The following is a 57,671-nucleotide window of genomic DNA, read 5'->3' on the forward strand; positions in this document are numbered from 1 at the left end:
CGTCTTTCATCGGCTGGCCGTTGAGCCAGGTGGAGTTGCCGTTTTTTACATTGCCCGTGATACCGGAAATGCTTCCGGGGATGCCAATGCCCAAAGGCAAACCGCTCACACCGGCCTTTGATTCGGCTGCCAGCACCAGCGAGCGAATGGTTTCCAGGGTGGCGCGATAATCCCGGGCTGGCGTTGGCACTCGCTTCCGGAAGTGTTCGTTGCTTTGCCGATCCATCAGGATGACTTCGGTTTTGGTGCCACCCAAGTCGATACCCATCAGCCACTCGCTGTGCATGACACCCACCTTCCAAACCTGATGTCCCGAAAAGGAGATTCTATTTCTTTACCCACTGCCCCTCAATCAGCACAAATTGGCCACTGGGAGTCTTTTCTATCGCTTTCTTCCCAGCGACGGTTTCCACTTGGGTAACCGGGATCGCGTGTTTTTCGGCAATGCGGGTGTATTCATTGCGGCGGGCTTCGTTAATGGTTTCAACCACGTCTCGAGCATCGCCTGCTGCGTGCACAACGTCCAGATAACCGGTTGGAGTTTCACCCACCAAGCCTTGGCGCTTTGCAGAGTCCAACTTATCTTTAGCGTCATCCAAGCCCATGGCGAACGCTGGAATAGTGAGAACCATAGTCAATAACACGGCGCTCAGTTGTGTTAATTTTCTCATCGTTAACCTCCTTGCTCAGCTGTCGAAATTACCCAATTCTCTTCAGAAAAGGCCTTTGTCGCTGAACAGTTCATCCACGTCTTTATCCACTTTCACATAAATTTCGTGCTGAATCTTAACGTTCAGGTTGACGGTAATCGGTTCTTTGGGTGCGGCCATTTGCACCGTTGGCGTACAGGCGATTAACCCTATGGGTAACATCGCTGCCCATAGCATGGTGGTCGCCAACGGCCGGCGCAGCCGCGATACATTGATCATGGTGCTGCCTCCTGTTTGGTTTGCTTCAGTCGCTCTCGAACGCGTTCCGTTACAGCTTCATTCACCCGGCCACTCAGCTGCAGGCTGGTCAACAGGGCGGGGATATCCTCTTCTAGATTGAGGTTGAGCACGATGGGCTGTTCTCTGCGCTCACTTGCTTTTTGGCCTTCCAGCCTGAGGTCAAGTATCAACTTCCCATCAGTATCGTAGTCTATCGTGCTGTTGAGCACCTTATAGTGAAAGTTTTGCAAAGCTTCCACCACGGGCTCCATTTCTGGTCTGCTGCCCAGCATTGCTTTCAGGCGCTCAGCGGGTAGGCGTATCTTGCCTCCCGGAGGCTCCGCAGCCATTCGTCCCTCATCCACTTCGGCTCCTGCGCCGCCAACCAACACCGGAATGCGGCCCGTCAGGCTCCCAGTACCCGACAGGCCTTCAGCTGGATACAGCTCCAGTAATTTGGCCAGTGAAATGTCATACACATCAATAGGCAGCAGCCAAGGGTCGGAGGACAAGTCGATGCTGCGGGGAGCTATACGCAAGCGACCACCCAAAAAGTCGGCGTTAGCCTGCTGAATATTCAGAACGCCTGCGGTTAAGCCGCCCAACGGCGCTTGGTAGTCGGCCATTCCACGGAGAGGACCGATACCGATACCAGAGTTGATGTTGGCGATAGCTAGGTCGCTGGTGCGGGCCGTTAGTTCGTTGTCCTCTACGCTGATCCACAGTTGCCCACTCAGGTCAGTAACCGCCGTGGTGCCAACCAGCCCATTAACACTCTCCAACTCAAAGCGGCTATTTAAAGTCAGCGGGTTATCGGGCTCCATACGCACAGTCGTAATGGCGTTGACCTCACCGCTGGACACGTCCAAAAGTTCGGGCCAGTCCACAAGGGTGGCTGTCAGTACGTTTTGAATGCGCTCTCCACTCAGGCTTAAACCGATCCGCCCGGCCTGGAATTCCCCAGTTACGTTTCTTATCACAACGTTTGCGACCAGACCGGAGTCTGCGCGCACTTCGCCTTCAAGGTTCAGGTCCGCCAAGGTGCCATTTACCTTGCCCTTAAACTGCCAGCCCTGCGCTTTAAGTTGTGGGTGTTTGAGCTTCGCCACACGAATACGGACATTCCCGGAAACGGTGCTTCGCTCCGCCAAAGAACCGGTGCCAGAGAAATTTACGGCGAGATTCACGTCTGCCAGGTTTGCGTGAATACCCGTCATTAGCCAATCCCCCGACCGGGTATCCGGCAACGTTAGGTCCATTGCTCCCTGCTCTAGAATAAAGGACCAGTCGAAGGCGAAAGCGCGAAGAGGCAGCACTAATGCTGCTATCAAAAGGGCAAGAGAAGACCCGCGAGTCCATGGCGGGCAGAATGATGCTCTGCACACGCTGGCCCTGCGTGAAGGCATTTAAGCTTCCGGCAATTGTTGAGGCAATTTAAGAAGTTCTGCCAAAGGCACCGGTCTGGAAAAATAGAAGCCTTGCAGTATGTCACAGCGGCGGTTTACAAGATCGTTGCGTTGCCGTTCGGTTTCAATACCTTCTGCCACCACTTCCAAGCCAAGATGGTGAGCCATGGTGATAATGCCTTCCACAATCGCCGCATTCTCTCGGCCACTATCGATGTCCAGAACGAAGCTCCGATCTATCTTGATTTTGCTGATAGGCAACTGTCGCAAATAGCTCAGGCTTGAAAAGCCGGTTCCGAAATCGTCTATAGCCACTCTAACGCCAAGGTTTCGGATATTTTGAAGCAGCTCTATCGCTTTCTCAGAGCCCGCCATCATCAACCCTTCGGTAACTTCCAGCTCCAGCTTCTCGGGGTTCAGGCCGCTTTCATCAAGCGCTTGCTTTACTTCATCAAAGAATCCGTTGCGCCGAAAATGCACCGGCGAAATGTTAACCGCAACGGTAAGCGGTTCTTTTCGGCCTGCATTGATGCTCTCCAGATCTTGGCACGCGCGCCAGAGTACCCAGCGGTCAAGATCAATGATTTGCCCTGTACTCTCAGCCAAAGGTATAAAATCCCCGGGTGGTATCATGCCCCGTTCCGGGTGCCGCCAGCGCACAAGCGCTTCTAAAGATGTTATTTCTCCGGAAACCGCATCCACTAACGGCTGGTAATAAAGCACCAACTGGTCATGCTCTACCGCCTCAAGCAGCTCCCGTCTGAGTTCGATGTGTTCGCGTACCGTAGAATCAACATCGCCAATATACCACTCCCAAGTATTGCGCCCCTGGGCCTTGGCTTCGCGCACCGCCAAATGAGCATGCTGAATGAGTTCACTGGCATTTTTGGAGAATGCCTGCCCAAGGGCCACGCCAATGCTGGCGCTGACATGCAGAACATGTTCATCAATTACAAACGGCTTGGCCAATAGGCTTAACAAGCTTTCCACCAAAGGAAGCGCTTGTTCTACGCGACTTCGCTCGGTCAACAAGACACCAAATTCATCACCGGCGAATCGCGCAAGAAAATCTCCGGGCTCTAACTCATCTGCCAACCTGTTGGCTACTGCCTGCAGCAGGTGATCCCCTACTGCATGGCCCAAACCATCGTTGATGGAGGCAAAGCCATCTAGATTGATCAAGAAAACCGCCACATGCCCTTTGGCCAACGAAAGATCCTCGCTAAGCCGAGATTCGAAACCTACGCGATTGGGCAATCCCGTGAGCAGATCGTGAGTGCGCTGAAAATGCAGCTTTAGCTCACTTTCCCGTTGGCTGGTGATGTCTTTGGCAATGCCGTACACACCGACAACTTCGTTGTCTACGATGATCGGAAGGTTTGTCACTTCGATCAAATACTCGTCGCCACGGATGTTATAAGCACCCACTTCATAATATTGAGGGATGCCCTTGCGCGCCTGATCAAACGCCTGATGAGCCGTATCGTGGTCCTCGGCTTTGAGGAATTCATTGAAGTGCAAGCCAAGAATATGCTCTTCTGAAAACCCGGCGATGCTTTCAGAACCTCGGTTAGCCGCCACGAAACGGCCACTCAAATCTAGCTCGAAAACGGCATCCGGATGGTAATTGAACAAAGACTGATAGCGCTGGGACTGGATACGGAGCGCCCGCTGATCTTGCGTTCGGGCCAGAGCAAACGCCAATAACCCTGCCGCTCTCATGATCAACACCAATTGATCGTCTGTCGGTGTACAGGGTACTGGGTGGTAGGTGGAAAACGTGCCTAACAGGATATCGTTCGTCATCTTCACAGGGATAGACCAACAAGCTCTCAGGTTTTCCTGCAAGGCGCTTTCCCGATAGTTAACCCAATTAGGGTCATCCGAGATGTCCCGGGTAATAACCACTTGTTGAGCGTAAGCCGCTCTTCCGCACGAGGCTACGGAAGGTCCGATTTTCACGCGCTGCATGCCTCTCCGATAGGCCTCGGAAAGGCCCTCCCCGGCTACCAGGCTGATCGTGTCGTCGGTCGGGTCATATAGCATAAACGTCACGGTAGCGTCGGGCATTTCCCGCGCCACCATTTTTGTGACCTCCGCCAAAATAGCCATGAAAGGTTCATGACTGGCGATCATGTCTTGAATTTTTTGTTGATCCGCCAACTCGGCAAGGATGTGATTCATTCTTATGCCTTAAAGAGAATCATGATTACTTGAAGCTACCATTGATTTTAGAAGATTAGCAGCCAATTAACAGCCAACCATAGAAACCTTATGCAGACTTGCGCTTTCGCAATTTAGATTTGCTTAATTCCCGTTATGCTAGCCAGAGCAACTCTTTGCTGGAAAAGGAGTCAACATGACCGACCACATGCCGGATGGCTTGTCCGCAGCGGGGCGAGATTTAAGGGCTTACACGGACCACTTACGCCCAAAACATCCTGTCGTACGAAATACTAACGGAGAGTGGGTGCTATTAAGACACGCCGACGTTTTAGCCGCCGCCCTAGACCAAGAGCATTTCTCCAGCCAAGTCTCCCACTTCTTGCAAATTCCGAATGGCCTAGACGGGCAAGAGCACACGCTTTACCGAACGATTGTTGAACACTACCTTAGCCAAGGCGCGGTGGAACCCTTTGTACCCGTATTCAAAAAGATAGCCAGCCAGCTGGCGGCAAGCTTACCGCGGGGTGAAGTGGTGGATGCCGTCAACGACATAGGCGCAGTCTTTGCGGTTCGAGCTCAGTGCGCTTGGCTGGGGTGGCCCACAGAGCTTGAACCAAGACTGCTTGACTGGATGAAGGACAATCATGCCGCCACTCGCTCCGGCAATCGCAGTTGGATGGCAGAAGTTGCCGGGCAGTTTGATGACATTATTCGCTCGGTTATACAGCCACGACGATCTGCCGGTGGTATCGCGCCTGACGATCTAACTACAAACTTGTGCCGACAAAAAGTGAATGGTCGCCTCCTGACCGAAGCAGAGTTGGTGTCCATTTTGCGCAACTGGACAGGTGGTGATTTAGGCTCAATCGCGTTGTGTGTCGGAGTACTCATTGCCCATCTTGCGAAACATCCCGCCCTTGTGGCGCGAATACGCGAAGGCTCTGACACCGAAGTTGAAGCCATCATCAACGAAATTTTGCGATTGGATAATCCTTTCGTTTCCAACCGGCGAATCACAACCTGTCCCGTGGAAATTGCAGGCCAGACGATACCTAAAGGTGAAAAAGTTAAGCTGAACTGGACTTCCGCCAACCGCGATGAGGCCGTCTTCGACAATAACTGCTTTAACCCTGAGGCCCACGCCGCCTCAAACTTGCTTTATGGCGCGGGCAAACACACTTGCCCGGGACAGCTACTAGCAACCTGGGAGTTGCGCATTGCTTTGAAATCGATCCTCAAGACAGTGCAGTCCATCCGATTTGCACCCGGTGAAACGCCTGAGCGAGAGGTTGCACCTGTCGGTGGATACCGCCGAGTGCCCATCCTGATAACCTGATTGGCGCTGGGCAAGCGCGCAATTTAGAAGCGGTTCGCCAACGCTTAGTGCCAGTTTCCTGATAGAATTTCACCTGTGAGCAAGGGAGAAGCGCGCAATACCAGAATCCGAAAATGATGACACAGAGTAATTCATGAGCAGAATGGCGACTTCAGAGAACACCAACCACTTGACCGAAGAGCGTGAGAAGAGCGGAACGGAGCCATCCCGACGCTTTTCCATCGCACCAATGATGGATTGGACCACGCCCCACTTCCGCTATTTGGCGCGTATTCTCAGTCGCCGCGCACTTCTGTATACCGAAATGGTGACCACGGGCGCATTGATTCACGGAGATACTCAGCGATTTCTTCGCCACGATCCGGCTGAATACCCGTTGGCGTTGCAGCTGGGTGGCAGCAACCCGGATGAGTTGGCAGAGTGCGCAAAGCTTGCTGAGGAGTATGGTTTCAGTGAAGTAAACCTGAACGTGGGCTGCCCCAGCGACAGAGTTCAAAACAACATGATCGGCGCATGCCTGATGGGGCACCCGGATAAAGTCGCCGAAGGTGTGGCGGCGATGAAAGCCGCAACCAGTCTGCCGGTGACCGTCAAACACCGGATTGGCATCAACGGTCGTGAATCTTGGGAAGAGCTGTGCGAGTTTATTGAAAAAGTGTCTGCCGTTGGCTGCAACACATTCATTGCCCACGCCCGCATTGCCATTCTCGAAGGGCTCAGCCCGAAAGAAAACCGCGACATCCCCCCGCTGAAGTACGATTGGGTGTACCGTTTAAAGCAGACCTATCCGGACTTGGAAATCATCATTAACGGTGGCATCAAAACCATCGACGAATGCCATGATCACCTTCGCCATACCGACGGTGTCATGCTGGGCCGGGAGGCCTACCACAATCCTTGGTTGCTGACCGAAGTGGACCCCGAATTTTTCGGTGAACAAGCGCCGGTAGCCAGTCGCCACGAAGCCCTCCGTGCGATGTTCCCGTTCATCCAAAAAGAGTTGGACCGTGGCGTTTACCTCACCCACATTATCCGCCACATAATGGGTCTGTTTTTAGGCATGCCCGGCGGCCGGCAATTCCGGCGTCACTTAAGTGAAAATGCCAACAAGCCAGGCTCGGGACTCGAAGTGGTTGAACAAGCACTTGCGAAAGTGCGAGAGCCAGAAGCGGTTTTGGAAAACTAACGGCCACAGCCTTTAGTTGTCTTGTTCCTGTTGTAAGCTGCCGTTATTGTAGAGGTTACGAAAGTGTTCCGGAGCCGAACACCTCAATAACAACTATCAACGCGGACGACAGCACGAATGACGAACAAGCTAGACCAACTGAAAACCATGACGACGGTGGTTGCCGACACCGGTGACCTAGACGCCATCGCCCAATGGCGGCCGCAAGACGCAACCACCAATCCGTCCCTCCTCCTTAAAGCAGCCGCCTCGGATGCGTACCGGCCTATGCTGGACAACGCCATTATGATGGCCAACCGCCAAGGCGGTTCTTCTACCGAACAGCTAACCTTGGCAACCGACATGCTGGCTGTCCTCGCTGGCAAGGAAATTCTGGAACGGATTCCGGGCGTGGTATCTACCGAGGTTGATGCTCGTCTGTCCTTTGATACCGCCGCTACGCTCAAGCGTGCACGCCGGATCATCGAGCTTTACGATCAGCAAGGAGTCGATACCAGCCGGGTTCTGATCAAGATTGCCTCAACCTGGGAAGGTATTCTTGCCGCCGAGCAGCTAGAAAAAGAAGGTATTCGTTGCAACCTCACCCTGCTGTTCTCATTCGTTCAGGCGGTTGCCTGTGCTCAAGCCGGCGCCCACCTTATTTCACCCTTTGTCGGCCGAATTCTGGACTGGCATTTAGCCAACTCAGGCCGCGATAGCTACCCGGCGAACGAAGATCCCGGCGTACAATCCGTTACCAGAATCTACAACTACTACAAAACCCACGGCTTCAACACAGTGGTCATGGGGGCAAGTTTCCGAAATGCCGGGGAGATTGAAATGTTGGCCGGTTGCGACCGCCTAACCATCAGCCCTGCACTGCTGCAAGAACTTCAGGATGACAAGGGACCGTTAACTCAAAAGCTCAAAGCCGAAACCGCCACGAGCAGCGACATCATTGGCCCGGTTGACGAGAAATTGTTCCGCTGGGAATCCAACGAAGACGCTATGGCGACCGAGAAGCTGGCCGATGGTATTCGCCGATTCTCAGCCGACCAGATTGAATTGGAAAACCAGGTGCGCCAACAGGCCAGCGCTGCATAAGTTGCAGCTTGTGCCTGCGGCCCCAGTGATCGCCCGTTAATTCGAGGATTTCATCATGTTAGCCATTCTTCACCCGAATACTGAGCTGAATAGCGAAGCTTACCGCCAAACCATGCACTATATGGAAAACCTGCCCGGCGTGAGTCTGCGGGTTCACGAGGTTCAAGGTGCCAGTCAGCGGTTGACCGAAATCTATCTGCTGGGCGACACCAAGCCGCTGGATAAAGACGAGATTGAAGCCTTACCGGCGGTCGAACGAGCCATTCGGATATCAGAAGACTATCGCATCCTGGGGCGCCATAAAGACGATAATCGTCAAAGTGGTTTCAACTACAACGGTGTCGACTTTAACCAGAACAACCTGAATGTCTTCGCCGGTTTGTGTGCGGTGGATGTGCCTGAGCATGTCGAAATCATGATGAAGGCATTAGAAGAAAACGGTCAGGTGTGCACCCGTATGGGCGCCTACAAGCCCCGAACCAACCCCTACTCGTTTCAGGGGCACGGCCAAGGCTGTTTACCCTGGGTATTCGAGAAGGCCGGTAAGCATGGCATTAAAGTGGTCGCGATGGAGATCACCCATGAAAGCCACATTGAAGAAATTGATACCTGCCTGGAAAAACTGGGCCGGCCTACGGGCGTCATGCTACAGGTGGGCACCCGCAACACCCAGAATTTTGAACTTCTGAAAGCCATTGGCCGCCAGAGCACCTACCCGGTGCTGCTGAAACGAGGTTTCGGAATCACGCTGAATGAATCACTCAACGCCGCCGAATACTTAGCCAGTGAAGGCAACGCCAACGTGATTTTCTGTCTACGGGGAATGAAAACCGAAGCGGGCCAGCCGCACCGGAACATGGTCGACTTTGCCCACGTACCGGCGGTAAAACGCCTGACCCGCATGCCCGTTTGCGTTGATCCATCTCATTCCGTTGGTACTCGGCAGCACTCGCCCGATGGTATTCTCGATGTGATGCACGCCACCGCACAGGGCGTTATCGCCGGGGCTAACATGGTCCTGGTAGACTTCCACCCGAAACCCGAGAAAGCCTTGGTAGACGGCCCCCAAGCTCTACTAATGAACGAATTACCGGCCTACCTGGAAGATATCCAGTTATGCCATGACACCTGGAAGAAGCGCCAGGCTATCTACAAACGATTAAAGGATAATGCTACAGAATGATCATTTATGGTCACCGCGGGGCTAAAGGTGAGGCCCCTGAAAACACCCTTCCCGGGTTTCTTCATGCTTACCGGCAAGGCGTACGGCACTTCGAGCTAGATTTGGCATTATCGAAAGACGGTATACCGGTTCTGGTACACGATTTAACCGTAGACCGCACCACAGACCAGAAAGGCGGCATCAGCCGATACACCGCCCAAGAGCTGAGCCAAATGGATGCCCGACGAAACACCAGCTCATGGTCTCACCCTACTGGTATACCAGCTCTTGAAACCTTGCTGGATCAACTGCCTGACATGGAGCACCTCCAGCTTGAGGTGAAGAAAGACAACCGGGACCGACTCAACATTCTGTGCAACCGCCTGACCGAAATCATTCAGCGGCGGAATCTATACCAAACCGCTGCTATCACCTCGACCGATCCTTGGTTTCTACGGGAGATCCGCCGCCGCGACAAGAACATTCGCCTGGGGCTGGTGGCTGAGCGAAAATTTCCCAAGCCGTTAAAAACCGCCAGCTCTCTGGGTTGCGAATTCTTTTGTGTGAATTGGCGCATTCTCAGCAAGGGAATGGTAGACATGGCTCACAAACGCAATATGCACGTCTCCGCCTGGACGGTAAACCGCATCCACGACATGCTCAAACTGGAAGAGATGGGGGCGGACAGCATTATCACAGACTTTCCGACAAGCACTCGAATGTACTTCGATAACCGCGCTAAATCTTTGGTGACTTTGCCTGTACAAGAAACCGAGCAGCCAGAATTGTAACTGGCCGCTCGGAGTCGGCCTGAATCAGAAGATTCGGTTCAGGCCGTTCAGTGCAGCTACCCGATAGGCTTCCGCCATAGTGGGGTAGTTAAAGGTGGTGTTAATGAAGTAGTTCAGGGAGTTCGCCGCCCCCTCCTGATTCATGATGGCTTGACCGATGTGTACGATTTCCGCTGCTTGGTCACCAAAGCAGTGAATACCCAGAATTTCCCGGGTTTCTCTGTGGAACAACAACTTCAACATACCCACCGCTTCTCCGGTAATCTGCGCACGCGCCAGGTCTTTAAAAAACGCCTGACCCACATCATACGGTACTTTAGCTTCGGTCAGTTCGCGTTCGGTTTTACCAACAGAGCTGATTTCCGGGATGGTGTAAATGCCAGTGGGCACATCATCCACAAAGCGGAAGTGTTCATCTTGAACCACATCCGAAGACGCGGAACGCCCCTGATCATAGGCCGCACTAGCCAAGCTAGGCCAACCAATTACATCGCCCACTGCGTAGATGTGTTCTACTTCCGTGCGGTAGTGGTCATCGACTGCCAACTGGCCTCGGCCATTCGGCTCAAGACCGACTTTGTCGAGCCCCAGATTATCGGTGTTGCCACTGCGGCCGTTACACCACAAGAAGGCATCGGCTCGGATCTTCTTGCCCGACTGAAGTGTGAGCACCACGCCGTGATCGTCACCTTTAACGGTTTCATACTGCTCATTATGGCGAACCAGCACCCCATTGCTTCTCAGGTGATAGCTGAGCGCATCTGAAATCTCGTCATCCAGGAATGACAGCAGGCGACTGCCCGGGTTAATCAGATCAACCTTGACCCCCAAACCCGCAAAGATCGAGGCGTATTCAGAACCAATAACGCCAGCGCCGTAGATGATCAACGTTCGTGGAGTATGAGACAGGTTCAAAATGGAGTCGGAGTTGTAGATCCGATGGTGGCGAAAATCCACATCGGGCGGCAAATACGGGCGTGATCCTGTTGCGACAATAGCCTGCTTGAAATGGATCGTCTCAACCGATTTATGACCGCGAATTTCCAAGCGGTTCTTGTCCAGAAACGCCGCGCGGCCGTTCAGCAAATCAACCCGGTTACGGGAGTAAAACTGCGTGCGCAATTTAACCTGCTTACCGATGACCTTCTGGGCGCTTTGCAGGACCCGCGGGAACGAGAACCAACGAGGCTCACCAATGTCCCGGAACATCTGGTTCGTGTTGAAGGTGATAATCTGCTTAACAGAATGACGCAGTGCCTTGGAAGGAATGGTTCCCCAGTGAGTACAGTTACCCCCCACGGTTGCCTTATCCTCAATGATCGCAACCCGCTTATTGTGCTTGGCCGCATTCATTGCCGCCCCCTCACCAGAGGGGCCGGCGCCAATAACAACAACGTCGTAATGATGTTCTGCCATGCGCGCAGTATCTCCTTATCTACGTCTCGTGAGCGTAGCTTTCATTATTGAGTGTGTGATCACTTGTCGCTATTTTTCGACTTTACTGGCGTCGTAGGCCAAATCTTCTGCGCTCACCGGTTCTGCTGAGTCAGAACGGCTATCTTCGCATTTCTGGGTGTTGCCGCCACAAATATCACAGGAAGAACTGATACCCAGTGCGCCAATACCGCCACAGGTACCACTGATGGGCTTTCGCCCGAAAATAACGCCGACAGACATACCCACCATCAGCAGAACCACAATTGCCAAAACTAACAAAAAGGTACTCATACCCTGCCCCCTTTACTGGACAACGTAAGATGAAAAAGCCGGTGTGCTGTGCACTTCAAAGCCCGCTTCTCCCCTTACAATAAAATACGCCGGAATGTTTTCTCGCGTCGCCAGGCTCATTGCCCGCTCAAACCCCATAACATTAAACGCTGTTGCCAATGCATCGGCTGTCATGCAGTCATCCGAGATGACGGTAACGGATGCTAACCGATGATCAATCGGCTTTCCGGTATCTGGATCAATTGTATGCGAATATCGCTGCCCTTCCGATTCGTAATAGTTACGATAGTCACCTGAGGTTGCCATGGATTTCCGGTCCAGTGCCACCACTACGTTAACTTGCCGAGCTTGTTCCGAAGGGTTTTCAACCGCTAGCCGCCAAACGTCGTCATCCGGCTTTCGGCCTCGGGTACGCACTTCACCGCCTATCTCAACAAGGTAGGCCTGAACACCTTGGCTGTCGAGATAACGGGCCACCACATCCACACCATAGCCTTTGGCAATGCCTGACAGATCAATGTACTGGGGTTGTTTGGCACGAATAGCCAATGTGGCTGAATCAAGTTCCAGGTACTCCCAGCCGGTCGCGCTCAGCACATTATCCAGCTCCTCATCAGAGGGGCTATGCTCAGGCCTGGCATCCGGCCCAAATCCCCAAAGGTTCACGACCGGACCAATAGTGACATCGTATGCACCATCCGTCTGAGCTGATATTTCCTGAGCACGCTGGATTACTTCAAATAACGGGGCCGAAAGTGTTGTCCAGTCGGCCTGACTCGCCTTCTGGTTCAGCCTCGAAAGCTCTGAGTCTGGCTTCCAGGTAGACATAGCGTTATCCACCTGCTCCAACTCAGCCTGGATCCCCTGTGCCAATACTTTGAGCTTGGCGTTGTCTTCCGGCAATACGACATTGATGTGATACGTCGTCCCGAAGATCCCCCCAGAAATCTCCCAGATTTTATCTTCTTCCTGAAACGAGCAACCCGCCAGGGCAGCCATCGCCAGCGTCATAATGACGCTGGCCATAACCACCCTGACGGGTCCAAACATGCGGGATGTCATTTGAGCTAATTAACCTCCAAAGTCATCCAGCATGATGTTTTCGTCTTCAACACCAAGATCTTTCAACATCTTGATGACAGACGCGTTCATGATTGGGGGTCCACACATGTAGAACTCACAATCTTCAGGTGCCGGGTGGTCCTTCAGATAGTTTTCGTACAACACGTTATGGATGAAGCCGGTCGGGCCTTCCCAATTATCGGTTGGCAGCGCATCGGACAACGCAACGTGCCACTCGAAGTTTTCGTTTTCTTCCGCCAGACCGTCAAAATCTTCTACGTAGAACATTTCGCGGACGCTACGGGCACCGTACCAGAAGCTGATTTTGCGCTTCGAGTTCAGGCGTTTGAGCTGGTCGAAGATGTGGGAACGCATAGGCGCCATACCCGCACCACCGCCAACGAATACCATTTCAGCATCGGTCTTCTTCGCGAAGAACTCACCGAACGGCCCCATAACGGTAACCTTGTCACCCGGCTTCAAGTTGAACACGTAGCTCGACATGATGCCTGGCAGGTGGTCGCTGCCGGGAGGTGGTGTAGCGATACGGATGTTGAACTTCAGCACACCCTTCTCTTCCGGGTAGTTCGCCATGGAATAGGCTCGGATAGTTTCTTCCTTGTTGATCGCCTTGTAACGCCAGATGTCGTGCTTGTCCCAGTCTTCATGGAACTCTTCTTCGATATCGAAATCTTTAAAATCGATTTCGTACGGATCGCACTCCAACTGCACATAACCACCGGCGCGGAAATCGACTTCCTCGCCTTCCGGAAGCTTCAGTACCAGTTCTTTGATGAAAGTGGCCACGTTATGGTTAGAAATGACTTCGCATTCCCACTTCTTAACACCGAAGAATTCTTCTGGCACTTCGATCTTCATGTCCTGCTTCACAGGAACCTGACACGACAAGCGCCAGCCTTCTTTCTCTTCACGGTTAGTGAAGTGAGTCTTTTCAGTCGGCAGCATCGCACCGCCGCCGTCCAGAACTTTACACTTACACTGGGCGCAAGTACCGCCCCCACCACACGCTGAGGACAGGAAGATGCCACTGCCTGCCAGAGTACCCAAAAGCTTGCCCCCGGCTTCCGTTTTCACGGTATGGTCCGGGTCGTCATTGATTTCGATGGTCACATCACCGGTGCTTACCAGTTTGGATCTTGCCGCGAGAATGACCGCAACAAGCGCCAGAACGATAACGGTGAACATGACCACGCCGAGTATTATTTCTGTATACATGGTCTCGCCTTTTCGTTAAACCGAATCACCGGGTGAATTACAGGGAAATCCCTGAAAAGGACATGAAGCCAAGGGACATCAAACCAACAGTAATGAAGGTAATCCCCAAGCCGCGCAGGCCTTCCGGAACATCGCTGTACTTGAGCTTCTCGCGGATACCAGCCAGAGCAATGATCGCCAAAGCCCAGCCTACACCAGCCCCAAAGCCGTAAACCACACTTTCACTGAAGGTGTAATCACGCTCAACCATGAACAGCGCCGCGCCCATGATGGCGCAGTTCACTGTGATCAGTGGCAGGAACACACCCAGCGCGGAGTAAAGTGCCGGAATGTATTTATCCAGAATCATTTCCATGATCTGAACAATGGCAGCAATAACTCCGATGTAAGTGATCAAGCCCAGGAAGCTCAGGTCAACCTCAGGCAGACCGGCCCACGCCAGCGCACCTTCACGCAGGATGTTGTTGTAAATAAGGTTGTTCACTGGAACGGTCAACGTCAGTACAACAACTACGGCGATACCCAGACCGGTAGCAGCTTCAACTTTCTTGGAGATGGCCAGGAACGTACACATACCCAAGAAGAACGCGAGAGCCATGTTCTCAATGAAAATAGCCTTGAGAAGCAGGCTGATATAGTGCTCCATCAGAAGGCCTCCTTATGGGTGTGACGGGACATCTTGTAGTCCGGCTCTTCAACCTGCTCTGGCATCCAGGTACGCAGACCCCAAATCGCCAAACCGATGATGAAGAATGCACTCGGTGGCAACAGCAGCAAACCGTTGGTGATGTACCAACCGCCTTCGTTGACCGGAGTCAGCAAGGTAACACCGAACAAAGAACCGGCACCCAGCAGCTCGCGGAAGAAGGCTACGAACAACAGCATGACCGAGTAGCCAAGACCGTTGCCGATACCGTCTACGAAGCTCAACCAAGGGCCATTCTTCATGGCAAAACCTTCGGCGCGGCCCATAACGATACAGTTGGTTATGATCAGACCAACGAAAACCGACAACTGCTTACTGATTTCGTAGGCATAGGCTTTGAGGATCTGGTCTACCACGATTACCAAAGAGGCAATGATGGTCATCTGTACGATGATCCGGATACTTCCGGGAATTTGGGTACGTACCAGCGATACCGCCAAGTTTGAAAACGCGGTAACCGCGATAACCGACAAGCACATAACGATGGTAACGCTCATACTCGTGGTTACTGCGAGCGCTGAACAAATACCAAGGATCTGCAGCCCGATCGGGTTGTTACTGAAAATCGGCTCGAAAAGAACCTGTTTGGCGTTTACTTCAGCCATGATCAGACCTCCCCTTCACGAAGTTTCTTGAGGAACGGCGCGTAGCCACGGTCGCCCATCCAGTAGTTGACCAGCTGCTCAACACCGCGGCTGGTAAGCGTGGCGCCAGAAAGAGCATCAATCTTGTGCTCTTTGTTCTTGGCGTCAGCGCCAACACCGCCTTTGACCAGTTGAATCTGGGGCTCGGTTGGGTCTTCGCCGTACAGCTCTTTACCTACCCATTGCTGTTTCCAGCGCGGGTTGTCTACCTCACCACCAAGGCCCGGGGTTTCAGCGTGAGCGTAGAAACCAAGCCCTTCGATGGTGTTCAAGTCGCCTTCAAGAGACACGAAGCCGTACAGAGTTGACCACAGGCCGTAACCGTGAACCGGCAACACCACACGAACCAGATCGCCGTTTTCGCTCAAAGTGTATACCTTGGCGATGTTCGGACGACGCTTGATACCGGCCTTGTCTTCGGATGACGGAATGTTGGTGCTGAGTTCCGGGTCAGACGACGCTTTGTACATGTCGTATTTCATAGGGTCTTCTACATCAACGGCAGAAGGCTCTACGAAATCGCCGGTTTCAAGATCAACCAGGCGAACGTCGAACAGCTCAAAAGTTTCCTCGATCTGATCGGCACTCGCGCCGGTTTCCAGCATACCCGCTGCAGCCAGAATGTTGGACTTGATGTCTAGGTTCTGGTTTTTGATCTGGGCCGGACGGAGCGATACCGCTGCGGTGGAAACCACTACAGAGAATACAATACTCAGTACCAGCGCAACGATAAGGGTTCTGGAGACAGTTTCTTTAGCTTTAGCCACGAGCAAGCCTCCGTTTGATGTTAGCTTGAACCACGTAATGATCCATCAGCGGCGCAAACAGGTTAGCAAACAAGATCGCCAACATGATGCCTTCCGGGAACGCAGGGTTAACCACGCGGATCAAAACGGTCATTACACCCACCAGGATACCGAAGCACCAACGGCCGGTGTTTGTCATAGACGCCGAAACAGGGTCTGTTGCCATAAACATCATACCAAAGGCAAAACCACCCATAACCAGGTGCCAGTGCGGTGGTACAGCAAACATGTTATTGGTCTCAGAACCGATCAGATTCAACAGCAAGGACATAGCGATCATGCCAATTAGCACACCGCCAACAATGCGGTAGCTTGCGATGCGCATGGCAATCAGAGCCAAACCACCAATAAGAACAGCGATAGTAGAAGTTTCACCCATGGAGCCTTGGATCGTTCCCACGAATGCATTCATCCAGCCAATCTGCTGGCTCAATACTTCCATGCCTTCACTGGCCGCCACGCTTAGCGCTGTTGCACCACTGAATCCGTCAACAGCGGTCCAAACCGTGTCGCCGGAAATCTGAGCCGGATAAGCAAAATACAGGAAAGCACGACCGGTCAGCGCCGGGTTCAGGAAGTTTTTGCCAGTACCGCCAAACACTTCCTTACCGATCACAACACCGAAGGTGATACCCAGAGCTACCTGCCACAATGGGATAGACGGCGGGCAAATCAATGCGAACAGAATGGACGTTACAAAGAAGCCTTCGTTGACTTCGTGGCGACGCACCGTTGCAAACAGCACCTCCCAGAAACCACCCACTATGAAGGTCACAGCGTATACCGGAATGAAATAAGCCATGCCGTATACGAAGTTGTCCCACAGGCCAGCTCCGGCGCCTGTAACGGCGAGAGCTTGAATAAATGCGGTACGCAGACCACCGTCACCCACCAGGGCATCCGGATTTGCGGCCAGGAAGTTATTGGCCTGAAAGCCAATATTCCACATACCGAAGAACATCGCCGGGAACGCACACAACCATACTGTGATCATGATGCGCTTAAGATCAACGCCGTCACGAACGTGTGAAGTTGTCTTAGTTACCGATCCGGGCGTGTAGAAAATAGTATCAGCGGCTTCGTAAAGCGCATACCAGCGCTCCCACTTGCCACCTTTTTCAAAGTGATGCTCGATACCATCGAGATACTGTCTGATAGACATCTTATTAGCCCTCGATCTCGATTCGGGTCAGGTTCTCACGGAGAATCGGACCGTATTCATATTTACCCGGACACACAAAGGTGCACAGCGAGAGATCTTCTTCGTCCAGCTCCAGAGCGCCCAGTTTCTGAGCCACTTCGGTATCACCAACAATCAGCGCACGCAGCAGCTGGGTTGGCAAAATATCCAGCGGCATCACCTTCTCGTAAGCTCCGACAGGAACCATCGCCCGCTCACTACCGTTAGTGGTGGTGGTGAAGTCAAAGCGCTTGCCGCCCATTAGCTTGGACACGTAGATATTCAACACCGAGAACTTATTGGCACCAGGCGTCAGCCAACCCATGAAGTGGCGTTTGAAGCCCTCTTCCAGAACAGACACTTGATTGGCGAACCGACCCAAGTAGGCACAAGGACCATCACCACGACGGCCACCGAAGACAGAACCGGAAATCGCACGAATTTCACAATCGGTTGCTACTTCACCGTCCAGTAGCTCCGGCAAGTTTGCACCCAAACGGGTACGAACAAGACGAGGTTTCAGGGCTTTCGGGCCACCAATCGCCACGATGCGTTCGACCGGCACTTCACCGGTTTCGAACAGCTTGGCAATATCAATCACGTCTTGGTAATTGACAGACCATACAGTCTTGTTGGCAGAAACCGGGTCCAAATGGTGGATATGGGTTCCCACGTTGCCGGCAGGATGCAGACCGTCGAACTGATGCACTTCAATGTTGTCGGCTTTAGGCACAGACACGTTTGTGCCCGGCTTACCGGTAACAAACACCTTACCGTTAGTGAGGCGAGATATAATCGTCAGACCTTTCTCGAAAGCCTGGCTATTCTCACCGATGATCACCGCAGGGTCCGCCGCTAGCGGATTGGTGTCCATCACTGACACAAAAATGGAGTTCGGAGCAGAGTCGATAGCCGGAACCTTGCTGTACGGACGCGTGCGGAACGCTGTCCACAAGCCAGACTCGACAAGATTATCGACTACTTGCTGGCGTTCCAGGCCGGCGAGATCCGAGTCGTTATAGCGGGCATAAGTTTCAGCCTCGTCACCATCGATCTCGATGACAACAGATTGAAATACTCGACGCTCACCGCGATTCACTTCTTTTACCACACCGGCTGCCGGTGAAGTGTAACGAACGCCTTCGGTCTTCTTATCCGTGAACAGCAGCGTACCGCGCTTAACACGGTCCCCTTCTTTCACAGCCATTGTCGGCTTCATGCCGTGATAGTCAAATCCAATAAGCGCCACGTGGCGAATCGGCTTGCCATCGGTAATGGTCTGTTCGGGAGCGCCGCTGATGGGAAGATCCAGGCCTTTTTTGATCTTGATCATTAGCCTCATCCAGTCATCAGAAACTATTCTGTGGATTCTTAAACGCCCAACTCCTGTGCAACGTACCGTGGAGCCAGACACACCCAAAATCGCGCCAATTATAGAGATTAAGGAAACCTATTTCCACCGGTAACCCAAATGCTTTTGGTGCCAAGAAACACGAAAAACCCCGACAACTCTCGTTGCCGGGGTTTTTTCATTCCATCCCCTTGGGGCGAACTACGACCTTAGTCGCGTGCGCGCTTCGGGAAGATTGGGTAATCAACGCCAGCCATCTGATTAACACAACGGATAACCTGAGCGCTGTAGCCGAATTCGTTGTCGTACCATACGTACAGAATCAGGCGCTTACCGTTCGCGATAGTGGCCTGAGCATCGACCACGCCCGCGTGACGGGAACCCACGAAGTCCGTTGAAACCACTTCTGGCGAGTTCACGAAGTCGATCTGTTTTTGCAGTTCAGAGTGCAGAGCCATTTCACGCAGGTATTCGTTCACCTTTTCCACATCCACATCGGACTTCAGGTTCAGGTTCAGAATCGCCATGGATACGTTCGGAGTCGGAACACGGATTGCGTTACCACTCAGCTTGCCCTTCAACTCAGGCAGAGCCTTGGCAACGGCCTTAGCTGCACCAGTTTCCGTGATAACCATGTTCAACGCGGCACTACGACCACGACGACTGCCTTTGTGGTAGTTGTCGATCAAGTTTTGGTCGTTAGTATAAGAGTGAACCGTCTCAACATGACCATCTTCGATACCGAATTCGTCGTTAATCGCCTTCAGCACCGGGGTGATGGCGTTAGTCGTACAAGAAGCGGCAGATAGAATCTTGTCGTCTTCGGTGATCCAGTCGCTGTTGATGCCGTAAACGATGTTTTTGATATCGCCTTTACCCGGAGCCGTCAGAATCACCCTGCTAACGCCTTTGGATTTCAAATGCAGACCAAGGCCAGCCTCATCACGCCAGATACCGGTGTTATCTACAACGATGGCGTTATCGATGCCGTATTCGGTGTAATCCACCTGATCAGGACCACCAGAGTAAATCACTTTGATGAAGTTGCCGTTAGCGATCAGGGCAGAATTTTCTTCGTCAACCGTGATGGAGCCGTTGAAAGGTCCGTGCACAGAGTCACGACGCAGCAAGCTGGCACGCTTCTCGAGATCATTCTCAGCGCCGCCCTGACGCACAACGATTGCGCGCAGACGCAGGTTATTTCCGCCACCCGCTTTTTCGATCAGGATACGAGCCAGAAGACGACCGATACGACCAAAACCGTATAGAACCACGTCTTTGGTGTCGTTGTTGGCATCTTGTACAGACTGAGCTTCGTACTCGCCAACGATAGAGCCGATTTCACGCTTCAGGAAGTCAACAAGGTCACCACCTTCTTCTCTGAATTTGACCGCAAGCTTACCGATATCCACGTGAGCGCGACCCAGATTCAGCTTATCCATCTCTTGCAGAATAGGCATGGTGTCGTGCACAGACAGTTCGCTGTCTTCAACCTGACGAACAAAACGGTGAGCCCGCAGGATGTCGATCACAGACTGATTAATGATCGAGCGACCGTAAATAGAAGTCACTACATTGTTTTTACGGTAAAGACGGCCGATCAGCGGAATCATGGCTTCCGCGGTAGACTCTCGTTCAGTCCAGTTGGACAGATGCTGGTTGATCTTGTCGTGACTCACGGTTGAAACCTCGTTTAGCACTGGGGAGTAATTTTGAGGCGCACATTATCCAACTTAACGAGCCTCACGGCAAATGGCTTTGTGTATCCCTATAACAAGCAGCAACCATGACACTTCAATCCTTGAGCGATAGAATGATGCGCTTTCGGTTCCCAGACGCCTCAAACTAGGAGACGGCCAAGCCCATGGCTCAAGGTTCAACCAACACCTTCGCGAACATTTCTCTGATCGCGCCCGCAGCACCCGCGCAAGCAGCCGATCACAGAAAATGGGGGCAGCTGCAGGGCTGCAGTCAGGCTCTCGCAATCTGTGAAAGTGCAAGAAGCCACAAAGGCTTGACACTCGTCGTCACCAGAAGCACCGATGAGGCCATTCGACTAGAGCAAGCGGTTCGGTTTTTCCTTAGCCTGCCGCCCGAAGAGGACGGCGCAGCTATCTCTGAAGACGGCTTGGAGCTGTTATCGCTACCTGACTGGGAGACTCTGCCCTATGACCTTTTCTCTCCCCATCAGGACATCACTTCCCGGCGCATTCGCACCCTGCACCGTCTGCCGTCTACTGATCACGGTATTTTAATCGTTCCGGCACGAACCTTGATGCACCGGCTGGCACCGCCCAGCTATTTGCAAGGCAACACTTTACTTCTAAAAACCGGTCAGACACTGAACATCGACAACTGGCGCATGCAACTGGAAGCTGCTGGATACCACCATGCTGAAAACGTGTACGAGCACGGCGAATACGCAGTTCGGGGCGCAATTCTCGATATCTACCCGATGGGCTCCAACCTGCCCTACCGAATAGACCTGTTTGACGATGAAATCGAAACTCTAAGAACCTTCGACCCGGAAACTCAGCGCTCAATCGAGCGCATCGAACAAATCGAGCTGCTACCCGCACACGAATTCCCTTGGCATAAAGAAGCACGCTCCGGGTTTCGCAACCGGTGGTTTGAATACTTCCCTCACTCGGATAAAGACTCCCCGGTCTATCAGGATGTGAGCAACGGCATTACCCCTCCCGGCATCGAATATTATTTGCCGTTGTTCTTTGAGCAAACGGCGACGCTCTTCGATTATCTGCCAGCGTCCACCTTGGTCTTTACAGAAGATGGCTTGAACGATGCTATTCAAGCATTCGACAGCGAAACCCATGCTAGACACGAGGACAGACGGCACGACCGCCTGCGTCCGATTTTACCGCCTGCCGAGCTCTTTCTGTTACAAGAAGAGGCGCTTGGCCAGTTAAAACGTTATCCCCGGGTCACTTGCAGCCCAGAGCCGACATCCGGTGCTGGCTCTGCTAATTGCGCCGCTGAGGCACTACCCGATATCGCCATGGACGGCCGCGCGGCCGACCCGGCAGGACGACTCAAACGCTTTCTCAACGATTTTCCGGGCCGCGTCCTCATTTGCGCCGAGTCTTCAGGTCGCCGCGAAGCACTGATCGAAAACCTAGAGAGCCAGAAACTTAAACTGAGCACCGTGACTAGCTGGCAGGAATTTCTCGCTCAAAACGACACCAGCCTGGCAATTACCATTGCCCCGATGGAACAAGGCATGGTGTTGCCCGAACAAAACCTGGCTCTGATCACTGAAACCGCTCTGTTTGGCGAGCGGGTACTGCAACGCCGGCGCCGTGAAAAGCCAACGGAAGTGGACGATGCCGGTTATCGAGATCTGTCGGAGCTTCGAATCGGGTCACCGGTGGTGCACATTGACCACGGCGTAGGCCGCTACAAAGGGCTCGAAACCATCAGTGCCGGTGGTGAATCCAATGAATTTCTGACACTGGAATACGCCGGCGGCTCGAAATTGTACGTTCCGGTTTCTAGTCTGCATCTGATTTCGCGCTACGCCGGCACTGACGAAGAACACGCGCCCCTGCACAAGCTAGGGACCGACCGCTGGAGCAACGCCAAGCAAAAAGCGCTGGAGAAGATCCGCGACACGGCAGCCGAGCTGCTGGATGTGTATGCACGCCGGGAAGCCCGAAAAGGCTTCCAGTTCGAGGACCCTAAAGAAGCCTATCGAGCCTTTGCTGCAGGCTTCCCATTTGAGGAAACCCCGGATCAGCAAGTTGCAATTCAAGCTGTCTTCGAAGACATGACCAGTGATCAACCGATGGATCGCTTGGTATGCGGCGACGTTGGTTTTGGAAAAACCGAGGTTGCGATGCGCGCAGCTTTTCTGGCCACTTGGTCCGGCAAACAGGTTGCTGTTTTGGTGCCAACAACATTGCTGGCCCAACAACACTACGAGTCTTTCCGTGACCGTTTTTCAGATACACCGGTTTCCATTGAACTGCTAAGTCGATTCAGAAGCGGCACCCAAACCAGTAAAGCCATGTCCGCCATAGAGGAAGGCAAAGCGGATATTGTTATCGGCACTCACAAGCTTCTGCAAGGCGACGTGAAATTCAAAAATCTGGGTTTGGTCATTATTGATGAAGAACACCGCTTCGGCGTTCAGCAAAAGGAAAAGTTGAAGGCCCTACGCGCTGAAGTCGACATGCTCAATCTCACCGCAACGCCGATTCCGAGAACTTTGAACATGGCCATGGGGCACCTGCGCGACCTCTCGATAATCGCCACCCCGCCCGCTCGCCGCCTCTCGGTAAAAACCTTCGTTCGCCAACGGGACGAAGCCATGGTGAAAGAAGCCATTCTTCGTGAAATTCTCCGTGGTGGTCAGGTCTACTTTCTGCACAACGACGTTTCCACCATTGAGAAAACGGCCGAAGACCTCCGCAGGCTAATCCCGGAAGCCCGAGTGGGCGTTGGACACGGCCAAATGCGGGAGCGCCAGTTGGAACAGGTCATGTCGGATTTTTATCACAAACGCTTCAACGTTCTGGTGTGCACCACCATTGTTGAAACCGGCATCGATGTACCCAGCGCCAACACCATCATTATCGAACGAGCGGATAAATTCGGCCTGGCCCAGCTTCACCAACTGCGCGGCCGGGTTGGCCGTTCGCACCATCAGGCTTATGCTTATCTGCTGACGCCACCACCCAAGAGCATTTCCGCTGATGCCAAGAAGCGACTGGATGCGATTTCAGAAGCTCAGGATCTTGGCGCCGGGTTCATGCTAGCCACTCACGATCTAGAGATTCGAGGCGCAGGCGAATTATTGGGCGACGAACAAAGCGGCCAGATCGAAAGCATCGGCTTCACTTTATATATGCAGTTATTAGATGAAGCAGTGAAGGCCATTCGCGAGGGCCGAACACCCAATGCGGAGCTGCCACTGAGCCACGGCACGGAAATGAACCTTCGTATTCCGGCGATCATTCCCGAAGATTACCTGCCAGACGTTCACAATCGCTTGATGCTGTATAAACGCATCGCCAGCGTAAAAGAAGAAACCGAATTAAAAGAACTTCAGGTTGAAATGATTGACCGCTTTGGATTATTGCCGGAGCCCGCCAAAAATCTTGTACGCCAGACTCAGCTCCGATTAATGGCGGAAGGCCTGGGCATCGATAAAGTGGACGCTGGCAAGGAATGGGTACGTCTGGAATTTGGCGCCAGCACCCCGGTTGATCCGCTGATTCTGGTTAAAAAAGTGCAATCCGCACCGGACACATACCGGCTAGAAGGCGCCAACAGCTTCCGCTTCCGGCTGAATGATGACTCAACCAATGGTAAACTCGACGCCATCGCAGCCATGCTGAGCGAGCTTGGCCCTCATGACTCAAAAGCCAAGGCTTCTTGAACCAACCTGATTTAGCCGGAGTGAGACACTTGCAAGCCATGAAACGCTTATCTAAACCCTTGCTGACAAGCGCCGCCTTGGCCCTTGCGTTCACGCTACTGCCGGCGACAAACGCCCAAGCTCAGGAAGGCCGAAAAAACTTCTATCGAGCGGAAATCGTGATTCTTCAACGGTTGGTTGATCCTGCGTCTATCGAAGAACAGATGGCGGGTAAACAAATCGAGTCTTCGCGCAATGTTGCGAAATCACTTTGGGTTGAAGACGCCAATGGCCGCCGCAGCTCAGATTTAAAGCTCGCCGGTAGAAACGAACTGCATCTGGGCCGAGCGGCCAGTCGTCTGGAGAACAGCGGGAACTATCGGGTTCTGGCCGCAGCCGGCTGGTATCAGAACTTCCCGCCGAACTACAACGGGTCGCCCCTGAGAGTGGCCGTTGGCGATTGGCTAACCGGGGCGCAGCAAACAGCCGTGGAAGGCCACATTGAAATTGACCGAAAGCGCTATCTTCACGTGGGCGTTCACCTGAACCATTGGCAAGATAGCCAGGCCTCGGAAGCCCCCGTTAAAACAGTTAACGGGGAAGAAGAAGCCGCCGAGCCCGAGCAAACAGGCACCATAGCAGACATCGCAGAGAATACTCAGCCCACCATCGCGAAACCCGTGCCTGCCGAGCTGGTAACTTGGATTAAAGAAACCCGCCGTATGCGCAGTCAGGAAATCCACTTCATCGATTCCCCCACTATCGGCGTACTGGTATTCTTCAGGAAGCTGTAGACAAAGGCTCCAGCTCGCCTAGCTTGGCCATTGAGCGCTCTAAAATACGCTTGACGCCTGTCATGCCCTGCTCGATGGCCGCTTCAATCTCATCCATTGTAATGATGTGATCAGACTTCCCGGCCGCCCAGTTCACCACCAAGCCCAGACACACATAACGCATACCTAACTCGGCGGCCAGCACGGCTTCTGGCATGCCGGTCATTCCCACCAGATCACAACCATCCTGTTCAAGACGGCGAATCTCGGCGGCTGTTTCAAGCCGTGGACCTTGGGTAGCGCCATAAACGCCGAAATCGGAAAACTCGACCTTCAACGCTGCGGCCGACTCAATCAACAGAGCGCGCCCATCGTGATCGTAGGGATGGGTAAAGTCGATGTGGGTTACATGCTCGAGGTCATCTTCGAAAAAGGTGCTGGCACGACCCCAAGTATAATCAATTAGCTGATGGGGAATCACCACATGGGCAGGCCCCATCGCCGAGTGGATTCCGCCAACGGCATTAACACCCACTACCGTCCGTACACCGGCATCGTATAGCGCTTGTAGATTGGCCCGGTAATTCACCCGGTGTGGTGGTATCCGGTGCGGATTGCCGTGACGAGCCAAAAAAACCACTGGCTGCTCCCCCAGCATGCCGTTAACCAAGACATCGGAGGGCTCACCCCAGCGGTTACGGTCAGCCTCTTTGCCTAAAATTTGAAGCTCACTCAGCTGCGTGAGCCCCGTTCCACCAATAACACCTATTGGACGATTAATCGCCATCTGCATTTCCCCCTTCTCCGGAATCTGCACCGTCGTCGCGGGCATGCGCCTCACCTTGATTTTCATTGTAATCGGGGTTCTCACGGGCGGCATTATCGCCGCGCTTCTCGCTCTTCTCCTGCGCGTTTTGATTGCTGACGGTTACACCGTCCGGCAAATGCAACGTACGCGTCGGGAAGGCGACTTCCGCACCGTGACCCTCGATGATGTCACTAACCTGCAGCAGCACATTTTCCTTGATGCCATGAAACCGCACCCAGTCCGTTGTTTTGGTGAAGGTGTAAATCATGATATCGAGCGTAGAGGCATTAAACGCCAGAAAATTCACGATCAAGGTCTGATTGGCGTCAATTTCGTTGTGGTTCTTAAGCATGTCGCGGATATCATCCACAATCGTTTTCATGGATTGCACATCCGCGTAACGAATCCCGATGGTTTCGGAAATTCGGCGATTGGTCATGCGTGACGGGTTTTCCACCGCAATAACGGTAAAGGCCGCGTTCGGCACGTAAAGCGGGCGCTTATCAAAGGTGCGAATGGTCGTTAAACGCCAACCAATGTGCTCCACCGTGCCTTCAATGTTACGGTCGGGCGAGCGGATCCAATCCCCTACCTTGAACGGTCTATCCAAATGGATAATGAAACCGCCGAAAAAGTTAGCCAGTAAATCTTTCGCTGCAAAACCGACGGCGATACCACCCACACCACCGAAGGCCAGAACCCCCGAAATACTAAAGCCCAGAGTCTGCAATCCGGTGAGCACCGCGGTAATCACGATGACCGCACGAAGCAACTTGCTAATGGCATTTACCGTGGTGAAGTCCATGGGTTTGCGCATTTTGACGGGTGACACCAAAACTTTCTCAACTTGCTTCACCAGCCCGAACAGTGCCCAAACGACCACCCACATAAAACCGATTTTCAGCACGATTTCGTTAGCGGTAAACACCTCGGCATCAGAGAAGTGATGGGCAATTTCAGCGGCCCAATACACGCCCTGCAACCAGACAAACGCTACCAGCGGGCGCCGGCTGGCATGCAGGACTGCGTCATCCCAGAGGTTTCGCGTATGACTGAATTTGTTCTCGAGGTATAGAACCACACGACCAACAATAAAGGCCACAATGGCTGTACCGAACACCACGGCAAAAATCAGGATTCCAGCACGCCACCCTTCGGTAAGCATTCCGAACTGTTCAATCCACTCGTTCATTATGCGTAAGATATTTCCAATCATCTTTTCCCTCGGGGCTCGTCAATCTATTCAATTGTCACGTGCATACCCACTGGCGCACGCTCAAACAATTCTAGCAAATCCCTGCTCCTCATCCGCACGCAACCATGGGACATTGGTATACCCATCGGCTCGGTATCAGGTGTTCCATGAATGTATATGAAACGTCGGAAGGTATCGACACCAGGCCCACGGTTGCGCTGCCATTCCCGGCCGCACAGCCAAAGTATGCGTGTCAGGATCCAGTCGCGATCGGGGTATGCTGCTGCAAGGTCCGGCGCGTAAATCTCACCGGTTGGCCGGCGCCCGCGGAATACCGCATTCAGCGGCTGCCCATCGCCAATTCGCGCTCGAATATAGTGCTTGCCCCTAGGGGTGCAACCACTGCCATCACGCTCACCGGCGCCATTTAGCGCGGTAGATACCGGGTACTCGGCTAACAGGGCGCCGTCATCCGCCAGCAGCCTAAGCGACTGATCGTCGAGAGAAATGTGAATATGCGCCCGCTGGGGCCATGGGGTATTCAAAGCGTAAGCTCCCTCGGGCAAAAACCAGAGGGAAGCCTACCTGAGGGCGGGGAGTTCAGGCAACCGTAGTACCCGAGAGCGTTGGGGGAACCTGTAATTTATCGGGCGCCTTCATACCCTCGGCAAGGAAAGGTACCAAACGAGCGGCAATCTCCTGAACCGATGCCTGTACACCGAGTTTGTTGTCGAGTATATCGATCAAAGCATCACTACTGGACATCGTGAACGCTGTTGCGCCCAACATGAACTGTATCCGCCAGTATCGATCAACAGCAGACAGCTCCGGCGTGGCTTCTTTCAACAGGCTCATAAAACGGCTGAAGGGTTGCCCGTATTCCTGCTCCAAAAACTTGCGCAAATGCCCCTGGGATTGCGTATAGGCAAGGCCCAGCAAACGCATGAAGATAGAAATACCATTTTCATTGCGCTGAGGCATACGTATCGCACTTTCGGTCAATACCCAGAGAGTCTGGCTCAACGTCGGGGGGGTACCCTGACACTTCTGTTCTAACTCGTCGAACGCGATTTCCAGTGTCGATGAGAATGGCGTCAAAAAACGCGCAAATACCGCATGGATCAGCGCTTTCTTTGAGCCAAAATGGTAATTGACCGCAGCCAGATTTACGTTAGCCTTACTGGTAATCATACGAAGCGAAGTTTCTGCGAACCCACGCTCCGCGAAAAGCTCTTCAGCTGCATCGAGAATGCGATCTACGGTATCTGATTGTGCCATCTTGTTATCAGCGCCTCTAACAAACGTCTGTTTGAAACATACGTTTGAGAGCTGATAATGTCAAGCACGAGGCTCGGGGGTTGCTGCCACCTCTTGCCACCCCTTATCTATGGCCATTTGGTTGCCATCCAAAAATGCTTGCTGGATTTTATTGTAAGCTCTTTCTGCTTCCAGCATGTAGATCAGATAATGCCGAAAATTTTCTCGCTTTGTGAGGCATCGGGGTAGAACCCTCTGCTCAGATAGCCGGATCATGTCGCTAAAGCGACCATGCCGCAAACTTGCGTTATAGCGGGCCATTCGGGCACATTGCCAAACCAGCCCCTCGCTCCCTTCCAGGTGTGCAATATGTTTGCGGGCATCGCTCAACATAGTCTGCCGTCGCCATACCAAATCCAGATAAGAAGGCTTGCTGGTGTAGATACGCCGAATAGCCGGCACGCCCAAAAGAAGAATGATTACACTGGCCCCGAAGGCTCCGCCGGCAACCCACGCTGGCACGAAACCTGTTAATCCACTCAGAAACAACGTCGCCGCCACCAAGGCAGACAACAACCAAAGATCACGACGCCGCCGTGCTTGCGCCAACGAGTAATTATCAGGCCAGTCCGACATCGACAGTAAGTCAAAGTCCATCAGCAGAACGCGGTCACATTGCCTCAGCATCAACCTGAGGTTTTTCAATTCTGTTTGGGCTTGGCGGTGCTCATCATCTTGCTGGCTTTGCTCATTTTCAACGCCGGGACTGGCCTGACCAGATTGCTCGCCACGCTCTGTAGCCTTGCTTTCTGGCTGATCCGCATCGCCGCCGTTATCGAGGTCGTTCTGGATAACGGCGGTAGGATCGGCCGGTCTACCTGCACGGAGTTGGGCGGGTGGTGAATCAACACCTCCAGCCATAGTTGTTGTGGCATTGTCCGCCATGAGATTCCCACTATTGAATGCTTTGATTGATTTGGTTATCGACCACAGGCGCTAAAGCTTGAGTGGGTTTCAACCGGTGCTACTCCTTGGCAACCGGCGCCACCGCCGGTATCCTTTCGCCATTCATCGCACGTCAGGAGACGGTTTATGTTTACCGGTATCGTTCAGGGAATTGCCAAAGTAATCGAAATCCATACAACACCGGGCCTGAACACCCTCGTTATTGAACTTCCTGAAGACAAAGTAAATGGGGTAACGATTGGTGCCTCCGTGGCCATTAACGGTACTTGCATGACGGTAACGCGGCAGGAAGGCCAGCAGCTCTATTTCGATGCCATGCAAGAAACCCTTCGATTAACAACTCTTGGGCAGCTCAAGATAGGCGACGAAGTGAACTTCGAACGGGCAGCTCGGATTGGCGATGAGATTGGCGGGCATTTGTTGAGCGGGCATGTGCATACCACTGCTCAATTAGCAGAGATTATTCGAACCGAAAACAACGTGACCCTATGGTTTGAAGTGCCGGAAAACTGGATGAAGTACGTATTCCCGAAAGGCTTTATTGCCATCAATGGTGCCAGCTTGACTGTTGGTGAGGTCGAGGCTAATCGTTTCAACGTGTACTTGATTCCTGAAACACTTCGCGCGACCACCTTCGGCAGCGTCGACCAAGGTCAAGCAGTCAACATTGAAGTAGACAGCCAGACACAAACCATCGTTGATACGCTCGCACGTCTGGGGTACGACCGCCCTACTACGACAGTTTGATTCAAACCGCTATAGCGACGCTTCAAACACCACAAAGCGCGGGTTTGCCGCCCGCTGCTGCACCGATCTAAAGTAGCGTTTCAGAGTGCGGTGATAGCCCAAGTGCCGATTACCTACCATCAACACCCGCCCGTTCGCCGAAAGATGCTCAGCAGCCTCTTTGAACAGCCTCTGTGCAATATGGTCCCCGACTACGCCGCCTTCATGAAACGGAGGGTTCAGCAAGATCAACTGATACTGCCCACTTTCCTGCGGCACTCCGTCACTGTGATGCAATTGCGCGCGGCCCATGTAACCACTGCGCTCGAGGTTATGTTCCACGCTGGCAACCGCCTGACTGGAAACATCACTAAACGTGAGAGCGATATCATCCCGGCAAGCCAATGCAGTAAGCCCCAGCACGCCGTTGCCGCATGCAAGATCAAGTACGCGGGCTTCGGAATCTAGCGCTTTGACCGCTGGTTTCACTATGGGCAGCAATTCACGGGTGCCAATATCCAAGCGTTCTCTTGAAAACACCGCAGGCATGGCTTCTACCCGAGCCGGCAGATCGTCTTGCTTATACCCTTTCCAGATAGCTGACCACGCATCCAGAGTTTCGTTGCCACGGCCGCAGACAACAACCCGGGCTTTCTTCCTCGCGGGAAGGACCGACTGTGTCACCACCGCGTCGGAAAACACGTCGACACTGCGTTCGGGCAGATGTTTAATCATGCCTCCAGCCAATAAACAGCCGTTTTCTGCCAACTGAGCGTTCACCCAACGCAGCAGCCAAGCCAGATACTCGGCCTGCCTAGAGATTCGCATCACTACAAGGTCAAACGGCCCGTCCGGCGGATTCAGCCAATTGTGCGGTTTCGGTGGGTTCGGCCGTGATTTATTCAGGTCAGCGTTGACCTTTAATGCAGCTTCTAAACTTGCGCTATCAGCAACTGAAACCGGCGCGAACTCGCTCAGCCCTATCGTCAAAGCGCCAAAGGTGTCGTCTACCACAAGAACCCGGTGTTCCGTAGTTACACGCCTCAAAGCTTCATCTAATAACAGCTCGTCGGCGGCATCCCATGCTCTCAACGTTGAGGCCGCAATGCCAGGCCGCGCCAAAACTAAACTCTTGCCAGCAATTTCGAGCACTTCACTTGTCATTTCAGGCATCCGGCCGCCAATTTCAGTTAAATAATGTTTTTAGGCTGTTTACTCTAGAAATAAACCCTAAATTAGCCTTGTTCACGCCGAAAACCCTTTTCGGTCAGAGAATCGGCACCCTGCCGATTGACCGATCGTTTTCTGCACATGCTTTTTTACCCCTCCCCAGGGGTTTTTTTATGCCTGAAATTCAGCGCGGCACCCGCTGAAACGCTCGATACACGGTAAATCGCTTATCTTGAGCCAGTGTTTGCACCGGGCCGATAAACCTCTGCAATAGAGCTTCGTAGGGCAAAAAGCTGTTCGCCACTAATCTCAGTTCGCCACCGGGCACCAAGTGCTTCGCAACCTGACGAATAAACTGTTCGGTCATCGATGTATCGGTTTTTACACCGGAATGAAACGGCGGATTTGTCACAACCGCTTGCCAACGACCTTTCAGCCCCGCCAGTCCATCTTCCGCATGTATTTCGCCCTGCGCACCTGCCCGTTCATAGGTTGCCTTGGCGCAGGCTACCGCTTGCGCTTGTACGTCTACCCCATCGACCACTCCGGGTTCATCACCCGCTGCACGCCGATAACACTGGAGCCAGCTACCAATAACGCCAGCACCGCAGGCAAAATCCAGTACTTTTTCACCAGATAATGGCTTTTCTGCGAGGTTCTCCAGCAGTAACCGAGTCCCTCCATCCAGCTCACCCTCACTGAATACGCCCGGCAAACCGGCAACAGATACTTCAACGCCGGCACAACTAACCGGTGTCCATTCCAGATAGTCTTCCAGTGCGAACACGCCTTTGGGCTGACTGTTTGTACCACTCCAAACCTGGCAGTGTCGGGCACTGTCAATTTTCATACCATCGGGCACGGACTGAAGAAACTGTTTAGAGCCGCCAGCAATGCCTTCTTTTTTCTCACCGATCATCACCAGGCTTGCCCCCGAACAACCTAGAAATTGCGCCATAGCTAAGCGTACGTTGAGCTCTGCCCGCGCCTTGGGCAAAAACACGATGACCGTGTCGAAAGAGCTGGATTGCAAACCTCCCGTGTCGTAACCAAAGCACTGCTGCCAGTCTGTGTGCGGCGCCAACGCTTTGAACACACCTGCATGCTCGGTCATCACCAACCCTGCAGAAGGACATTGCGGTAACAAACCGGGATCAGAAAGCCCCAAAACGGCCACACGACCATTCAATAAATGAGCATTGCGGAGGAGAACTTCGTGAGTATTCGGTAGTGAAGACATGGCAAGCCGGCCTGAAGGTGATGCTGAAAAGCCCGTATGCTAACCGGAAAAAAGCCCTGAGTCTGCCATCAGGGCATCATCAGGGCTTTTATCACTCTATTTACGCCTGATCTTACTCGTCAGGCTGCTGGTGAAGTGTGCTTTGGGCCAAATCCAACAGCTCGCGCAGCGCCACGGAGAACATCGCGTACTCAGGCTCTCGTACGCCTTTCAGCTCCGCCAGCATGCTGTTCCAGCGCTCAATCATGTGCTGATTTTTTTCTTCCCATGCTTGCACACACTCCGGCACTTTTTCGGCCTTGCCCGCCAGCTGCAGGACGCCGGTGGTCAATGCGCGCTGCTGCCAATCGAGATCTTCACGGAAGCTTTCCCGCGCCAAGGCCTGCCAATGGGAGTTCGGGGTCAAGGCCGCAATGGCATCCGCAAACCAATTCAGATCGAGCCGGTCGCCCAAGTCGTAATACAAATTTGCCACAGCCTTGAGCGGCATCTTTGTTGTCTCTTTGGCTTCGATGACACCCAATGACGAGTACAAATACCCCGTACCGGAAAGTACCGACGCCAGATCTTTCGGAATACCGGCCGCCACCAGCTCTTCGTTGCGTTTTTCCCAATCCGCCTTCGCTTGTACGCCCAGATATTCCGGCAGATTCGAAGTAATGGCCCAAACACTATCGGCGAACCGCTCCATGTGGGTCTGGATGTTTAGTTCTGCACGGCGGTTGCGTAGCAACCAGCGCACAGACCGGCGCATCAAGCGCATCAGATCCTGCATCAGCTCCAACTGAAGCTCTGCCGATACATGGTAATCCAAGGCTTCGATCCGGTCCCACCAGTTATCTATGCGGAACACGTCCCGGGCAATAATCCAAGCCAATGCAATGGTTGCCGGGTCGGCACCGGTTGATTGCTGTAAGCGCTCAACAAAGGTAATCCCCATGTGGTTTACCATGTCGTTCGCAATCTGTGTGGCGATGATTTCCCGCCGCAACTGGTGCTCGCCCAATTCCGTTTTGAACTTGCTTGTAAGCTCTTTCGGGAAAACCTTGTACATTTCCCCTTCAAGCAGTGGGTTATCCGGCAAACTGCTGTCCATCAGTGTTTGCTTAAGGTCCCCTTTCACGTATGAAATTAGCACCGATAACTCAGGCCGGGTCAGGCCTTTCGAGATCAGTTTCCGCTCAGACAATGCCTCGTCGTCCGGCAGGAACTCCAGCCCCCGGTTAAGCTTGTCTTCGCTTTCGAACGAATTCATCAAACGACGGTACTCTTCCAGCCGAATGAAGGTATCTTCGTTGGCAATACTGATGGCCTGTGTCTGGCGATAGTTATTCTTCAACACGAGCGCAGACACATCATCGGTCATGTCTTCAAGCATTTTATTACGCTGTTTTTGGGTCAGATCGCCCATAGCCACGGCGCGATTGAGCAGAATCTTCATATTGACCTCGTGGTCTGAACAATCCACACCACCGGCGTTGTCAATGAAGTCTGTGTTCAAACGCCCGCCATTGAGGGCGTAGTCAATCCGACCAAGCTGGGTGAAGCCAAGGTTGCCGCCTTCCCCGACCACTTTGCAGCGTAACTCTCCGCCATTAATGCGCACGCCGTCGTTGGCTTTATCCCCAACATCCGCGTGGCTCTCTGATGCACCTTTGACGTAGGTTCCAATGCCGCCCACCCAAAGCAGGTCTACTTCGGACTTCAAGATATGGCCGATCAGCATATTCGGCGGAACGCTATCGGCTGTAATGCCAAGCAGCTTCTTGATTTCAGGCGTCAGCGCGATGGATTTTGCAGTACGGCTAAACACGCCGCCACCTTTCGAGATCAATTTCGAGTCAAAATCCGTCCATGCCGAGCGCGGCATTTCGAACAACCGCTTACGCTCTTTGTAAGTTTTTGCGGCATCCGGGTTCGGATCGATGAAAATGTGTACGTGGTTGAATGCCGCCACCAACCGTGTTTTCTCAGAACACAGCAAGCCATTACCAAAAACGTCGCCGCCCATGTCACCAATACCGATAGCAGTGAATTCATCATCGGCAGGATTGATCCCCATTTCACGGAAGTGACGCTCTACAGACACCCAGGCACCACGGGCGGTAATGCCCATCTTCTTGTGGTCGTAGCCATTACTGCCACCGGAAGCGAAGGCATCGCCCATCCAGAAGCCGTATTCCGCTGCCAGGCCGTTAGCGATGTCGGAGAAAGTCGCAGTTCCTTTGTCGGCGGCCACAACCAGGTAGTGATCGTCTTCGTCATGCCGCACAACCTGCTCGGGGGGCTGAATGCCGGCATCCACCAAATTGTCGGTAATATCCAGCAAGCCCCGTATGAACGTTTTATACGCTTCTTTCCCTTCTGCCTGGAAGGCCTCACGGTCTGACGGCGACGGCAGCTGCTTGGCCACGAATCCACCTTTGGCACCCACCGGTACGATGACTGCATTCTTAACCTGCTGGGCCTTCACCAGCCCCAACACTTCGGTGCGGTAGTCTTCGTAACGATCCGACCATCGCAAGCCACCCCGGGCAACCTTGCCACCTCGCAAGTGCACGCCCTCTACACGCGGTGAGTAGACGAAGATTTCAAACATCGGCAACGGAAGCGGCACATCCGGAATACGAGTCGGATCAAACTTCACACTGATATATGGCTTTGACTTGCCTTCATCGCCTGGCTGGAAGTAGTTGGTTCTCAGGGTTGCCTGCATTAACTCGAGATAGAGCCGCAGAACCCTGTCTTCGCTCAAGTTATCAACGTTGTCCAAGCCTGCGTGAAATTCAATTTCCAGCTTTTGCTGCGCCGCCTCGCATTTCGCGGCACTCTTATAACGTTCCGGATTGAACCGAACATCAAAAAATTCCAGCAAAAGGTTGGTCAGATTGACGTGATTCACCAAGGTGTTGGAAATAAACGTTTGACTGTTCGAGAAACGAATCTGGCGCATATAACGGGCGTAAGTGCGCAGCAAGGCAATTTCACGCCAGCCCATGTAAGACGTTAGCATCAGCCGGTTAAAGGCATCGTTCTCTGCCTCACCATGCCAAACCCGGCGGAACAGCTCTTCAAATATCGGGCGGATACGATGAATATCCAGCGCCTCTCCAGAGTATGCCTGCAAGGTAAAGTCATGAATCCACACCGATTGCCCGGAGCGCTTCGTGACTTCAAACGGATGCTCTCCTATGACCCGGAATCCCAGATTCTCGAAAATCGGCATCACATCCGATAACGGCAAGGGCTCGGTCGGGTAGAACAACTTGAAATGCAGTGTGTTTTCATCTTCTTCCAGAGCCCTGTAGAAGCTCATGGCCAGGTCTTTCTCACGCACGGATGCCGTGATGTGCTCAAGATCAACCGCAGCACGCCGAGGGGAGAACTTTTCAACGTAACTGGCTGGGAAACCACTCGCCCACAAACGATAGAGTTCGTTACCAGACTCTTCGCCGAAGGCTTCGGTCAGAGCCACATCCAGCCCGTCGCGCCATGACTGAGCAAGATCAATCACCTGATCGCGAATATCGGCCAGCGGCAGATCACGATTTTCAACCTGAGGAACCCGAATGGTGAATTGCACCCGAGCCAGCGGGGACTCAGAAAAATGCGTCACGAATTCAATATCGTGGGCGCCCAATCGGTCCATCAACACCTGCTCTACTTTTACGCGCAGTTCGGTGTTGTATATGTCGCGGGGGAAAAAGGCCAAACACGTCACGAATTGTCCGTAGACATCCTCACGCATAAACAGCTCAATACGCCGACGCTCCTGAACATACAGGATGTTCTTCGCCACTTTGAGCAGCTCATCCGTTTCGATCTGAAACAATTCGTCGCGCGGATACAGCGTCAAAATCTGCACGAGTTCTTTGCCCGCATAATCGGTCGGCATAAAGCCCGAGCCGTCCATGACCGCATCAAACTTTCGGCGCAGCAACGGAATTTCATCCGGGCGCTCGTTGTATACACGAGAGGTGTACAAACCAAGGAAGCGGCGCTCGCCTACCACTTCACCTTTGCTGTTGAATTTCTTGACCGCGATATAGTCCGGGTAAGCTGGACGGTGCACGCGCGAGCGCTGGGCCGATTTGGCGAATATAAAGATGTCGTCGGCTCGAGTCATGGCGTGACGGGTACGCTGAGGCAGTTCGTTCAGCTGCACTTTTTCCGGGCGTTCGTTATTAACGCGAAAAATCCCCAGCTCTGAATTAGCGACACGCTGTACCACCATGCCTTTTTTATCTTTCACGAAATCGTATTCGTCGTAACCCAGGAAGGTAAAGTGGTCGTCCGCCAGCCAGCTCATGAACGCCTTGGCTTCTTTCTTGTCGTCGGCGCTTACACCTGCCTTCGTGCTATCGAGCTCTTTGATAATATCCGCAACTTTGTCTTGCACAACCGGAAAATCTTCGACAGCAATGCGAACCTCGTGCAGCACGCTTTGCAGATTTTCCTCAAGACCGCTGAGATCCTTCGGCGACGTGTGCCGATCAATTTCCAGTACGATAAATGCCTCATAACCTGATGAAGCGGACGTTTTAGCGCCGTGGATCTTTTTGAGTTTGCCGGTTTTCTCGCGCTCGACCTGAAGTACCGAATGCTGGATCGAATGGGTTCCGATCTCACGCTGATTGACCACTATACGTAAAGAGTCGATCAGGAATGGAATATTCGGATGCAAGATAAAAATAACGGTGTGGGTAGATTGCCACCCGTCACTCTCGAGGTCCGGGTTGAATACCGATACCGGCGTTTCATCGGCTGTTCGCTTCTGCAAAAACTGCCAAGCGGCCAGAACCGCACCGTAGGTATCGGAGAATCGTCGGCTTACCAGTTCTTCCAAGGGAATATGGGCATAATGCAACCGGGCGAACTCGGCAATTTTCTTCGCTTCGCTCTTCGCAATCTTTTTTGCAAAGGCTTCTGACAACTGATCAAAAAACTGCTCTTTGCTGGCGATTGTCAGCGCGTTCATATCCGACCTCAAATTAGTTTGTGTGAAAGAAACGTAATCCGCTTATCGTCACATAAGCATAGTCAAACCCTTGATTTTTGCTGGCCCGCCCTCAAAACTTCGGCAACTACTTAGCCGCAATTTCGGTGGCGCCAACAGACCTTAAACACCAAGAGCAGTAAACCTCATGTCGTTACAGCAAACTTTCGGTGCCCTCAGAGCACAACTGGCAAAGCGCATCATCGGCCAGGACAAGCTGGTAGACCGCCTTTTGATTGCCCTCTTGGCCGATGGCCACCTCCTCGTTGAGGGGGCGCCCGGGCTGGCAAAAACCACCGCTGTAAAAGCCCTTGCCGACCATATCGAAGGTGATTTTCACCGGATTCAGTTCACGCCGGACCTGTTACCGTCGGACGTTACCGGTAGCGAAATCTACCGGGCTGAAACCGGCCTGTTCGAATTCCAGCGTGGGCCCATATTTCACAATCTGGTGTTAGCTGACGAAATCAACCGCGCCCCTGCAAAAGTGCAATCTGCGCTGCTCGAAGCCATGGGCGAACGCCAAATCAGTGTGGGCATGCAGACCTTCCCGCTGCCGAAACTGTTTATGGTGATGGCCACCCAAAACCCGATTGAACAGGAAGGCACTTACCCACTGCCCGAAGCCCAGCTCGATCGTTTCCTCATGCACGTGGTAATTGATTACCCAAGTGCCGATGCTGAAAGGGAGATTCTGCACCTGGCCCGCAGTGACTACCGTCAGGGAATTCCGAACGTAGACATTCGTCTAACAGAAGATCAGGTGATGGAAGCACGGCAGGAGATTTCCAATATCTATATGGCCGAACCGGTTGAGCAGTATCTGCTGGCGTTAATACTGGCGACTCGAGATGCCGCTGTACTCGACCCGGAACTGGCGCGTTGGACGGCCTTTGGTGCCAGCCCGCGCGGCACAATCGCCTTGGACCGCTGCGCCCGGGCACTGGCTTGGCTGGACGGTCGGGACTACGTAACCCCCGATGATATTCGTACTATGGCCTTTGACGTTCTTCGTCACCGAATTCTTCTGACCTTCGAGGCGGAAGCCGAAGGTATGACCGCCGACGCCGTGCTTCAAAGGCTGATCGACCGGGTTCCGGTAACCGCCTGACGTGTTTGCAAAACCCGCTTCGGCGACAAGAGAAAGACCCATGGGCAACACAGCAGTCACCCACGCCACCCTGGAAGATCTGGTTCGCTTACAAGCCGATGCCAGAGCTTTGAAACTGCCCTCAGCCCGGCAGGTGCGTGGCCGTCAGGCTGGTTTGAGGCAATCGCGCCAGCGCGGCCGGGGCATGACCTTTGCCGAAGTTCGGCAATACCAGCCCGGCGACGATATTCGCAGTATTGACTGGCGCGTGACGGCTCGGCGCCAATCGCCCCACACCAAACTGTTCGAAGAAGAACGCGAACGCCCAGTCCTGCTCATCGCTGACTTAGGGCCTAGCCTGTTCTTCGCCAGCACCGGCGCTTATAAACAAGCCCGAAGTGCTCAAATAACCGCGCTTCTGGCCTGGCTGGCTCTTATGGCTGGTGATCAGGTAGGAGGGCTGGCGTTCAACCATCAGGAGCTTGAAGTATTGCGGCCGGCTCGCCGCAAAAAATCGCTTTTACGGCTATTGGATACGCTGGCCAGACTGCAGCATCAACCCGGCACTCCTCCAAACCCGGCGCTTCCTGATGGCCCAAACCTGAACAAGGCGCTGTCGGAAGCGCGTCGAGTCGCTCACACCGGCAGCCGTATTTTCATCGTCAGCGATTTCATGAATCTATCCAACGAAACCACCAGTTTGTTAGGAGCGCTGGCGAGGCATAATAGCGTGAGCGCTCTGAGAATAATGGACCCGCTCGAAAAAGATCTGCCTCACAGCGGCCAGTTCGCAGTTGCCGGGCCTGAAGGCCCGGTCTGGTTTGATGCAGGCAATCCGAATTTCCAACGGGCCTGGCGGGACAAAATTTCCAGCCACGAACAGCAGCTGGCCGAATGCTTTCGCACCTCCGGCGTACAAACTTCAACCATCATGACGCAGGACAATCCGGCGGAAGCCTTGAGACTTCAACTTGGGCCGGGAGGACGGATCTGATGAACCCACAAGATCCACTCACCCAGCTGAAAGATATTCATCTACCTGAAACCGGTGGCTGGTGGCCTCCAGCACCAGGTTGGTGGTTGCTTGCAGCCTTGTGTCTGATCGCATTAATCGCGTTGGCGGTGGCCTGGAAACGTCATCGTGCGCGAACCTTGTGGAAGCGTCAGGCCAAAGCCGAGCTGGCAACACTGGGCCAACAGATACGCAACGAACCTAGTTGGTACGGTGATTTGAACCGACTGCTCAAGCGTGTTGCACGCCAAACTCACGAGCATCGTCATCCAGAATCGATGACCGGCGACCAATGGGTAGAGTTCCTGCTGGACACCCTCCCCAAAGACCGCATTGCATCTCGCCCGACAGCAGAAGCGATGGTTGCCGCTGCCTGGCAACCCAAACCGGCTATCGATCCTCGTAATGCACTGACATTTGCAACATTTTGGCTGGAGGCCCAGCTATGATCAGCCTTGCATATCCGTGGGCCTTACTACTTGCTTTACTGCCCCTGTTGCTGATTTCACGAAAGCAACAGAGCGAGCCCGTGGATGCACCGGTTATTCCTGTCGGGCATTGGCTCGCCGATATGCCGGGAGTCAGCACTCAGGGCAAAACCAATCCTTGGTGGCGAAGGTTGTTGATTCTGGCAGCCTGGCTTTGCCTTGTGGTCGCACTTGCCCGACCTCAGCATGTAGGCGAGCAAGTTCAAATGCCTATCACCGGACGCGATCTGATGTTGGTCGTCGATATTTCACCCAGCATGGAAGAACAAGACATGGTGTTGCGTGGGCGCAGCATCAATCGCCTGCAAGCGGTAAAGCGAGTGCTTAACGACTTCATCGATCAGCGGGAAGGCGACCGGCTTGGTTTGATTCTTTTCGGCACAGAACCCTACGTGCAAGCTCCCCTCACCTTCGACCGGGAAACCGTTCGGACGCTATTGCTTGAATCCGGTTTAGGCATGGCAGGGCGCGCGACCGCCATCGGAGATGCTGTTGGCCTTGCGGTAAAACGGCTGCGCGACCGACCACAAGAACAGCGTGTCGCCATCATGCTAACCGACGGTGCCAACACTGCTGGCGAAATTAGCCCGGATAAAGCCATTGATATCGCCGCTGCAGCCGGCGTAAGGCTCTACACCATCGGCATTGGTGCTGAATCGGTGATTCAACAAGGCTTGCTTGGCACCCGCCGGGTAAACCCGTCCCGGGATCTGGACGAAGAGTTACTTAACCGAATGGCCGACCAAACCGGCGGTCGGTACTTCCGTGCCCGCAGCCTGCCAGAGCTTGAGATGATTTACGACAGCATCAATCAACTGGAGCCCATTGAACAGGAGGGGCAATTTTTCCGGCCTGTGACCGAGCTGTTCGTATGGCCAGCTGGCTTTGCCATAATGATCTGGCTGCTGTTAACGGCCTTCCGCTTCGCCAATTCTCGCTCTACGCCGGAAACGGAGGCTTATCGTGGCTGATTTCCAATTTTTGCGGCCCCTTTGGCTTTGTTTACTCTTTGCTATTCCGTTAATGTACCTGCTCCAAAATCGCCTGAAACAAGGCGATGCCGGCTGGAGCCGTTATATTTCCCCGGCCCTGCTCAAGCCACTGATTCGCCGTCGCGGCAACGCGTCTGATCGAACCTCTGTGTCTCCCTTCTGGCCCTTTAGCCTTGCTCTTATCGTTCTGGCCATTGCGTTAGCTGGCCCTAGCTGGCGGCAAGCTCCAACCCCGCTCAAGCAACCGCAAGACAGCCTGGTGATTGCGCTGGATTTGTCCTTATCTATGCTGGCCACGGATACCGAGCCGGACAGGCTGACTCTGGCAAAGCGCAAGATCCGGGATATTCTAGAGGCACGCCAAGGCGGCCTTACGGGGCTTCTGGTGTATGCCGGTGACGCCCACGTAGTAACCCCCCTGACCGAAGACCACCGCACCGTTGAAGCCATGCTCAACGTGCTCGAACCCACGATTATGCCGGCCCAAGGCAACCGCGCCGACCTTGCCGTGAAGGAAGCCATCAATCTACTGAACAATGGCGCGCCCGGGCGTGGCCGTATTCTTCTGATTGCCGATGATGTTTCCGAGAACTATCGAAGCAAGGTAAATGAGCAACTCATCGTTACGCCTTACGCGCTCAGCACTCTAACCGTTGGCACCGAAGAAGGCGGCCCGATCCCCCTGCCCCGTCACGGTTTCATTCGAGATGGGAACACCATCGTGATTACCAAAGCCAACCCCGATGCGCTTGCGAACCTGGCCCACCAATCCGGTGGAGAAAATCACGAAATGACGCTCGATGACACCGACATTAGAGCATTGAACTTAGAACCCAAAGCGACTGATGATGGGCTGGAAAGCGAGGATGGCCTCACCATCAACCGCCGGCAAGACGATGGTTATTGGTTGCTATGGTTGGCACTCCCATTGTTGCTGATGGGATGGCGCCGCGGGGCGTTTGCCATTCTCGCGCTCTGCATACTGCCAATTACCATGGCACCAAGGCCCGCAATGGCGCTGGACTGGGATAGCCTGTGGCAAAGAGAAGATCAGCGTGGCCCGCAACTGATCGAGCAAAACCCAAATAATGCCGCCGAGGTTTTGGAACAACCCGATTGGCGGGGCTCGGCTCTCTACAGGGCTGGCAAATATGAAGCGGCCATCGAAGCCTTTTCAAGATCCGGCGATATTAACGGCGACTACAATCGCGGCAATGCACTGGCCCGGGCCAGCAAGTTGGAAGAGGCACTTGAAGTCTACGAGCAGGTCCTGAAAGAACAGCCCGACCATGCCGACGCCCAATTTAATCGTAATCTGGTAAAACAACTGCTGGAGCAACAACAAAACCAGCAGCAAGAGGGCGAGGAGAATCAGGACCAAAGCTCCCAACAGAACAATTCCGATAACCAAAGCAGCGACTCTCAAGAAGGCGATAACTCGCAGTCCAGCGATGGCAACGAAAGCCAGAACGGAGAACAACAGGATCAAGAAAACCAACAATCATCCGAAAACCAAAATCAGGACGGTCAGCAGCCCCAGGATCAACCAGAGCCGAGCCAGTCTGAAAACGAGCAAGAAACTAACGCGCAGCCACCGGAGCAACATTCAGAGCAGACACCCGGCGCCGAAGCTCCCGCACCGGTGAGTGAGCACCCCCTGAGCCAAGGGCAAGAACAGTTGCTACGCCGAGTGCCGGACAACCCGGGGGGCTTGCTGCAACGTAAGTTCCTGCAACAGTATCAACAACGCCAGACCCAACGCGACGAGGGCGATACACCATGGTAAATAACCTTCTGTCTTCCCTCTTTTGCCTCCTGTTCCTGCTTTCCGGCCCATTATTCGCCAACGAGCTGACAGCCGAGCCCGATCGGGATCAACTCTACGAGGGCGAAGTACTGACCTTGACGGTAAAAGGGTCGATGAACATCGAACTCAATCTCAGCAACCTGTTCAACTTTGATCTGTCGCAGTTACCTTCACCGAACATTGAGCAAGTGGAACCGGATTTCGAGATCCTCGCACGCAACCAACGCTACAGCGTGCAAACGGTCAATGGCGACATGGTGGGCGAGATCACCTGGACCTACCAACTCGCGCCGACACGCTCCGGAACCCTGACCATCCCGGCACTCAAATTTAAGGAAGCGACTTCCAAGCCTGTCACCATCGAAGTCGTATCAGGCACGCCCCCGGATCAACCGGACGCGAGCCGTGACAGTTTTGTTGAGCTGTCTGCAGACAAGGCCGAAGTCTACGTGCAAGAGCAGCTGGTATTGACCGTGCAGCTGTATTTCTCGGGCAACCTGATACGAGGGGAACTCTCTGACCCGCAACACCCCGACGCGGTTATTGAAAGCCTGGGTAAACAGCGGGAGTTCACCACTCAGCGCGGCGGCAAACGGTACCGTGTGGTGGAGCGGCGTTACGCCATTTTCCCGCAAACGCCCGGAGACTTGGAGCTGCCCGCCATCCGTTTTGAAGGCCAAGTCAGAGAGGCCAACGGCGCTCTACGGTTCCTGAGAGACAGCCAACAGCTCTACCCCGTGCAAGTAAAATCTGTGCCCGCGGATTACCCTGCAGACCAGCCTTGGCTGCCAGCAGACAGTCTCGCTTTGGCTGAAGACGGCCTACCGGATAACGACGTATTAACGGCAGGTAGCAATCTGACCCGAAACATTGTCATGCAGGCGGCTGGCCTACCCTCCGAGGCACTCCCGCCGCTCACGGTGGCCTATCCGAGCGCCCTTCGGCACTACCCAGAACAACCCCGAAGAGCCACTGAGCCCACTCAAGACGGGCTTGAGTCTACCCTCCAGCTCGAAGCTGCGCTGGTTCCGGTACATTCAGGCGAGATCACCATTCCGGAAGTTCGGGTACCTTGGTGGAACACCCAAACCGACCAATTGGAAGCAGCCGTTTTGCCGGCCCGCAGTTACCGAATTGAAGGTGGGGGTACTGCAGCAGCGCCGGCGGTCAACGAACCTTCACAGCCGGAGCCGACAGCCGGCCAAACACCCGAAGCAAGCCCCGGTACCGATGCGGACAGCCGTTCTCCGTGGCTCTGGACCACCCTGTTGCTGGGTAGCCTTTGGTTGATCACCGTTGCACTTTGGTGGTTCTCTCGCAGAAAACAGGCAGCCTCAGAAGTGAACGATACGCCCCCCGTCAACGGCAACGAGAAAGACCGTTTTGTACAACTCACAGCTGCGATTCAAAGCGGTGCACCTGAAACGCCGGTGCTGTTAGTTCGTTGGGCTCGGGAGCGATTCCCCGAGACGAACTTTAACGATACTTCCGATGTCGTTCGCCACAGCAACAGCCGCGACCTTGATGAAGCACTGCGAGATTTTCAGGCCAGCCTCTATGCTGCGAAAACACCAGAATCGGCGAATTCCGATAAGACCGTGAGAGATAACTTGGCGAAAGCGGTGACTCAGCTAAGGCAAGGAGGCGTTAGGAAGGAAGATCAAAACAGACTGGCTCCGCTTTACCCGGCCGGGCTGTCTAGCTAGCCGGCCGGGCTCAAAGGCGAATCAGTTAGTCAGCTGCTGGTTGATGATCAGTTCCACCGGCTGGCCAGCGGCATCCGGCGCAACAACGTCCGCTGTGACCTGTCCTTGCCAATCGCCGGGTTGGGCGCTGATTGAACCGCTACGGGTCAAGCGTGCCACTACGACGACTTCGTCGACAGCGGAAATGGTCGCTTCCGGCGACATCGCATAGTTGTCATCTAGACGAACATTAACCGGCAAGGCTCCCGCCGTTAACCGCGTGACTGCAATCGGCGCACCGCCTGTCGCGCCTGCCGGGCGGGCGAAAATAAACAACGTGGTGTCGGCAGGCACCTGCTCTTTGAACGTTGCGTCTATGGACACACGAAGGTCCACACCCGCCGATGTAGCCGGGGCTTCCTCGGCGGCCTGAGAAGGCGGCGTTTCACCCAACCGGCCATAAGCTTCTGCGATACCACCACGAATCGATGCAATTTGCGGATGATTGGGTGCCGCTTCTGTAATGGTTTCCCAATACTCGATAGCTTGACGATAATTCTGCTGACTAAAGGCGTGAATACCGAGCAAGCCCAGCGAATTCACTTCGGTCGCATCCAGCGCCAAGGCATTGTCGATGGCCTGCTGAACGGCTGGCGTGATTTGCCCTTCCGTTTTGAAAAATAACGCCTGCGCAGATAAACCGTAAGCGACCGCGCTTGAGGCAGGATCATCTGTCACCGACTCCGCTAGGCGCTGATACGCCTTTGCAGCCTCATCATAACGCTCTACTCGCATATAGGTTTGAGCGAGCATGGCCCAGCCGTCAATATTCTCGGGGTTTTCTTGCAGACGTTCACGCAGCTGGTCGGCGAGTTCCGACATACGAGCCGCCTGATCTGCCCCGGAAGCATTCATCTCCTGCATGGTGAGATACTGCTCCACCTGCCCCATAGAACCCCATTCCTCATAGGCAAAAAAAGCGCCCGCCGGCAGCAACAAAATCGCTAACAAAGCCACCGCCATGGCACTTCGGCGCCCCGGTATGCGTTTTTCGGGCTGAGCGTTTTCAGGCACATCATCCAACATCGAACCAGCCAGTTCGTCTTTCAGCTGTTCGTAACTTTGCTGATCCAAAATACCGGCTTCGTGTTCGACTTCCAGCTCCCGGAGGCGCGATTTGTAGGCCAGCAGGTTCTGATTTCTAAGATCTAATTCAATTCTTGATTTGGGCCGATGGAAAAGCACCGGATACAACACGAATGCCATAGCGAACAAAATCAATACCGCTGAGGCAATCCAAAAGGTTTCTTGAGTCATGGTGAAGTCATCATCACAGTTAGAAATGTGTTGCGTGGATCAGCTTCAGGCTTGCTGATCCTTGTCTGCCAGCATCTTTTTAACGCGGGCCAGTTCGTCGGGGCTTAGTGCCGACTCTTCCTCTTCGCGCTTGCGGGACCGGATGGCAACGCCGGCAACGATAGCCACACCCGTAATCACCGCAATCGCAGGGAAGGCCCACAGCAGGATGGTCCGTTTGTCCACGGGCGGTTTGTATTGCACAAACTCACCGAAACGGCCTACCAAATCGCCCACGATTTCATCGTTGCTGGCGCCGTTCTTCATCAACCGATAGACCTGATCCCGCATGTCTTTCGAGATCGGTGCGTTGGAATCGGCAATGTTCTGGTTCTGGCACTTGGGGCAACGTAATTCCGCAATCAGATTTTGATAGCGCTGCTCTTCGGCCCGAGTGTCAAAGTCATACACTTCTCTCACTTCAGCCTGCACACCAACGGCACTCAGCATTAAGAGCAATAACGCAGCTTGAATATTACGCATTAGCTATTCCCCTTGGCCTTTTGAATAACTGGCTGCAGCACTTCTTCCCACACTTGCTTGTTCACTACACCTACGTGGCGGTACTGAACAATGCCATTAGCGTCAATAACAAAGGTCTCGGGCGCGCCGTATACACCGAGATCAAAACCCAGCGAACCTTTGGGGTCAAAGATAATTTCATCGTAGGGATTGCCCAAACGCCCGAGAAAGCTGAATGCTGTTTCGCGCTGGTCTTTGTAGTTAAGCCCCACGATGCGAACGCCCTTCTCTTTCGACAACCACATCAGGTATTCATGCTCGTCCCAGCACGATGGGCACCACTCCGCCCACACATTCAACAGGGCCACTTCACCCTTCAGTAGTGATTCATCCAACAGTTGGGTTGGATTGTTCAAACTTTCCAGGCTAAAAGCCGGAACCGGTTTGCCAATGCGTGCCGACTCCAGCTTGGTAGGATCTTTGCCAATACCTGTCGCCAGAAAAATGCCAACACCGACCGCGATAACCAAAGGCAAAAACAACAGCAAACGCTTCATGATGTTGCTCCCGCCGCCTGTGTGCTACCCACTTTGGCAGATCCACCAGCGACTTTTGCCTGTTTCTTTTCCCGAATACGATAACGTTTATCGGCGATCGCCAGGAAACCACCAATGGCCATGACCAAAGCCCCCAACCAAAGCCAGCGAATCAAGGGTTTGTACTGCAGGCGAATAGCCCAGGCATCGTCAGAAATCCGTTCTCCGATAGCGACGAAAATGTCCCGGAAAAGGCCACCATCAATATCGGCCTCGGTCATCACGCTCATTCCTACCGGGTAATTACGTTTCTCGGGGTGCAATTCGGAGATCTTTTTACCATCCAACAGCACATCGAAGCTGCCGTATTGCGCGGTAAAGTTAGCCCCACGACGGTTACCAATGTCGGTAAATACGATTTCGTAATCACCTACCATGGCCGAATCACCGGGCACCATACGGACATCGCGCTCTATGCCGTAGTTCGATACCACGGTCGCCCCTGCCATCACCATAGCAACGCCCAGGTGACCCATGACCATGCCCCAATAGCTTCGAGACTGGCGCTTTAGACCGTACAAACGTCCTTGGCGGGACGCCGACTTGTCCCACAAGTCCCAGAATGTCGCCACTGCAACCCAGACCGCCGCGAATACGCCGGCGAAGGCCCAAGGCTTGAAATCGCCATAAATTAGAATCACCGCCACACTGGCGGTTAAGCTTACAGCCAGTGGCCAAAGAAGCTTACGCCCCAGCCATCCCCCGTCAGTTTTCTTCCAACGGGAAAATACACCCGCACCCAGAAGTAACCCGGTCGCCACCGCCAACGGACTAAACGTGGTGTTGAAGAAGGGTTCACCTATAGATAGTTTGCCCATATCCAGGTAGTCGAGAACCAGCGGATACAGCGTTCCGATAGCGACCAACAGTGTTGCCGTCACCAACAGCACGTTGTTCAGCAACAAGAATATTTCCCGGGACAATGAGCCATAGCGTGAACGCACGTGCACCACCGGCGCGCGGAATGCGTACAGCACCAAGCTGCCAATCACGGTTATACCCAGCAGCATGAGCAGGAAGGTGCCTCGCTCCGGATCAGACGCGAAAGCATGAACAGAGGTCAAGACGCCAGAGCGAACTAAGAAGGTGCCCAACAAGCTCAACGCGAAGGTTACGATGGCCAGCAATACGGTCCAGCTTTTGAATACGCCGCGCTTTTCAGTCACCGCTAACGAGTGCATTAATGCGGTGCCCGACAACCAAGGCAGTAAGGATGCGTTTTCGACCGGATCCCAGAACCACCAGCCGCCCCAGCCAAGCTCGTAGTAGGCCCACCAGCTTCCCAATGCAATGCCAATGGTGAGGAAAGACCAGGCGACGGTTGTCCAAGGCCGAGACCAACGGGCCCAGGCTGCATCCAGACGGCCATTAATCAATGCGGCCAAGGCGAAGGCAAAGGCAACAGAAAACCCGACATAGCCCATGTAAAGCATAGGTGGGTGTATGATCAGACCGATGTCTTGCAAGAGCGGGTTGAGATCCTGACCATCTGCGGGAATGTTTGGCAACAGGCGATCGAAAGGGTTGGACGTAAGAATAATGAACAGGAAGAAACCCACGCACACCATGCCCATCACAGACAGAACTTGTGACACCATGGTGGACGGGAGCTTGCGGCTGAATACCGCCACTGCAAGGGTCCAGCCCGTCAGCATAAGAATCCACAGCAACAGCGAGCCTTCGTGCCCGCCCCATACTGCGCTGAACTTATAAAACCAGGGCAACATGCTGTTGCTGTTGTTGGCGACATAGGCGACGGAAAAATCGTCCACTATGAAGGCATGGGTCAGAATGGCGAAGGCTAACCCCGTAAATACGAACATGCCCGACGCCAACGGTCGGGCAAAGGCCTGCAGGCTATCACGCCCGGTTAACGCTCCCGTCAGCGGCACAACAGAAAGAAGCAACGCCAGCAACAGCGCGAGTATCAGTGAAACTTGCCCGAGCTCCGGATACATCAGGACTCTCCAACATCAACAATAAATGGGGGCTCAATAAGCCTGGGATTCTGCAGCTTTGTCAGCGTATGGCGATTTGTGCTGTCCTTTCGATGACTTTTCAAGCGCATCGGCCACTTCCGGTGGCATATAGTTTTCATCGTGTTTCGCCAACACCTGATCCGCCACAAACAAACCCTCGTTGTTCAGCCGTCCCATGGCGACCACGCCTTGGCCTTCCGCAAAGAGATCCGGCAGGATGCCGACATACTCAACTGGGACAGAATCCGTGAAGTTTGTCACCCGGAAACGAACCGAAAGGCTCTCGGGGTCACGTTTAACGCTTCCCTCCTCAACCATGCCGCCAGCTCGAATCCGTACATCGACTGGCGCATTGCCCGCGGCAATTTCAGTGGGGTCGTAAAACAGATTGATGTTCTGGCGCAACGCATAGGTGGTCAGACCAACCGCAACGGCTAAACCAATAACAAGAAAAATCAATATGGTCAGTCTTTTCTTACGAATCGGGTGCATGGGTTACCTAATGATCAATCCTGAGAGATTTCAACACGTGTGAACGTCGCTGCGGCTTTTGACGCGGACTGCCCTTTCGGGTTCTGCTGTTCATAGCTGCGCTTACACATGTGATACGTAGCTTGATGGCGTTTCGCCGACCAAAGACCCGTGCCCGCGACCAGAATGGCGAACACGGCATAACAGGTCCAAACGTAGGGACCATGGCCTTCCATGGCGAGAAATGCTGAAAACGATTCAAATGCCATTGCTTATTTCCTTCCCGCCAGAACGAGGTCTTTCACCCATCGGGTACGACGCTCCCGAATCAGGATTTCGGTTTTCATTCTCAGGCATGCCAACCAACCAAACAAAAGATAGAGCCCCAGTACCGACAGTAATAACGGCACCCACATCTCCATCGCCATGGCGGGTTTTTCTGTCAACTTGAAGGTGGCGGGCTGGTGCAGCGTGTTCCACCAATTAACCGAGTATTTAATGATGGGGATATTCACCACGCCCACCAGCACCAGAACCGCGACCGCTCGGGCCGCCGATTTCTCATCATTGATAGAACGATCAAGCGCGATCACGCCGCCGTAAAGAAACAGCAAAATCAGCATGGACGTCAGCCGTGCGTCCCATACCCACCAAGTGCCCCAGGTCGGCTTGCCCCAAACCGCACCGGTAAAAAGCGCCAAAAAGGTAAACATCAAACCAACCGGTGCCACGGATTTCACAAAGACGTCAGCTAACTTCATACGCCAAACCAACGTCACCACGGCCGCCGAGGCCATCATGATGTAAATGGATTGAGCCAAAAATGCCGATGGCACGTGAATAAAGATGATTCGGTAGCTATTGCCCTGCAAATAGTCTTTCGGGGCAAACGCCAACCCCCAGACTAATCCTGCAGCGAGCAGGACCAGCCCCCCCGCCAGCAACCATGGCATGAAGCGGTTCGCTATTCCAAAGAACCACTTCGGAGAGCCCAGCTTGTGAAAGAATTGCCACATCAGTTCGTCACCGTCTTACTGTTCACTGTTCGTTTCTGCCCCGCTGATAAACATTCAGCTATTGGACAGGCTGATTCGTAACGCTGCAGCCGAGGCAAACGGTGCCAGCGTCAGTGCCAACACCAAAAACGCGCCCATCAACGCCAGATAACCGGACACTTGCGCCCCCTCTGCAGCTGCTGCCACTGTTCCGGTGCCAAAAATAAGCACAGGAATGTACAGCGGAATAATCAGCAGTGACAAGAGTACTCCAGCCGAACGCAGGCCTAGCGTCAATGCCGCGCCTATAGAGCCGATCAAACTTAGAACCGGAGTGCCAATCAGCAGCGTTAGACACAAAGTTGCCACGGAGTTCCCGTCCAGATGCAACATTAATCCTAAAACGGGCGTTAACAGCACCAAAGGCAACCCCGTCAGTATCCAGTGTGCCAGGGTTTTCGCTAACACCAGCAAAAACAGAGGCTGAGGCTGCAACATTAACTGTTCCAGGGTGCCATCATCAAAATCGTGTCGAAACAGATGATCCAGTGATAACAGCACCGACAACAAAGCCGCTACCCAAAGGATACCGGCTCCGGACTGTTTCAGGAATGCCACTTCCGGGCTTACTCCAAGGGGGAATAGAGTTACCACCATAGTAAAAAACAAGAGCGGGTTTAGCAGATCTTGTTTTTGACGAAAGGCAACTCGCACATCACGCAAAAAGACCGAGATCATAGCCTGCGGAACGCCCACAGAACGACTGACCGATTGCACTTTGATCGATGCGCTAGCGTTCATCGCTCTATTCCACCCCCCAAGGTAATACGGCCCATCCCCGGCAAATCGAGATTGTGATGGGTGGTAACCACGACCGCACCACCCTCTCGGGCCCGTTGAAGCAACAGCGACTCAATGGCTTCCACCCCGGATGCATCAATGGCGGTAAACACCTCATCAAGCAGCCACAAGGGCTCATCAGCTATCAACAAACGCGCCAACGCTACCCGGCGCTGCTGGCCGGCCGACAGGTTACGACAAGGCACATGCTCAAACCCCGATAGCCCCGTACCCGCTAACGCTTGCAGCAGTGCATCATCCTCTAACGGCCGACGACCGGCCATCAATGCCCGCAAATTCTCCAGTGGTGTTAACAACGGTTTAATGCCCGGGCGATGCCCCAGGTACAACATGTTCCGCAGATACGATTCTCGATGCTGATCTCTGGGGTGGCCACACCAGTTGAGCTCGCCCGTCCAAGCGTCATTCAAACCCGCCAATATTCTGAGCAGAGTTGTTTTCCCGGAGCCATTCGGGCCCTCGACACGAGTGACCGTACCGGGCAGTATGGAAAATGACAGGTTCTGGAACAGAAGGCGCTCGTCGCGCTCACACTCAAGACCAACGGCCTGTAGTAACGGCTCGGGCATCTGGGTTCCGTTTTAAAGCGAAGGATGCGCGTGTGGCATCAGGTGTATGAATGAAGACCAGACAACAACCCATGTTAAATCCGAGCGTTCTTAGTCATCGTGGCGCATTATAACGAAAGCGACCACAGATTACTCTTGCCCGATATCAAAACAATGCCAATGAAACTGAACGCAGGGCAAACGCCCGCTCCCCAAACAAACAAACTCTCAGGTGGCGGCCAGACCAATACTGGCTTGCCCTCAGTCGGTATCGACCGTACCCTGTCGGCTCAGCAGCAACTGACCCAACTGAAGCTGGGCAACCGAGAGTCCACGCTCGCCAAAGTGGTCGAAGTATTGCAGCGCAAAGGCGGGAGCAACGAGCTCATTTTAGAGGTAAAGGGACGCTCCCTCTCCGTCGCCACCGGTGAGCAAGCTCCGGATTTGAAAGCGGGCGACTTGATTAAAGTCATGCGCGCCGGAAACGAACTCCGACTCATGGGCAAATTGGCGACCAGCCAGGAAGCAGGCATTTCGCAAGCGTTGGCACAGCGCCTACCGTGGCAGCAAAATCTGCAAAGCGGATTAGCTCAACTGATAAGCAGCATGAACGCAGGGCTAAAAGGCAGCCTTCAACCCGGCCAGTTACCTTCAAGTAACGCCACCCAACCACTTCCCGCGGCGGCCAAGCAAGCTCTGGAAGGGTTTCTCGCTAGTTTGGCAACAGCTAACGCCCTGCAACCCGGCGCGGGCAAAGCAGACGGTAGCGCTGCTCAAGTAAAACAGTGGCTGGCGGAAAGTGGCACCTTCGCCGAAGCCCGACTGTTACAGTCCGGCGGCCACCAAACGGTACCTACCGATTTCAAACTCGCCCTGGCCAGAATTATAACCGCCCTGCTCGCCAGCCAAGGCCAATCGCCGGAAGCCTTCAATCGTCTGACACCGCTGGCAAGCCAAGACCTGATGAATGCACCTCTCCAGTTTCCCAAACAGGCCACAGGCAACGCATCTCAAAGCAGCAGCGAACCGGCAAGCGTCGCTCAAACATTACGTATGCTGGCCGGGATGCTGAACCGCATCACTGTTAACCAACTCCACAGTCAAACTTTGACCGCAAGAGCCGGGGCGGAACCCGGCGCACCCACGACGACCTTGCTACTAGAAATTCCCTGGCTAACCCCCCAACAAGAACCACGGACGGCGCAACTCCGGATGGAGCAATACAAGCAGGAAAGAAACTCTAAACATCATCCGGAGCGAGCGAGTGTAAGCGAATGGCGTCTGAATCTGGCAATGGATCTGGACCACGCGGGGCCGCTGCATTTCGAGGTAGCTTATCGCCACCCCAGCGTCAGTGCGCACATATGGGCCACGAAGCAGTCAACCCTCCGTCAGGTAAACGAAGAGCTTCCGCTACTACGACAAAGTTTGGCAGATCTTGGCCTTGAAGTGGCGGATTTGGAATGCCGAAGGGGCAGCCCACAACAAGCCGAAACCCGACTGGAACATCGACTGGTAGATACCAAGGCATGACTCAGGACAAACGCTCTCAGGCCCAGAATGATCACACTGCTCCCGCTGCCGTCGCCTTGAAATACGATGGAAAACGCGCCCCTATTATCTCGGCAACAGGCACATGGGAACTGGCAGAGGAAATTATCCGCATCGCTCAGGAAAACGATGTTCCTCTTTATGAAAATGCCGAGCTGGCAGGGATATTGGCGCGTTTGTCTCTGAACGAAGAAATCCCGGAAGAACTCTATCGAGTCATTGCCGAGATTTTGGCGTTTGCCTTTCATATTCGGGGTAAAACGCCAAATGACGCAACCACCGCACAAGACGACTCACTAACCGATGAGTGACCGAAGCGCCCAAGCTTGCTGCCAATGCTCAGCCTTTCTTTGCGAAACAACAGTTTCAAAGTAGCGTTTCAGGCGCCGTCGATCATCAGGGTGATCCTTCAGCGCAGAGCCGATGATATGATGAACCAAGTGCTCCACCGTCATTGCTCCACCACCGTAATACCAAGCGTTCAGACTCGCCGCATGCCCCACAGATACCGCCTCGGCTGTTGACAAAGCAGCGCCCGCTAAACGATCGGTACTGCGGCCATCCACCGTCTCTCCGTTACGCAGTTCATGGAACAAGGTAACCAGAAGTTCCACAACGGGAAGGGCCAATTCTACATCAACACCCGCGCGCAGGTTAGCCTTACGGACTCCCCGCATAACTACCTCCAATTCGTCGTCCAGCTTACGGATAGGCCGAATTTCTTCGAAATCCATCCTGCGTTTGAGAGCTGCGCTCATGCTGTGTACACCCTCATCCACACTGTTGGAGGTAGCTACCAAATTGAAGCCTTCTCGCGCCAGGATCACACCGTCATCTCCGGAAATTTCCGGTATAACAACGACCCGATCAGATAATACGGAGAGGATCGCGTCCTGCAGAGACTGTGGACAACGTGCGATTTCTTCAAACCTCACCAACCTCCCTTCCATCATGCCGCGGAGTAGCGGTGAGGCAACTAAGGCATTCAGAGTGGGCCCTTCGTTGCGCAAAACAGACTCGTTCCAACTATACAAGAGTTGACTAACCTGAGTGATGGCCCCGCCCTGAAGGACCAAGGTTGAGTCCCCTGAAATGGCTGCTGCCAACAATTCAGACAACCAGGATTTGGCTGTTCCGGGCTCACCCACCAGAAGGCTCCCTCGGCTTGTACAGAGTGCAATAATCGTGCGTATTATCTGAGCACGGTCTGCTACATACTTGCGTTCAATGCCCAGCAAGTCGTCACCGAGCAAAAATTTTTCAACACTCCGCGGTGACATTTTCCAGCCCGGAGGAATTGGGCCGGAGTCCGAGGAAATCAGTTTGTCCAATTCGTCCCGATAAATTATTTCTGCGGGTTCACGCTGCGCTGCTTTTCGGGTCTTCTTGGCATTTATCATCCGTTTGTTCTCCGTCCGCCACGCACTTCCGGAGCCATTCGCTCTTTAGGTAGCACTCTCGGCAACTCTGACATCGGAATAAGCCCCTCAATAACATGATCCAACGCACTATCTCTCATGGTGATCAAGCCTGCATCTAGGGCCCGCCAACGAAGCTCGCCAATCGGTGGCTGACTGGAAATAGCGTTACGGATGTCGTCATTGACCTCCAAATATTCAACAATAGCGACCCGCCCTCGGGTGCCACGGCCACTGCATTTTTCGCAGCCAGCGCCCTCAAAACAACGAAAACCTGTCGGAGCTCCGTGAGGGAAAACCTCCTCCATAATCGCTGGGTCGGGCTTGGCTGGCCGGATACAATTTTTACAAATGCGCTTGGCGAGACGCTGGGCGATAACCGCCAAAAGCTCACCAGCTATGGAATTTCGGTGTATTCCCAGATCGTACAGGCGCTGAAGCGAATCTACCGCATCGTTACTGTGCAAAGTGGATAGAACCACATGTCCTGTTTGTGAGGCACGCACAGCCTCTAGCGCTGTTTCCTTGTCCCGGATTTCACCCACAAGAATGACGTCTGGGTCTTCACGTACGAACGCTCGCATTGCATCAGCAAAACCGAAACCGATATCTTGGCGCACACTGGTTTGCTGGACATTATCGATAGAGTACTCAATGGGATCTTCAACCGTTATGACCTTTCGGCGACCATCATCCGCCAAGGCTTGGAGTCCTGCATACAAGGTGGTGGATTTGCCCGAGCCCGTCGGTCCAACCACAAGTACTAATCCAGCCGGGTTATCCAGAAGCCGCGTGTAGCGGTTACCGATAACCGGCGACATCCCCAACTCCTCGATGGTCATGGCCCGACCTGTTTGGGGTAACAAACGAATGATTGCGTTTTCGCCGTGCAAGGAGGGCTGGGTCTGAACTCGGAGATCGTAAGAGATATCTCCTAGCTGTAGCCGCGATCGACCGCCTTGTGGAAGGCGACGCTCGGCAATATTCAGGTCAGCGCGCAATTTAATCACGTTAATAACGCCACGCACTTCGCGGGAGGAAAGCTGATACTGGGTCAGGTCACGCAAATCTCCATCAATTCGCAAGCGAATACGAACCCGGTTCTCATACTGCTCAATATGAATATCACTGGCTTTGTCACTGACAGCATCGAGGAGAATCGCTTCGTAAACAGACACGAGATAAGGGCTGACACTTTCGCCTCCGAGCGCCTCACCCAGAAGGTCATGATTGGTGACACCGTCGCCCTTCCCCTGCACCGTTGCCCCGTGTTCCGCTTCAAACCGGCTGCCTTTTGCGCTCAGATCAAGCGCCAACCAGATTCGACGGAAATCAGTCGGGGTGACCAGCTGGCAGACAACCTGATGCTTCGGCGTTAGCCGTTCCAGTTTTGTGGTACTGACTTCTGGATCGTCGGTGACAAGCATAAACTCATCAGCGCTCTCCCTGACGGGGATAAGGCGAGATAAATCGAGAAAACTCTTAGAGAACCGCCGAAACAAATCTGGCTGAAGCCTCAGTAGCACTGAGTCAGCATCAGCAAAGACCATGCCGCGCTGCTGAGCGAGTGAGCGATACAAATCCACTTCTTCAACGTTCAGCTTGCGGCGTAGAACATCCAGAACTCGCTCATTATTTGCAGCTGCTTCCGTGCGAGCTTGTTCAAGGACAACCTCGGTAACAACACCCAAATCGATAAGAATCTGTTCGGACGTGCGATTGAAGTCTACCCAACCAAGTGTTTTTACCCGCGCCAAACCGCACCCGGCACGACGAAACATAGTCATGCTGGGCACAGAATCAGCGCGCCCTTCCAGGCAAACCAGATGACCACCCTCACGCAGGCTGTGCAGCAATATTTTCGGATCTGATATAAAGGTCGTGCAAAGTATCAGATCGCACTGTGTATCGTGCTGAAAGCCAGGCTCGACCAAGGCATTAACAACGTCGACATTATCTTTCCCGTTTTCAACGAAACGAGCGTGGGCGCTCTCTGCCAGTATAGGGTTACTATCAACATAGATTACCCTCTTAGCCAATCCGGCCAGAACTGCGGTCATGTATCCAGAGCCACCCCCAACATGCATCACCACTTGATCAGATTCGATCTGCGGAATCAGGCTGAGAATGTGGGATACCGTTTCTTCAAGAGGGATAGAATGACCAGAAACCGAGGGACCAATGTCTGCTCGCGCCACAAAATTTCGGCGTAAAACTGAATAAAGGGCTTCAGCAGCCCTCGAGTAAAGTTTTTTCATTCAACTGCATCCGTCAGGAACTCGGATCAAGCCGCCTGACGCTTCTTTAATGCTGACACCAGTTCGGCCTCTGGGCGGGAAATTCCGCATGTATTCATAAGATCATCGATATCGGCGCCAAGGTCAACCAAACGGGCAGCCTCGTCGTACGAAATTCTGAGGGGGTCATTCTGGCGCATTTCATCCATGGCGTTGCGCAATTCGAACAGCTGGCGTTCACAAGCGACCAGTCTCTGGCCTACGCCCATGCTGCCACTGGTGGTTGCGTGCAACTCACGCCCGAGGGTATCGCATTTGCTCTTGAGGGAAGCTTGGAGTGACTGGATCTTGCGGCCATGGAGAACACCCTGCACAAGAACCAGAACGATTGCCGAGGCGGTCAGGCACCAAGGAAGCCAGGAAGGAATGTTAAAGCTCATAAGGGACGTCTCCGTTATTGGTTACCACGGTGGACGTCCATCTGAAACGCTGTTGGCTTGGCCGTTTACAGCGCTGCGATTTCCGCCCATTCGTTGTCTGTCAGCATCTTTTCAAATTCGACGAGAATGATCAGCTCGCCGTTCTTATTGCACACACCCTGGATGAACTTGGCACTTTCCTCGTTCCCCACGTTGGGCGCGGTTTCGATCTCGCTGGCCTTGAGATAAATCACCTCGGCGACGGAATCCACCAACACACCCATCACCTGATTTTCAGATTCCATCACCACAATGCGGGTCGCTTCGGTGACATCGGCATCCATCAACCCAAACCGGCGACGGGTATCTATCACCGTCACAACGTTGCCCCGAAGATTGATGATACCTAGCACATAATCCGGAG

General features: G+C 53.6%; 52 protein-coding genes (2 of these 52 only partly in view). 16 read left to right on the plus strand and 36 right to left on the minus strand.

The features are described 5' to 3' along the window. The 5 genes from K5L82_RS06830 to K5L82_RS06850 all read right to left on the minus strand — a co-directional run. Positions 1-286, minus strand: partial view of an ROK family protein gene (locus K5L82_RS06830; protein WP_223133622.1) — the beginning only. Its footprint begins 638 nt before the window's first position; only the first 286 of its 924 coding nucleotides appear in the window; its start codon is at positions 284-286; its stop codon lies off the left edge, out of view. 40 nt (positions 287-326) lie between these two features. Further along, on the minus strand, positions 327-671 hold the full coding sequence (locus K5L82_RS06835) for a YdbL family protein (RefSeq protein ID WP_223133623.1): 345 nt from the start codon (positions 669-671) through the stop codon (positions 327-329). 42 nt (positions 672-713) lie between these two features. Beyond that, the gene (locus K5L82_RS06840) at positions 714-887 is read right to left on the minus strand and encodes a YnbE family lipoprotein (protein WP_133007574.1); all 174 of its coding nucleotides are present in this window, start codon (positions 885-887) and stop codon (positions 714-716) included. Positions 888-925: 38 nt separating this feature from the next. Then, positions 926-2,188, minus strand: coding sequence for a YdbH domain-containing protein (locus K5L82_RS06845; RefSeq protein WP_223133624.1), 1,263 nt, complete (start codon positions 2,186-2,188; stop codon positions 926-928). A gap of 147 nt (positions 2,189-2,335) precedes the next feature. Continuing rightward, positions 2,336-4,519 carry an EAL domain-containing protein gene (locus K5L82_RS06850; RefSeq protein ID WP_223133625.1) on the minus strand — a complete coding sequence of 728 codons (2,184 nt, stop codon included), beginning with the start codon at positions 4,517-4,519 and terminating at the stop codon, positions 2,336-2,338. 175 nt (positions 4,520-4,694) lie between these two features. Between K5L82_RS06850 and K5L82_RS06855 the strand changes: the two genes are divergently transcribed. The 5 genes from K5L82_RS06855 (at position 4,695) to K5L82_RS06875 (ending at position 10,059) form a co-directional block, all read left to right on the plus strand. Beyond that, a complete protein-coding gene (locus tag K5L82_RS06855; protein WP_223133626.1) occupies positions 4,695-5,837 on the plus strand; it encodes a cytochrome P450 in 1,143 nt (380 codons plus the stop codon). 142 nt (positions 5,838-5,979) lie between these two features. After that, positions 5,980-7,023: a tRNA dihydrouridine(20/20a) synthase DusA gene (dusA, locus tag K5L82_RS06860; RefSeq protein WP_223134010.1), complete on the plus strand. Its 1,044-nt coding sequence runs from the start codon at positions 5,980-5,982 to the stop codon at positions 7,021-7,023. Between the two features lie 117 nt (positions 7,024-7,140). Next, the gene (tal, locus tag K5L82_RS06865; RefSeq protein WP_223133627.1) at positions 7,141-8,106 is read left to right on the plus strand and encodes a transaldolase; all 966 of its coding nucleotides are present in this window, start codon (positions 7,141-7,143) and stop codon (positions 8,104-8,106) included. 55 nt (positions 8,107-8,161) lie between these two features. Next, the gene (locus K5L82_RS06870) at positions 8,162-9,289 is read left to right on the plus strand and encodes a 3-deoxy-7-phosphoheptulonate synthase (protein WP_223133628.1); all 1,128 of its coding nucleotides are present in this window, start codon (positions 8,162-8,164) and stop codon (positions 9,287-9,289) included. Beyond that, positions 9,286-10,059 (plus strand): glycerophosphodiester phosphodiesterase, encoded by a 774-nt coding sequence (locus K5L82_RS06875; RefSeq protein ID WP_133005922.1) that lies wholly within the window; start codon positions 9,286-9,288, stop codon positions 10,057-10,059. Before K5L82_RS06870 ends, K5L82_RS06875 begins: the two co-directional genes overlap by 4 nt. A 24-nt stretch (positions 10,060-10,083) precedes the next feature. On the opposite strand, the gene sthA is transcribed toward K5L82_RS06875, so the two are convergent. The 10 genes from sthA to K5L82_RS06925 form a co-directional block, all read right to left on the minus strand. Beyond that, positions 10,084-11,475 (minus strand): Si-specific NAD(P)(+) transhydrogenase, encoded by a 1,392-nt coding sequence (sthA, locus tag K5L82_RS06880; protein WP_133005923.1) that lies wholly within the window; start codon positions 11,473-11,475, stop codon positions 10,084-10,086. Positions 11,476-11,544: 69 nt separating this feature from the next. Next, entirely contained in the window at positions 11,545-11,787 is a 243-nt protein-coding gene (gene nqrM, locus K5L82_RS06885) for a (Na+)-NQR maturation NqrM (RefSeq protein WP_223133629.1), read from the minus strand. A 12-nt stretch (positions 11,788-11,799) separates the two neighbouring features. Beyond that, positions 11,800-12,849: an FAD:protein FMN transferase gene (locus K5L82_RS06890; RefSeq protein WP_223133630.1), complete on the minus strand. Its 1,050-nt coding sequence runs from the start codon at positions 12,847-12,849 to the stop codon at positions 11,800-11,802. Positions 12,850-12,858: 9 nt separating this feature from the next. Further along, entirely contained in the window at positions 12,859-14,085 is a 1,227-nt protein-coding gene (nqrF, locus tag K5L82_RS06895; protein ID WP_133005926.1) for an NADH:ubiquinone reductase (Na(+)-transporting) subunit F, read from the minus strand. Between the two features lie 37 nt (positions 14,086-14,122). Next, positions 14,123-14,731 carry an NADH:ubiquinone reductase (Na(+)-transporting) subunit E gene (gene nqrE, locus K5L82_RS06900; protein ID WP_133005927.1) on the minus strand — a complete coding sequence of 203 codons (609 nt, stop codon included), beginning with the start codon at positions 14,729-14,731 and terminating at the stop codon, positions 14,123-14,125. Beyond that, entirely contained in the window at positions 14,731-15,396 is a 666-nt protein-coding gene (locus tag K5L82_RS06905; protein ID WP_133005928.1) for an NADH:ubiquinone reductase (Na(+)-transporting) subunit D, read from the minus strand. The genes nqrE and K5L82_RS06905 overlap by 1 nt, the downstream gene beginning before the upstream one ends. Before the next feature lie 2 nt (positions 15,397-15,398). Beyond that, positions 15,399-16,202, minus strand: a complete 804-nt coding sequence (locus K5L82_RS06910) for a Na(+)-translocating NADH-quinone reductase subunit C (protein ID WP_133005929.1) — start codon at positions 16,200-16,202, stop codon at positions 15,399-15,401. Then, positions 16,195-17,403, minus strand: a complete 1,209-nt coding sequence (locus K5L82_RS06915) for an NADH:ubiquinone reductase (Na(+)-transporting) subunit B (RefSeq protein WP_133005930.1) — start codon at positions 17,401-17,403, stop codon at positions 16,195-16,197. Before K5L82_RS06915 ends, K5L82_RS06910 begins: the two co-directional genes overlap by 8 nt. A gap of 4 nt (positions 17,404-17,407) precedes the next feature. Then, entirely contained in the window at positions 17,408-18,754 is a 1,347-nt protein-coding gene (locus K5L82_RS06920) for a Na(+)-translocating NADH-quinone reductase subunit A (protein WP_133005931.1), read from the minus strand. Positions 18,755-18,981: 227 nt separating this feature from the next. Continuing rightward, entirely contained in the window at positions 18,982-20,451 is a 1,470-nt protein-coding gene (locus K5L82_RS06925; protein ID WP_133005932.1) for a glyceraldehyde-3-phosphate dehydrogenase, read from the minus strand. A gap of 185 nt (positions 20,452-20,636) precedes the next feature. On the opposite strand from K5L82_RS06925, the gene mfd reads away from it, so the two are divergent. Beyond that, positions 20,637-24,170, plus strand: coding sequence for a transcription-repair coupling factor (mfd, locus tag K5L82_RS06930; RefSeq protein WP_223133631.1), 3,534 nt, complete (start codon positions 20,637-20,639; stop codon positions 24,168-24,170). Between the two features lie 38 nt (positions 24,171-24,208). After that, positions 24,209-24,943, plus strand: coding sequence for a CsiV family protein (locus K5L82_RS06935; RefSeq protein WP_223134012.1), 735 nt, complete (start codon positions 24,209-24,211; stop codon positions 24,941-24,943). Here the strand turns inward: K5L82_RS06935 and K5L82_RS06940 are convergent. The 5 genes from K5L82_RS06940 to K5L82_RS06960 form a co-directional block, all read right to left on the minus strand. Then, complete coding sequence (locus K5L82_RS06940; RefSeq protein WP_223134011.1) at positions 24,930-25,715, minus strand: S-methyl-5'-thioinosine phosphorylase; 786 nt, start codon at positions 25,713-25,715, stop codon at positions 24,930-24,932. The two genes, K5L82_RS06935 and K5L82_RS06940, sit on opposite strands and share 14 nt — an antisense overlap. Then, the gene (locus K5L82_RS06945) at positions 25,699-26,946 is read right to left on the minus strand and encodes a mechanosensitive ion channel family protein (RefSeq protein WP_223133632.1); all 1,248 of its coding nucleotides are present in this window, start codon (positions 26,944-26,946) and stop codon (positions 25,699-25,701) included. The genes K5L82_RS06940 and K5L82_RS06945 overlap by 17 nt, the downstream gene beginning before the upstream one ends. A gap of 23 nt (positions 26,947-26,969) precedes the next feature. Continuing rightward, the gene (locus K5L82_RS06950; RefSeq protein WP_410505855.1) at positions 26,970-27,434 is read right to left on the minus strand and encodes a L,D-transpeptidase family protein; all 465 of its coding nucleotides are present in this window, start codon (positions 27,432-27,434) and stop codon (positions 26,970-26,972) included. Positions 27,435-27,525: 91 nt separating this feature from the next. Further along, positions 27,526-28,203, minus strand: a complete 678-nt coding sequence (locus K5L82_RS06955) for a TetR/AcrR family transcriptional regulator (protein ID WP_223133633.1) — start codon at positions 28,201-28,203, stop codon at positions 27,526-27,528. A gap of 60 nt (positions 28,204-28,263) precedes the next feature. Next, the gene (locus K5L82_RS06960; RefSeq protein ID WP_223133634.1) at positions 28,264-29,127 is read right to left on the minus strand and encodes a hypothetical protein; all 864 of its coding nucleotides are present in this window, start codon (positions 29,125-29,127) and stop codon (positions 28,264-28,266) included. A gap of 147 nt (positions 29,128-29,274) precedes the next feature. Between K5L82_RS06960 and K5L82_RS06965 the strand changes: the two genes are divergently transcribed. Further along, entirely contained in the window at positions 29,275-29,895 is a 621-nt protein-coding gene (locus K5L82_RS06965; RefSeq protein ID WP_223133635.1) for a riboflavin synthase subunit alpha, read from the plus strand. A gap of 9 nt (positions 29,896-29,904) precedes the next feature. Here the strand turns inward: K5L82_RS06965 and K5L82_RS06970 are convergent, their stop codons facing one another. The 3 genes from K5L82_RS06970 to K5L82_RS06980 all read right to left on the minus strand — a co-directional run bounded on the left by K5L82_RS06970 (position 29,905) and on the right by K5L82_RS06980 (position 37,262). Further along, the gene (locus K5L82_RS06970) at positions 29,905-31,047 is read right to left on the minus strand and encodes a class I SAM-dependent methyltransferase (protein ID WP_316933372.1); all 1,143 of its coding nucleotides are present in this window, start codon (positions 31,045-31,047) and stop codon (positions 29,905-29,907) included. A 181-nt stretch (positions 31,048-31,228) separates the two neighbouring features. After that, positions 31,229-32,284, minus strand: coding sequence for a class I SAM-dependent methyltransferase (locus K5L82_RS06975; protein WP_223133636.1), 1,056 nt, complete (start codon positions 32,282-32,284; stop codon positions 31,229-31,231). 112 nt (positions 32,285-32,396) lie between these two features. Next, entirely contained in the window at positions 32,397-37,262 is a 4,866-nt protein-coding gene (locus K5L82_RS06980) for an NAD-glutamate dehydrogenase (RefSeq protein WP_223133637.1), read from the minus strand. Between the two features lie 166 nt (positions 37,263-37,428). Here K5L82_RS06980 and K5L82_RS06985 point away from each other — a divergent pair, with 166 nt between their 5' ends. Genes K5L82_RS06985 through K5L82_RS07010 form a run of 6 tightly spaced genes read left to right on the plus strand, consistent with a single transcriptional unit; the run spans position 37,429 to position 44,375 of the window. Further along, a complete protein-coding gene (locus K5L82_RS06985) occupies positions 37,429-38,391 on the plus strand; it encodes an AAA family ATPase (RefSeq protein WP_223133638.1) in 963 nt (320 codons plus the stop codon). Positions 38,392-38,431: 40 nt separating this feature from the next. After that, positions 38,432-39,364, plus strand: coding sequence for a DUF58 domain-containing protein (locus K5L82_RS06990; RefSeq protein WP_223133639.1), 933 nt, complete (start codon positions 38,432-38,434; stop codon positions 39,362-39,364). After that, entirely contained in the window at positions 39,364-39,831 is a 468-nt protein-coding gene (locus tag K5L82_RS06995) for a DUF4381 domain-containing protein (protein WP_223133640.1), read from the plus strand. Before K5L82_RS06990 ends, K5L82_RS06995 begins: the two co-directional genes overlap by 1 nt. After that, a complete protein-coding gene (locus K5L82_RS07000) occupies positions 39,828-40,841 on the plus strand; it encodes a VWA domain-containing protein (protein WP_223133641.1) in 1,014 nt (337 codons plus the stop codon). The genes K5L82_RS06995 and K5L82_RS07000 overlap by 4 nt, the downstream gene beginning before the upstream one ends. Beyond that, on the plus strand, positions 40,834-42,648 hold the full coding sequence (locus K5L82_RS07005; protein WP_316933373.1) for a vWA domain-containing protein: 1,815 nt from the start codon (positions 40,834-40,836) through the stop codon (positions 42,646-42,648). The genes K5L82_RS07000 and K5L82_RS07005 overlap by 8 nt, the downstream gene beginning before the upstream one ends. Then, positions 42,642-44,375: a BatD family protein gene (locus K5L82_RS07010; protein ID WP_223133642.1), complete on the plus strand. Its 1,734-nt coding sequence runs from the start codon at positions 42,642-42,644 to the stop codon at positions 44,373-44,375. Before K5L82_RS07005 ends, K5L82_RS07010 begins: the two co-directional genes overlap by 7 nt. 21 nt (positions 44,376-44,396) lie before the next feature. Here K5L82_RS07010 and ccmI read toward each other — a convergent pair whose 3' ends face one another. Genes ccmI through ccmA form a run of 9 tightly spaced genes read right to left on the minus strand, consistent with a single transcriptional unit; the run spans position 44,397 to position 51,643 of the window. Further along, positions 44,397-45,671 carry a c-type cytochrome biogenesis protein CcmI gene (gene ccmI, locus K5L82_RS07015; RefSeq protein WP_223133643.1) on the minus strand — a complete coding sequence of 425 codons (1,275 nt, stop codon included), beginning with the start codon at positions 45,669-45,671 and terminating at the stop codon, positions 44,397-44,399. Positions 45,672-45,716: 45 nt separating this feature from the next. After that, positions 45,717-46,193: a cytochrome c-type biogenesis protein CcmH gene (locus tag K5L82_RS07020; protein ID WP_223133644.1), complete on the minus strand. Its 477-nt coding sequence runs from the start codon at positions 46,191-46,193 to the stop codon at positions 45,717-45,719. Next, positions 46,193-46,729: a DsbE family thiol:disulfide interchange protein gene (locus K5L82_RS07025; RefSeq protein ID WP_223133645.1), complete on the minus strand. Its 537-nt coding sequence runs from the start codon at positions 46,727-46,729 to the stop codon at positions 46,193-46,195. The genes K5L82_RS07020 and K5L82_RS07025 overlap by 1 nt, the downstream gene beginning before the upstream one ends. Next, on the minus strand, positions 46,726-48,726 hold the full coding sequence (locus K5L82_RS07030) for a heme lyase CcmF/NrfE family subunit (RefSeq protein ID WP_262492537.1): 2,001 nt from the start codon (positions 48,724-48,726) through the stop codon (positions 46,726-46,728). Before K5L82_RS07030 ends, K5L82_RS07025 begins: the two co-directional genes overlap by 4 nt. Before the next feature lie 33 nt (positions 48,727-48,759). Next, the gene (gene ccmE / locus K5L82_RS07035) at positions 48,760-49,239 is read right to left on the minus strand and encodes a cytochrome c maturation protein CcmE (protein ID WP_133005949.1); all 480 of its coding nucleotides are present in this window, start codon (positions 49,237-49,239) and stop codon (positions 48,760-48,762) included. Positions 49,240-49,253: 14 nt separating this feature from the next. Next, positions 49,254-49,487, minus strand: a complete 234-nt coding sequence (gene ccmD / locus K5L82_RS07040) for a heme exporter protein CcmD (protein ID WP_133005950.1) — start codon at positions 49,485-49,487, stop codon at positions 49,254-49,256. Positions 49,488-49,490: 3 nt separating this feature from the next. Next, the gene (gene ccmC / locus K5L82_RS07045) at positions 49,491-50,234 is read right to left on the minus strand and encodes a heme ABC transporter permease CcmC (protein ID WP_133005951.1); all 744 of its coding nucleotides are present in this window, start codon (positions 50,232-50,234) and stop codon (positions 49,491-49,493) included. Between the two features lie 54 nt (positions 50,235-50,288). Beyond that, positions 50,289-51,014, minus strand: a complete 726-nt coding sequence (gene ccmB / locus K5L82_RS07050) for a heme exporter protein CcmB (protein WP_165950603.1) — start codon at positions 51,012-51,014, stop codon at positions 50,289-50,291. Next, positions 51,011-51,643 (minus strand): cytochrome c biogenesis heme-transporting ATPase CcmA, encoded by a 633-nt coding sequence (ccmA, locus tag K5L82_RS07055; RefSeq protein ID WP_223133646.1) that lies wholly within the window; start codon positions 51,641-51,643, stop codon positions 51,011-51,013. Before ccmA ends, ccmB begins: the two co-directional genes overlap by 4 nt. Before the next feature lie 153 nt (positions 51,644-51,796). Here ccmA and K5L82_RS07060 point away from each other — a divergent pair, with 153 nt between their 5' ends. Next, positions 51,797-53,155, plus strand: a complete 1,359-nt coding sequence (locus K5L82_RS07060) for a flagellar hook-length control protein FliK (protein ID WP_223133647.1) — start codon at positions 51,797-51,799, stop codon at positions 53,153-53,155. Then, positions 53,152-53,484 carry an EscU/YscU/HrcU family type III secretion system export apparatus switch protein gene (locus K5L82_RS07065; protein ID WP_133005954.1) on the plus strand — a complete coding sequence of 111 codons (333 nt, stop codon included), beginning with the start codon at positions 53,152-53,154 and terminating at the stop codon, positions 53,482-53,484. Before K5L82_RS07060 ends, K5L82_RS07065 begins: the two co-directional genes overlap by 4 nt. Here the strand turns inward: K5L82_RS07065 and K5L82_RS07070 are convergent. From K5L82_RS07070 to K5L82_RS07085, 4 genes are all read right to left on the minus strand, one after another. After that, entirely contained in the window at positions 53,470-54,573 is a 1,104-nt protein-coding gene (locus K5L82_RS07070; RefSeq protein ID WP_133005955.1) for an ATP-binding protein, read from the minus strand. The genes K5L82_RS07065 and K5L82_RS07070 overlap by 15 nt on opposite strands. Beyond that, on the minus strand, positions 54,570-56,849 hold the full coding sequence (locus tag K5L82_RS07075) for an ATPase, T2SS/T4P/T4SS family (protein ID WP_223133648.1): 2,280 nt from the start codon (positions 56,847-56,849) through the stop codon (positions 54,570-54,572). Before K5L82_RS07075 ends, K5L82_RS07070 begins: the two co-directional genes overlap by 4 nt. Positions 56,850-56,875: 26 nt before the next feature. Beyond that, positions 56,876-57,268 (minus strand): DUF2802 domain-containing protein, encoded by a 393-nt coding sequence (locus K5L82_RS07080; RefSeq protein WP_223133649.1) that lies wholly within the window; start codon positions 57,266-57,268, stop codon positions 56,876-56,878. Between the two features lie 65 nt (positions 57,269-57,333). Continuing rightward, on the minus strand, positions 57,334-57,671 hold the 3' portion of the coding sequence (locus tag K5L82_RS07085) for a chemotaxis protein CheW (RefSeq protein ID WP_133005958.1). Its footprint extends 151 nt past the window's final position; 338 of the gene's 489 nt are visible here — the last part of the coding sequence; the start codon falls outside the window, past its right edge — the gene reads right to left on this strand; its stop codon occupies positions 57,334-57,336.

This window comes from Marinobacter sp. AL4B (genome assembly GCF_019916045.1).
Taxonomy (GTDB): domain Bacteria; phylum Pseudomonadota; class Gammaproteobacteria; order Pseudomonadales; family Oleiphilaceae; genus Marinobacter.

Bases quoted from the DNA above. Each gene is read 5' to 3' on its own strand.
- K5L82_RS06965 (WP_223133635.1), top strand. From the start codon at position 29,275: ATGTTTACCGGTATCGTTCAGGGAATTGCCAAAGTAATCGAAATCCAT.
- K5L82_RS06970 (WP_316933372.1), bottom strand. From the start codon at position 31,047: ATGCCTGAAATGACAAGTGAAGTGCTCGAAATTGCTGGCAAGAGTTTA.
- K5L82_RS07025 (WP_223133645.1), bottom strand. From the start codon at position 46,729: ATGAAGCGTTTGCTGTTGTTTTTGCCTTTGGTTATCGCGGTCGGTGTT.
- K5L82_RS07060 (WP_223133647.1), top strand. From the start codon at position 51,797: ATGCCAATGAAACTGAACGCAGGGCAAACGCCCGCTCCCCAAACAAAC.
- K5L82_RS07075 (WP_223133648.1), bottom strand. From the start codon at position 56,849: ATGAAAAAACTTTACTCGAGGGCTGCTGAAGCCCTTTATTCAGTTTTA.
- K5L82_RS06835 (WP_223133623.1), bottom strand. From the start codon at position 671: ATGAGAAAATTAACACAACTGAGCGCCGTGTTATTGACTATGGTTCTC.
- ccmC (WP_133005951.1), bottom strand. From the start codon at position 50,234: ATGTGGCAATTCTTTCACAAGCTGGGCTCTCCGAAGTGGTTCTTTGGA.
- K5L82_RS06870 (WP_223133628.1), top strand. From the start codon at position 8,162: ATGTTAGCCATTCTTCACCCGAATACTGAGCTGAATAGCGAAGCTTAC.
- ccmE (WP_133005949.1), bottom strand. From the start codon at position 49,239: ATGCACCCGATTCGTAAGAAAAGACTGACCATATTGATTTTTCTTGTT.
- K5L82_RS07080 (WP_223133649.1), bottom strand. From the start codon at position 57,268: ATGAGCTTTAACATTCCTTCCTGGCTTCCTTGGTGCCTGACCGCCTCG.
- K5L82_RS06955 (WP_223133633.1), bottom strand. From the start codon at position 28,203: ATGGCACAATCAGATACCGTAGATCGCATTCTCGATGCAGCTGAAGAG.
- K5L82_RS06905 (WP_133005928.1), bottom strand. From the start codon at position 15,396: ATGGCTGAAGTAAACGCCAAACAGGTTCTTTTCGAGCCGATTTTCAGT.
- K5L82_RS06990 (WP_223133639.1), top strand. From the start codon at position 38,432: ATGGGCAACACAGCAGTCACCCACGCCACCCTGGAAGATCTGGTTCGC.
- K5L82_RS07000 (WP_223133641.1), top strand. From the start codon at position 39,828: ATGATCAGCCTTGCATATCCGTGGGCCTTACTACTTGCTTTACTGCCC.
- K5L82_RS06960 (WP_223133634.1), bottom strand. From the start codon at position 29,127: ATGGCGGACAATGCCACAACAACTATGGCTGGAGGTGTTGATTCACCA.
- K5L82_RS06985 (WP_223133638.1), top strand. From the start codon at position 37,429: ATGTCGTTACAGCAAACTTTCGGTGCCCTCAGAGCACAACTGGCAAAG.
- K5L82_RS07065 (WP_133005954.1), top strand. From the start codon at position 53,152: ATGACTCAGGACAAACGCTCTCAGGCCCAGAATGATCACACTGCTCCC.
- K5L82_RS07020 (WP_223133644.1), bottom strand. From the start codon at position 46,193: ATGCGTAATATTCAAGCTGCGTTATTGCTCTTAATGCTGAGTGCCGTT.
- nqrM (WP_223133629.1), bottom strand. From the start codon at position 11,787: ATGAGTACCTTTTTGTTAGTTTTGGCAATTGTGGTTCTGCTGATGGTG.
- K5L82_RS06980 (WP_223133637.1), bottom strand. From the start codon at position 37,262: ATGAACGCGCTGACAATCGCCAGCAAAGAGCAGTTTTTTGATCAGTTG.
- sthA (WP_133005923.1), bottom strand. From the start codon at position 11,475: ATGGCAGAACATCATTACGACGTTGTTGTTATTGGCGCCGGCCCCTCT.
- ccmB (WP_165950603.1), bottom strand. From the start codon at position 51,014: ATGAACGCTAGCGCATCGATCAAAGTGCAATCGGTCAGTCGTTCTGTG.
- K5L82_RS06945 (WP_223133632.1), bottom strand. From the start codon at position 26,946: ATGATTGGAAATATCTTACGCATAATGAACGAGTGGATTGAACAGTTC.
- K5L82_RS06840 (WP_133007574.1), bottom strand. From the start codon at position 887: ATGCTATGGGCAGCGATGTTACCCATAGGGTTAATCGCCTGTACGCCA.
- tal (WP_223133627.1), top strand. From the start codon at position 7,141: ATGACGAACAAGCTAGACCAACTGAAAACCATGACGACGGTGGTTGCC.
- K5L82_RS06940 (WP_223134011.1), bottom strand. From the start codon at position 25,715: ATGCAGATGGCGATTAATCGTCCAATAGGTGTTATTGGTGGAACGGGG.
- K5L82_RS07070 (WP_133005955.1), bottom strand. From the start codon at position 54,573: ATGATAAATGCCAAGAAGACCCGAAAAGCAGCGCAGCGTGAACCCGCA.
- ccmD (WP_133005950.1), bottom strand. From the start codon at position 49,487: ATGGCATTTGAATCGTTTTCAGCATTTCTCGCCATGGAAGGCCATGGT.
- nqrE (WP_133005927.1), bottom strand. From the start codon at position 14,731: ATGGAGCACTATATCAGCCTGCTTCTCAAGGCTATTTTCATTGAGAAC.
- K5L82_RS06845 (WP_223133624.1), bottom strand. From the start codon at position 2,188: ATGGACCTAACGTTGCCGGATACCCGGTCGGGGGATTGGCTAATGACG.
- K5L82_RS06975 (WP_223133636.1), bottom strand. From the start codon at position 32,284: ATGTCTTCACTACCGAATACTCACGAAGTTCTCCTCCGCAATGCTCAT.
- mfd (WP_223133631.1), top strand. From the start codon at position 20,637: ATGGCTCAAGGTTCAACCAACACCTTCGCGAACATTTCTCTGATCGCG.
- K5L82_RS07030 (WP_262492537.1), bottom strand. From the start codon at position 48,726: ATGTATCCGGAGCTCGGGCAAGTTTCACTGATACTCGCGCTGTTGCTG.
- K5L82_RS06995 (WP_223133640.1), top strand. From the start codon at position 39,364: ATGAACCCACAAGATCCACTCACCCAGCTGAAAGATATTCATCTACCT.
- K5L82_RS06855 (WP_223133626.1), top strand. From the start codon at position 4,695: ATGACCGACCACATGCCGGATGGCTTGTCCGCAGCGGGGCGAGATTTA.
- nqrF (WP_133005926.1), bottom strand. From the start codon at position 14,085: ATGTATACAGAAATAATACTCGGCGTGGTCATGTTCACCGTTATCGTT.
- ccmI (WP_223133643.1), bottom strand. From the start codon at position 45,671: ATGACTCAAGAAACCTTTTGGATTGCCTCAGCGGTATTGATTTTGTTC.
- K5L82_RS06920 (WP_133005931.1), bottom strand. From the start codon at position 18,754: ATGATCAAGATCAAAAAAGGCCTGGATCTTCCCATCAGCGGCGCTCCC.
- K5L82_RS06935 (WP_223134012.1), top strand. From the start codon at position 24,209: ATGAAACGCTTATCTAAACCCTTGCTGACAAGCGCCGCCTTGGCCCTT.
- dusA (WP_223134010.1), top strand. From the start codon at position 5,980: ATGGCGACTTCAGAGAACACCAACCACTTGACCGAAGAGCGTGAGAAG.
- K5L82_RS06890 (WP_223133630.1), bottom strand. From the start codon at position 12,849: ATGACATCCCGCATGTTTGGACCCGTCAGGGTGGTTATGGCCAGCGTC.
- ccmA (WP_223133646.1), bottom strand. From the start codon at position 51,643: ATGCCCGAGCCGTTACTACAGGCCGTTGGTCTTGAGTGTGAGCGCGAC.
- K5L82_RS06915 (WP_133005930.1), bottom strand. From the start codon at position 17,403: ATGTCTATCAGACAGTATCTCGATGGTATCGAGCATCACTTTGAAAAA.
- K5L82_RS07010 (WP_223133642.1), top strand. From the start codon at position 42,642: ATGGTAAATAACCTTCTGTCTTCCCTCTTTTGCCTCCTGTTCCTGCTT.
- K5L82_RS06875 (WP_133005922.1), top strand. From the start codon at position 9,286: ATGATCATTTATGGTCACCGCGGGGCTAAAGGTGAGGCCCCTGAAAAC.
- K5L82_RS06850 (WP_223133625.1), bottom strand. From the start codon at position 4,519: ATGAATCACATCCTTGCCGAGTTGGCGGATCAACAAAAAATTCAAGAC.